General features: G+C 47.4%; 60 protein-coding genes. 41 read left to right on the forward strand and 19 right to left on the reverse strand.

Annotation, left to right across the window (positions count from 1 at the left end):
• Nucleotides 1-351: 351 nt before the first annotated feature.
• From AB8599_RS20990 to AB8599_RS21000, 3 genes are all read left to right on the forward strand, one after another.
• The gene (locus AB8599_RS20990) at nt 352-951 is read left to right on the forward strand and encodes a TetR/AcrR family transcriptional regulator (RefSeq protein ID WP_407333671.1); all 600 of its coding nucleotides are present in this window, start codon (nt 352-354) and stop codon (nt 949-951) included.
• An 83-nt stretch (nt 952-1,034) separates the two neighbouring features.
• Nucleotides 1,035-1,889, forward strand: coding sequence for an alpha/beta fold hydrolase (locus AB8599_RS20995; RefSeq protein ID WP_407333672.1), 855 nt, complete (start codon nt 1,035-1,037; stop codon nt 1,887-1,889).
• Nucleotides 1,890-1,966: 77 nt separating this feature from the next.
• Complete coding sequence (locus AB8599_RS21000) at nt 1,967-2,440, forward strand: NYN domain-containing protein (RefSeq protein ID WP_407333673.1); 474 nt, start codon at nt 1,967-1,969, stop codon at nt 2,438-2,440.
• Here AB8599_RS21000 and AB8599_RS21005 read toward each other — a convergent pair.
• From AB8599_RS21005 to AB8599_RS21015, 3 genes are read right to left on the reverse strand one after another with little or no spacing between them, the layout of a single operon-like run.
• A complete protein-coding gene (locus AB8599_RS21005; RefSeq protein WP_407333674.1) occupies nt 2,409-2,960 on the reverse strand; it encodes a GNAT family N-acetyltransferase in 552 nt (183 codons plus the stop codon). The genes AB8599_RS21000 and AB8599_RS21005 overlap by 32 nt on opposite strands.
• Nucleotides 2,961-3,017: 57 nt before the next feature.
• Nucleotides 3,018-4,361 carry a TldD/PmbA family protein gene (locus tag AB8599_RS21010; protein WP_407333675.1) on the reverse strand — a complete coding sequence of 448 codons (1,344 nt, stop codon included), beginning with the start codon at nt 4,359-4,361 and terminating at the stop codon, nt 3,018-3,020.
• Nucleotides 4,361-5,746 carry a TldD/PmbA family protein gene (locus AB8599_RS21015; protein WP_407333676.1) on the reverse strand — a complete coding sequence of 462 codons (1,386 nt, stop codon included), beginning with the start codon at nt 5,744-5,746 and terminating at the stop codon, nt 4,361-4,363. The genes AB8599_RS21010 and AB8599_RS21015 overlap by 1 nt, the downstream gene beginning before the upstream one ends.
• A 262-nt stretch (nt 5,747-6,008) precedes the next feature.
• On the opposite strand from AB8599_RS21015, the gene AB8599_RS21020 reads away from it, so the two are divergent.
• The 3 genes from AB8599_RS21020 (at nt 6,009) to AB8599_RS21030 (ending at nt 8,149) form a co-directional block, all read left to right on the forward strand.
• Nucleotides 6,009-6,995: a CobW family GTP-binding protein gene (locus tag AB8599_RS21020; RefSeq protein ID WP_407333677.1), complete on the forward strand. Its 987-nt coding sequence runs from the start codon at nt 6,009-6,011 to the stop codon at nt 6,993-6,995.
• A 53-nt stretch (nt 6,996-7,048) separates the two neighbouring features.
• Entirely contained in the window at nt 7,049-7,450 is a 402-nt protein-coding gene (locus tag AB8599_RS21025) for a DUF1801 domain-containing protein (RefSeq protein WP_407333678.1), read from the forward strand.
• Between the two features lie 189 nt (nt 7,451-7,639).
• Entirely contained in the window at nt 7,640-8,149 is a 510-nt protein-coding gene (locus AB8599_RS21030) for a rod shape-determining protein (protein WP_407333679.1), read from the forward strand.
• 22 nt (nt 8,150-8,171) lie between these two features.
• Here the strand turns inward: AB8599_RS21030 and AB8599_RS21035 are convergent, their stop codons facing one another.
• On the reverse strand, nt 8,172-8,453 hold the full coding sequence (locus AB8599_RS21035; RefSeq protein WP_407333680.1) for a hypothetical protein: 282 nt from the start codon (nt 8,451-8,453) through the stop codon (nt 8,172-8,174).
• 156 nt (nt 8,454-8,609) lie between these two features.
• On the opposite strand from AB8599_RS21035, the gene AB8599_RS21040 reads away from it, so the two are divergent.
• The gene (locus AB8599_RS21040) at nt 8,610-9,044 is read left to right on the forward strand and encodes a GFA family protein (RefSeq protein WP_407333681.1); all 435 of its coding nucleotides are present in this window, start codon (nt 8,610-8,612) and stop codon (nt 9,042-9,044) included.
• Nucleotides 9,045-9,088: 44 nt separating this feature from the next.
• Here the strand turns inward: AB8599_RS21040 and AB8599_RS21045 are convergent, their stop codons facing one another.
• From AB8599_RS21045 to dgcN, 4 genes are all read right to left on the reverse strand, one after another.
• Entirely contained in the window at nt 9,089-9,556 is a 468-nt protein-coding gene (locus AB8599_RS21045) for a GNAT family N-acetyltransferase (protein ID WP_407333682.1), read from the reverse strand.
• A 341-nt stretch (nt 9,557-9,897) separates the two neighbouring features.
• The gene (locus AB8599_RS21050; protein ID WP_407333683.1) at nt 9,898-11,031 is read right to left on the reverse strand and encodes an acyl-CoA desaturase; all 1,134 of its coding nucleotides are present in this window, start codon (nt 11,029-11,031) and stop codon (nt 9,898-9,900) included.
• A 198-nt stretch (nt 11,032-11,229) separates the two neighbouring features.
• A complete protein-coding gene (locus AB8599_RS21055) occupies nt 11,230-12,168 on the reverse strand; it encodes an enolase C-terminal domain-like protein (RefSeq protein WP_407333684.1) in 939 nt (312 codons plus the stop codon).
• 5 nt (nt 12,169-12,173) lie between these two features.
• Complete coding sequence (gene dgcN / locus AB8599_RS21060) at nt 12,174-13,187, reverse strand: N-acetyltransferase DgcN (RefSeq protein WP_407333685.1); 1,014 nt, start codon at nt 13,185-13,187, stop codon at nt 12,174-12,176.
• Nucleotides 13,188-13,567: 380 nt separating this feature from the next.
• On the opposite strand from dgcN, the gene AB8599_RS21065 reads away from it, so the two are divergent.
• The 6 genes from AB8599_RS21065 to AB8599_RS21090 all read left to right on the forward strand — a co-directional run bounded on the left by AB8599_RS21065 (nt 13,568) and on the right by AB8599_RS21090 (nt 20,760).
• Nucleotides 13,568-14,458: a LysR substrate-binding domain-containing protein gene (locus tag AB8599_RS21065; protein WP_407333686.1), complete on the forward strand. Its 891-nt coding sequence runs from the start codon at nt 13,568-13,570 to the stop codon at nt 14,456-14,458.
• 153 nt (nt 14,459-14,611) lie between these two features.
• Nucleotides 14,612-16,195 carry a hypothetical protein gene (locus AB8599_RS21070; protein ID WP_407333687.1) on the forward strand — a complete coding sequence of 528 codons (1,584 nt, stop codon included), beginning with the start codon at nt 14,612-14,614 and terminating at the stop codon, nt 16,193-16,195.
• A 170-nt stretch (nt 16,196-16,365) separates the two neighbouring features.
• Nucleotides 16,366-18,195 carry an MOSC N-terminal beta barrel domain-containing protein gene (locus AB8599_RS21075; protein ID WP_407333688.1) on the forward strand — a complete coding sequence of 610 codons (1,830 nt, stop codon included), beginning with the start codon at nt 16,366-16,368 and terminating at the stop codon, nt 18,193-18,195.
• Between the two features lie 107 nt (nt 18,196-18,302).
• The gene (locus AB8599_RS21080; RefSeq protein WP_407333689.1) at nt 18,303-19,034 is read left to right on the forward strand and encodes a hypothetical protein; all 732 of its coding nucleotides are present in this window, start codon (nt 18,303-18,305) and stop codon (nt 19,032-19,034) included.
• A 287-nt stretch (nt 19,035-19,321) separates the two neighbouring features.
• The gene (locus tag AB8599_RS21085; RefSeq protein WP_407333690.1) at nt 19,322-20,329 is read left to right on the forward strand and encodes a response regulator; all 1,008 of its coding nucleotides are present in this window, start codon (nt 19,322-19,324) and stop codon (nt 20,327-20,329) included.
• A 2-nt stretch (nt 20,330-20,331) separates the two neighbouring features.
• On the forward strand, nt 20,332-20,760 hold the full coding sequence (locus AB8599_RS21090) for a PAS domain-containing protein (RefSeq protein ID WP_407333691.1): 429 nt from the start codon (nt 20,332-20,334) through the stop codon (nt 20,758-20,760).
• Between the two features lie 99 nt (nt 20,761-20,859).
• Here AB8599_RS21090 and AB8599_RS21095 read toward each other — a convergent pair whose 3' ends face one another.
• Nucleotides 20,860-21,660 carry a M48 family metallopeptidase gene (locus AB8599_RS21095; protein WP_407333692.1) on the reverse strand — a complete coding sequence of 267 codons (801 nt, stop codon included), beginning with the start codon at nt 21,658-21,660 and terminating at the stop codon, nt 20,860-20,862.
• A 226-nt stretch (nt 21,661-21,886) separates the two neighbouring features.
• On the opposite strand from AB8599_RS21095, the gene AB8599_RS21100 reads away from it, so the two are divergent.
• Complete coding sequence (locus AB8599_RS21100; RefSeq protein WP_407333693.1) at nt 21,887-22,315, forward strand: hotdog fold thioesterase; 429 nt, start codon at nt 21,887-21,889, stop codon at nt 22,313-22,315.
• 3 nt (nt 22,316-22,318) lie between these two features.
• Entirely contained in the window at nt 22,319-22,549 is a 231-nt protein-coding gene (locus AB8599_RS21105) for a DUF3389 family protein (protein WP_407333694.1), read from the forward strand.
• Between the two features lie 195 nt (nt 22,550-22,744).
• On the opposite strand, the gene AB8599_RS21110 is transcribed toward AB8599_RS21105, so the two are convergent.
• The 3 genes from AB8599_RS21110 to AB8599_RS21120 form a co-directional block, all read right to left on the reverse strand.
• A complete protein-coding gene (locus tag AB8599_RS21110) occupies nt 22,745-23,560 on the reverse strand; it encodes a DUF2797 domain-containing protein (RefSeq protein WP_407333695.1) in 816 nt (271 codons plus the stop codon).
• Between the two features lie 64 nt (nt 23,561-23,624).
• A complete protein-coding gene (locus AB8599_RS21115; RefSeq protein ID WP_407333696.1) occupies nt 23,625-23,924 on the reverse strand; it encodes a hypothetical protein in 300 nt (99 codons plus the stop codon).
• Nucleotides 23,925-24,063: 139 nt separating this feature from the next.
• Nucleotides 24,064-24,984 carry an endonuclease/exonuclease/phosphatase family protein gene (locus AB8599_RS21120; protein WP_407333697.1) on the reverse strand — a complete coding sequence of 307 codons (921 nt, stop codon included), beginning with the start codon at nt 24,982-24,984 and terminating at the stop codon, nt 24,064-24,066.
• 570 nt (nt 24,985-25,554) lie between these two features.
• On the opposite strand from AB8599_RS21120, the gene nrdD reads away from it, so the two are divergent.
• The 5 genes from nrdD (at nt 25,555) to AB8599_RS21145 (ending at nt 30,591) form a co-directional block, all read left to right on the forward strand.
• A complete protein-coding gene (gene nrdD, locus AB8599_RS21125) occupies nt 25,555-27,675 on the forward strand; it encodes an anaerobic ribonucleoside-triphosphate reductase (protein WP_407333698.1) in 2,121 nt (706 codons plus the stop codon).
• A gap of 9 nt (nt 27,676-27,684) precedes the next feature.
• Nucleotides 27,685-28,152 carry an anaerobic ribonucleoside-triphosphate reductase-activating protein gene (gene nrdG, locus AB8599_RS21130; protein ID WP_407333699.1) on the forward strand — a complete coding sequence of 156 codons (468 nt, stop codon included), beginning with the start codon at nt 27,685-27,687 and terminating at the stop codon, nt 28,150-28,152.
• 169 nt (nt 28,153-28,321) lie between these two features.
• On the forward strand, nt 28,322-28,858 hold the full coding sequence (locus tag AB8599_RS21135) for an ATP-dependent zinc protease (protein ID WP_407333700.1): 537 nt from the start codon (nt 28,322-28,324) through the stop codon (nt 28,856-28,858).
• Nucleotides 28,859-28,960: 102 nt separating this feature from the next.
• Nucleotides 28,961-30,145, forward strand: a complete 1,185-nt coding sequence (locus tag AB8599_RS21140) for an aromatic amino acid transaminase (protein ID WP_407333701.1) — start codon at nt 28,961-28,963, stop codon at nt 30,143-30,145.
• 80 nt (nt 30,146-30,225) lie between these two features.
• Nucleotides 30,226-30,591, forward strand: a complete 366-nt coding sequence (locus tag AB8599_RS21145) for a RidA family protein (protein ID WP_407333702.1) — start codon at nt 30,226-30,228, stop codon at nt 30,589-30,591.
• Nucleotides 30,592-30,680: 89 nt separating this feature from the next.
• Here the strand turns inward: AB8599_RS21145 and yiaY are convergent, their stop codons facing one another.
• On the reverse strand, nt 30,681-31,829 hold the full coding sequence (gene yiaY / locus AB8599_RS21150) for an L-threonine dehydrogenase (RefSeq protein WP_407333703.1): 1,149 nt from the start codon (nt 31,827-31,829) through the stop codon (nt 30,681-30,683).
• Nucleotides 31,830-32,250: 421 nt separating this feature from the next.
• On the opposite strand from yiaY, the gene AB8599_RS21155 reads away from it, so the two are divergent.
• Together AB8599_RS21155 and AB8599_RS21160 are read left to right on the forward strand one after the other, a co-directional pair.
• A complete protein-coding gene (locus tag AB8599_RS21155; protein WP_407333704.1) occupies nt 32,251-32,697 on the forward strand; it encodes a hypothetical protein in 447 nt (148 codons plus the stop codon).
• Nucleotides 32,698-32,862: 165 nt separating this feature from the next.
• Nucleotides 32,863-33,288: a hypothetical protein gene (locus AB8599_RS21160; protein ID WP_407333705.1), complete on the forward strand. Its 426-nt coding sequence runs from the start codon at nt 32,863-32,865 to the stop codon at nt 33,286-33,288.
• Between the two features lie 124 nt (nt 33,289-33,412).
• Here AB8599_RS21160 and AB8599_RS21165 read toward each other — a convergent pair whose 3' ends face one another.
• The 3 genes from AB8599_RS21165 to AB8599_RS21175 all read right to left on the reverse strand — a co-directional run bounded on the left by AB8599_RS21165 (nt 33,413) and on the right by AB8599_RS21175 (nt 36,507).
• Nucleotides 33,413-34,354 carry a Dyp-type peroxidase gene (locus tag AB8599_RS21165; protein ID WP_407333706.1) on the reverse strand — a complete coding sequence of 314 codons (942 nt, stop codon included), beginning with the start codon at nt 34,352-34,354 and terminating at the stop codon, nt 33,413-33,415.
• Between the two features lie 182 nt (nt 34,355-34,536).
• Nucleotides 34,537-35,481 carry a ribosome biogenesis GTPase YlqF gene (gene ylqF, locus AB8599_RS21170; protein ID WP_407333707.1) on the reverse strand — a complete coding sequence of 315 codons (945 nt, stop codon included), beginning with the start codon at nt 35,479-35,481 and terminating at the stop codon, nt 34,537-34,539.
• Nucleotides 35,482-35,685: 204 nt separating this feature from the next.
• Nucleotides 35,686-36,507, reverse strand: a complete 822-nt coding sequence (locus tag AB8599_RS21175; protein WP_407333708.1) for an EAL domain-containing protein — start codon at nt 36,505-36,507, stop codon at nt 35,686-35,688.
• A gap of 434 nt (nt 36,508-36,941) precedes the next feature.
• Here AB8599_RS21175 and phhA point away from each other — a divergent pair, with 434 nt between their 5' ends.
• Both phhA and AB8599_RS21185 read left to right on the forward strand, forming a co-directional pair.
• Nucleotides 36,942-37,730 carry a phenylalanine 4-monooxygenase gene (phhA, locus tag AB8599_RS21180; RefSeq protein ID WP_407333709.1) on the forward strand — a complete coding sequence of 263 codons (789 nt, stop codon included), beginning with the start codon at nt 36,942-36,944 and terminating at the stop codon, nt 37,728-37,730.
• 27 nt (nt 37,731-37,757) lie between these two features.
• Nucleotides 37,758-38,096, forward strand: coding sequence for a 4a-hydroxytetrahydrobiopterin dehydratase (locus AB8599_RS21185; RefSeq protein ID WP_407333710.1), 339 nt, complete (start codon nt 37,758-37,760; stop codon nt 38,094-38,096).
• Nucleotides 38,097-38,198: 102 nt separating this feature from the next.
• Here the strand turns inward: AB8599_RS21185 and AB8599_RS21190 are convergent, their stop codons facing one another.
• Nucleotides 38,199-38,642: a DUF4174 domain-containing protein gene (locus AB8599_RS21190; RefSeq protein ID WP_407333711.1), complete on the reverse strand. Its 444-nt coding sequence runs from the start codon at nt 38,640-38,642 to the stop codon at nt 38,199-38,201.
• A 304-nt stretch (nt 38,643-38,946) separates the two neighbouring features.
• Between AB8599_RS21190 and urtA the strand changes: the two genes are divergently transcribed.
• The 13 genes from urtA (at nt 38,947) to ureG (ending at nt 50,321) form a co-directional block, all read left to right on the forward strand.
• A complete protein-coding gene (gene urtA / locus AB8599_RS21195; RefSeq protein ID WP_407333712.1) occupies nt 38,947-40,236 on the forward strand; it encodes an urea ABC transporter substrate-binding protein in 1,290 nt (429 codons plus the stop codon).
• Nucleotides 40,237-40,374: 138 nt separating this feature from the next.
• Nucleotides 40,375-42,084 (forward strand): urea ABC transporter permease subunit UrtB, encoded by a 1,710-nt coding sequence (urtB, locus tag AB8599_RS21200; protein WP_407333713.1) that lies wholly within the window; start codon nt 40,375-40,377, stop codon nt 42,082-42,084.
• 6 nt (nt 42,085-42,090) lie between these two features.
• Nucleotides 42,091-43,170, forward strand: a complete 1,080-nt coding sequence (gene urtC, locus AB8599_RS21205; RefSeq protein WP_407333714.1) for an urea ABC transporter permease subunit UrtC — start codon at nt 42,091-42,093, stop codon at nt 43,168-43,170.
• The gene (gene urtD, locus AB8599_RS21210; RefSeq protein ID WP_407333715.1) at nt 43,167-44,060 is read left to right on the forward strand and encodes an urea ABC transporter ATP-binding protein UrtD; all 894 of its coding nucleotides are present in this window, start codon (nt 43,167-43,169) and stop codon (nt 44,058-44,060) included. Before urtC ends, urtD begins: the two co-directional genes overlap by 4 nt.
• Nucleotides 44,061-44,143: 83 nt before the next feature.
• Nucleotides 44,144-44,839 (forward strand): urea ABC transporter ATP-binding subunit UrtE, encoded by a 696-nt coding sequence (urtE, locus tag AB8599_RS21215; RefSeq protein WP_407333716.1) that lies wholly within the window; start codon nt 44,144-44,146, stop codon nt 44,837-44,839.
• 10 nt (nt 44,840-44,849) lie between these two features.
• The gene (locus tag AB8599_RS21220) at nt 44,850-45,755 is read left to right on the forward strand and encodes an urease accessory protein UreD (protein ID WP_407333717.1); all 906 of its coding nucleotides are present in this window, start codon (nt 44,850-44,852) and stop codon (nt 45,753-45,755) included.
• A gap of 107 nt (nt 45,756-45,862) precedes the next feature.
• Complete coding sequence (gene ureA / locus AB8599_RS21225; protein WP_028022487.1) at nt 45,863-46,165, forward strand: urease subunit gamma; 303 nt, start codon at nt 45,863-45,865, stop codon at nt 46,163-46,165.
• A gap of 10 nt (nt 46,166-46,175) precedes the next feature.
• Nucleotides 46,176-46,562: an urease subunit beta gene (locus tag AB8599_RS21230; protein ID WP_407333718.1), complete on the forward strand. Its 387-nt coding sequence runs from the start codon at nt 46,176-46,178 to the stop codon at nt 46,560-46,562.
• 1 nt (nt 46,563) lies between these two features.
• Nucleotides 46,564-48,267, forward strand: a complete 1,704-nt coding sequence (ureC, locus tag AB8599_RS21235; RefSeq protein WP_407333719.1) for an urease subunit alpha — start codon at nt 46,564-46,566, stop codon at nt 48,265-48,267.
• A 45-nt stretch (nt 48,268-48,312) separates the two neighbouring features.
• A complete protein-coding gene (ureE, locus tag AB8599_RS21240) occupies nt 48,313-48,768 on the forward strand; it encodes an urease accessory protein UreE (protein WP_407333720.1) in 456 nt (151 codons plus the stop codon).
• Between the two features lie 56 nt (nt 48,769-48,824).
• Nucleotides 48,825-49,055, forward strand: a complete 231-nt coding sequence (locus tag AB8599_RS21245) for a hypothetical protein (protein ID WP_407333721.1) — start codon at nt 48,825-48,827, stop codon at nt 49,053-49,055.
• Nucleotides 49,021-49,689 (forward strand): urease accessory protein UreF, encoded by a 669-nt coding sequence (locus AB8599_RS21250; RefSeq protein WP_407333722.1) that lies wholly within the window; start codon nt 49,021-49,023, stop codon nt 49,687-49,689. Before AB8599_RS21245 ends, AB8599_RS21250 begins: the two co-directional genes overlap by 35 nt.
• An 11-nt stretch (nt 49,690-49,700) precedes the next feature.
• Nucleotides 49,701-50,321 (forward strand): urease accessory protein UreG, encoded by a 621-nt coding sequence (gene ureG / locus AB8599_RS21255; RefSeq protein WP_407333723.1) that lies wholly within the window; start codon nt 49,701-49,703, stop codon nt 50,319-50,321.
• 111 nt (nt 50,322-50,432) lie between these two features.
• Here ureG and AB8599_RS21260 read toward each other — a convergent pair whose 3' ends face one another.
• Complete coding sequence (locus tag AB8599_RS21260) at nt 50,433-51,383, reverse strand: TDT family transporter (RefSeq protein WP_407333724.1); 951 nt, start codon at nt 51,381-51,383, stop codon at nt 50,433-50,435.
• Nucleotides 51,384-52,041: 658 nt separating this feature from the next.
• Nucleotides 52,042-52,551: an RNA-binding S4 domain-containing protein gene (locus AB8599_RS21265; RefSeq protein ID WP_407333725.1), complete on the reverse strand. Its 510-nt coding sequence runs from the start codon at nt 52,549-52,551 to the stop codon at nt 52,042-52,044.
• A 905-nt stretch (nt 52,552-53,456) separates the two neighbouring features.
• On the opposite strand from AB8599_RS21265, the gene AB8599_RS21270 reads away from it, so the two are divergent.
• The 4 genes from AB8599_RS21270 to modC all read left to right on the forward strand — a co-directional run bounded on the left by AB8599_RS21270 (nt 53,457) and on the right by modC (nt 56,455).
• Nucleotides 53,457-53,756, forward strand: coding sequence for a DUF6916 family protein (locus AB8599_RS21270; protein WP_407333726.1), 300 nt, complete (start codon nt 53,457-53,459; stop codon nt 53,754-53,756).
• A 123-nt stretch (nt 53,757-53,879) separates the two neighbouring features.
• A complete protein-coding gene (gene modA / locus AB8599_RS21275; RefSeq protein ID WP_407333727.1) occupies nt 53,880-54,656 on the forward strand; it encodes a molybdate ABC transporter substrate-binding protein in 777 nt (258 codons plus the stop codon).
• A 3-nt stretch (nt 54,657-54,659) separates the two neighbouring features.
• Nucleotides 54,660-55,352, forward strand: coding sequence for a molybdate ABC transporter permease subunit (gene modB / locus AB8599_RS21280; protein ID WP_407333728.1), 693 nt, complete (start codon nt 54,660-54,662; stop codon nt 55,350-55,352).
• Nucleotides 55,349-56,455 carry a molybdenum ABC transporter ATP-binding protein ModC gene (modC, locus tag AB8599_RS21285; RefSeq protein WP_407333729.1) on the forward strand — a complete coding sequence of 369 codons (1,107 nt, stop codon included), beginning with the start codon at nt 55,349-55,351 and terminating at the stop codon, nt 56,453-56,455. The genes modB and modC overlap by 4 nt, the downstream gene beginning before the upstream one ends.
• Nucleotides 56,456-56,505 lie beyond the last annotated feature (50 nt).

Genomic DNA, 56,505 nt, shown 5'->3' on the forward strand with positions numbered 1-56,505 from the left:
CGACAACGTGAAGTAACCGCCCGTCTGGGCTATCGAACGTTGCGTCCAAAGTGACAGGCATTCTCGGTCGTACGTACCATCGAGCACGCGTATTCGCCCAGAGCTAACGCTATATGGTCAAGGGTGATCAGGCTTTTGGCATCGGTTTGGGTATATCACTTTTGCGTCGATATCTATTTACGTTTCCAAGTATGATTGAATCCAATGAACACATGAATTTTGATGGGTTTACTATGTTTCATCTTGACCGAAAACGGGGTGTGCTGCACTGAAACAACGCAGACCAGAAAAACTAAGATTGAAAAATCGAACGTTCGTGCTATTAATGAATAAAGCAGAACTGAAGTGATTATGAGCAAGAAGAATCAGACCAGAGAACAGATACTTTCCATCGCATTTGAGATGGCGAGTGAGGAAGGGTTAGAAAGCCTAACCATTGGTGAACTCGCAAAACGCGTGGGTATGTCCAAAAGTGGCTTGTTTGCGCATTTCAACTCTCGAAGCAATCTTCAAGCGGCGGTGGTGGAGTATGCCGGAGAGCGATTCGCAGAGCGCGTCATCGCGCCTTGTCGTGAGTCGTCGCACGTATCCATTGAAGCGAAAATTCGGCACATGCTCGATAACTGGCTGACATGGAATGGTTCGTTTCAGGGAAGTTGTATGTTTCTTGATGCGTGGCGAGAAAGCCACGCTGATGATGACCCGATGCAAAAAGTGCTAGAAGCAACCATTAAGAAATGGCTTCACTACCTCCACATTCAGTTCGAAAAAGGCATCGAACTGGGTGAGTTTCATGATGAAATGGACTGTTGGCAGACGGTGTATGAGCTGTATGGATTGTACTTGAGCAGCCATTTGTTCAGAACTTTGGGACTAGAGAGCAACGGTGCGCAGAAATTCTGGACGGGTATTGACGAATTGTTTGCTCGTACACGTAAGCTGCAGCGTTAAACGGTAAAGCAGGCTTTAGGTCAGGTCTGCTTTTTTGTTTTATTGAAAAAGCACGACCGTACTAAAATTGAAGGGAATACAAAATGAGTAGCAAAATTTACTTCGGCAAAACCAAGCGATTCAGTTTCCGTCGCAGTGCCCTGAGCATTGCTACACGACTTCATCATCGCATCGCGCCTAATCATGCGTTGAAAACCGCTCGGCGTATTTTCTTAACGCCAGCCAAAGGTAAAGAGAACAACCTTACGCCTGAAGGGATGGTGGTTGAGGCAATGGATACCGCCGAAGGAAAAATGATGACCTATCAGCTAGGTAGCGGCCCGACTTGGGTGTTAACACATGGTTGGTCAGGCTCAGCAAATCAGTTTTTCCCTTTGATGGAGTACATTGCAGGCGCTGGCTATACAGCGTTGGCTTATGACCATCCAGGGCATGGGAAAAGCGAAGGAACAGAAGGCAGTATTCCCGCATTTCTTAGTGCGCTTGATGGAATTTTGAATCAGCAAGAACACATTGAAGGTGTGATTGCACATTCAATGGGCGGCGCAACCTTGTTAGAAAGCGAGCATCCGGCGCTACATGGCAAACCGATTATTCTCGTCGCACCTGTGCTGAAGTATTGGGAAAACCTGTTTGGTACGGTGGAAGCATCGGGTTACTCAATGAAACTGTTTCGAGATGTGGTCTCGGATGTGGGCAAGCGATATAACACCACCATTGAAAGCATTGACCCGTTTGGGAAGCTTGCTAATCGCCAGTCACCTGTCCTTATCGTGCATGACAGGGGCGACAAATTTGCGCCGTTTTCCGTCTCAGAGTTGGCAACGGAATTTCCGCATGTTTCATTAGTGGCAACGGAAGGTCTGGGCCACGGGCGTGTGTTAAAAAGTGATCCGTTAAAAGAAGCGTTTATGCGTATTGCTGAACCGGAGTCTTAAGGCTGAACGGACATTACGTGTTATGCTTTGGCTCGTTCTACTCTCTCTCACTGTTTCACCGTCGATAAGGTCATCCATTGAAAAAAATTGCTGTTTTCGTTGATGTGCAAAACGTGTACTACACAACCCGACAAGCTTATGGTCGCCAGTTTAACTATCGCTTGTTGTGGAAAAATCTCGCGCACATGGGTGAGGTGGTGTCAGCAACAGCGTATGCGATTCGACGTGATGATGATCAGCAGATCAAATTTCAAGATGCATTGCGACATATCGGATTTGACGTGAAGCTAAAGCCGTTCATACAGCGCAGTGATGGTAGCAGCAAGGGCGACTGGGATGTGGGCATTGCGATTGATGTGATTGAAACCGCACCGAAGGTTGATATGGTTGTTCTGCTGTCTGGCGACGGCGACTTTGCGTTGTTGATGGACCGTGTACGTGAAGGCTATGGCAAAGAAGCTGTTGTTTTTGGTGTGCCGACGCTGACGGCGAATTCACTAGTAAACAGTGTCGATCGCTTTATTCCAATTGAAGACGACATGCTGTTGTGATTGATTCCTTCAAGTCGCGCTTGAGCAATAACAGTTCCGGCGCCTGCTTTACACTCGATTCGATCCTGAACCCTAAACGTTTTAACAGTGCCACACTGCGTGCGTTGTGTGGATGGGTGATCGCGACAATCTGGGTGAGTTTCAATGCGCTTTTTGCGAGGTCCAGCACCGCAATAGCCGCTTCTGAGGCGTAGCCCATTCCTTCATGTGTGGGCAAAAAACCATATCCTAAATCAATATCGTCTAAGGTATCGCGCTTTATCAAACCGCAGGTACCAATAGGTTGTCCGCTTTGTTTTTCCTCTACGGCAAATAACCCCATGTTTGTTTGAGCATACATAGGCATCAATGATGCGCGCAAATAAACGGCTGCGTCGATGTCACTGCGAATATTCTTGTCGCCGACGAATTCAAGAAATCCATCGGTGTTATACAAGCGATGAATAAACGGTGCGTCTTTCTCGTTAAAAAGGCGCAAAGTAAGACGTTCGGTTTCAAGAACGATATCTGAGTTTGTCATGTTTGTTTCTGACCAATAAAAAAAGAGCCCCTAAGAGGGCTCTTAACAAGTGACAGACTACTTACCCGCTATGTTCAATCGCGCAAAGCGAATAAGCGGTGCGAAGAAACAACCGTCGTAGTTCGGGATAACGGTATTACCCACGGCTTCAACTTCTTTGATCATGGTGTAGAAATTACCCGCTACCGTGATGCCACGAACTGGCTTTAAACGCTTGCCGTCTCGGCAGAGGAAGCCGCTTGCGCCAAAGGAAAATTCACCGCTGATGGAATCTGCGCCAGAGTGGACACCTTGCAGTTCCACCAATTCGAGATACTCACCCGCGGTAACATCTGCTTCACTGCTCGTTCCCGCAGAAATGACATCATGGCGAGATGATACGCTCAATGTGCCTTTTGCTGAACGCCCAGCATTCGCGGTGTGTGGAGCACCAAAATGCGCAGCAGTGGCAGAGTTGTGCAGCAAGCCAACCAGCTTGCCTTCTTCAATCAGCGGTGTGTCAGCGGTGGCAAAACCTTCGCCATCAAAGGCTTTGATGGAAAAGCCACCCGGCATATAAGCCACGTCTTTAAAGGTAAGTAGTGGGCTCATGACCTGCTCGCCAACTTTGTCGCGCCATGGGTTCGTGCCGCGTTTGGCGGATTCCCCTGAGAAACAACTGCCAAACGCGCCGAGCACATCATTGAGACAATCTTGTTCGAAGATCACCGAGTACTGGCCTGTCGCGATGGGTTCGCCGTCCAGCAATGCTTCTGCCATTTCGTAAGCATTGTTGATGATTTTTTCAGGTGTTAGCCCGTCAAATGTACGTGCGATGGAAGCCGCGACATGCATGGCTTGCTTGTCGTTGTGATCAATCAGCGCTGCGGTGTAGCAGCTCAGCGTGCGTTCTTGGTGTGAACAACGTGTACCGAGCGTATTGCCTAGCAACACGGAGACACTGTTTTCGCTGTATCCGTTGTAAGGCGCAGATTTAGCGAGTGGCTTTTCGCGAATACGGCTTTCTAATGCCAACGCCAGCTCAATTTTTTGTTCGGGCATGGCGCTGTCTTGCTGAAATATTTCTGGTTGCTCAGTGCGCAAGATTAACCCTTCAGATCGAATTTTCTGGTACGGGTCTTTCTTGGTGAAACTGGCATTGGTGAGGGCTTGATTCACCATCTGAGACAAACTCTTAGGCTCAAGGGATTCGGAATAGCTAATGGCAACGTGTTCATTTTTGATCACGCGAACGCCAATCACTTGACTGGCAGTAACCTTATATTCCGACAATTCACCTTGGTCAGCTTTTAAACTGAAACTCTCGCTGCTGGAAGCGATCACATCGGCTTGTGCACCTTGTTTTTTCGCCAGTTCCAGCACTTGCTCTACGGCGTGATCTAACGTTTTATTGTGACTCATTAGCTACCGCCTCCCACTAGGATATTGTCGACTTTCAACGCAGGTTGACCGACGGTTGTTGGCACGGAACCGCTGACCGAACCACACATGCCCGCAGCGAGTTCAAAGTCTTTACCCACCATGCTGATCTCTTTCAACACTTTTGGACCTGTGCTGATCAAGGTGGCTGATTTAAGTGGGGTAGTGACTTTGCCGTTTTCAATGAGATAGGCTTCTTGAACGGCGAAGTTGAACTCCCCCGTGCCCGGTTGCACGGAACCACCCCCCATCTTCTTGGCGTAGATGCCGCGTTCGATGCCACCAATCATGTCTTCAAGCTCGTCATGACCTGCTTCAATGTAGGTATTACGCATACGTGAAGTTGGTGCGTATTTGTACGATTCACGACGGCCAGAGCCTGTGCGTGCAAAGCCTGTTTTTAGGCTGCCCATGTGATCGACCATAAAGCTGGTTAGCTTTCCATCTTTGATCAATTGGGTATGCTGGGTTTCCATGCCTTCATCATCGATGTTGATCGAGCCCCACTCGTTTTTCATCAAGCCATCATCGACGGCATTCACGACTGGGTTGGCAATCATCTCGCCCATTTTGTCGTGGAAGACCGAGGCTTTTTTGGCGACGGACGTGGTTTCAAGCAGGTGACCACAGGCTTCATGGAAAATGACACCACCAAAACCATTGCCGATCACCACTGGCATTTCACCAGAAGGGCAGGCAGCCGCGCCAAGTTTAATCAACGCTTGTTTGGAGGCCATTTCACCGAGCGACTCTGGGTCAACATGACTGTTGAACTCCCAGCCAGAGAGCATACCGGGTGCTTCATAGCCGGTTGACTGTTCGTTGCCGTGTGTGGCAACAACCGATGATGCAATGCGCGTGTAGTGGCGAGTATCTTGAATGTGCAAACCGGTCGAGTTGAAAATCTCGATCTGCTGTTCGCGTTGCATAATGCGACCGATGACCTGAGAAATTTTATCGCTTTGCGCTCGCGCTGTGGCATCAACGCGTTTGAGAAAAGCAATTTTCTGTTCAACATGGTTGTCGGTGGTAAACGGCATGGTCACAGGGTGGCGATCGCCATTGATTGTCAGATTGATTGCACCGGCATTGGCGATTTGATCGCGCTTGTCTTTCGCACAGAGCAAAGAGGTAACTTGTTTGAGTTTTTCTTCATCTTGACTGTTGGTGTAGCCGTAAAGCACTTTGTGACCAAAGAAAAGGCGGATACCGATTCCGAAATCAATGCCGGAGTTAACTTTATCAACATCACCTGACAGCACTTCTACGCTGCCCGAGTGGTGTCGCTCAATAAACAATTCCGCAAAATCAGCGCCTAGAAATAGGGCATGATCAATCACTGCTTTGGCAGTGTTGGTATTTAGCATTCATTCCTCCTCAAAAAAGCGTCTGCTTCTTACATCTTTCAGAGTATCAGTTAGGCTCAAACGCACCAATCATCTTTCCCTTTTAGTGATATAGGAATAATCAATTAGTTAGCGTTTGTCTAAATATCAACCAGTAATCACAAGCGCGAAAGCGAAAACATGAATTTATTCCTTAATCAGCCAAGAAAAGCGCTTTGCTCTGCTGGCTGCCTTGATACACTTCCTGTTATTGGCGTGATGCTGTGTAAGATTGGATTTTAAAATGGCCGCAAAATTGACGAAAAAAGTTCCGACAAACATCATTACTGGCTTTCTTGGTGTGGGTAAAACAACGGCCATACTCTCTTTGCTCAAACAAAAACCAGAGAATGAAAACTGGGCTGTGTTGGTGAATGAGTTTGGTGAAGTGGGGGTTGATGGCGCATTTTTGAGTGAGCAAGGTGCCTTGGTTAAAGAAGTGCCAGGCGGCTGCATGTGCTGTGTGGCAGGGCTTCCTATGGCGATTGGCATCAACGCATTGCTGGCGCAAAACCCTGATCGTTTGTTAATTGAGCCAACGGGTCTTGGTCATCCTAAAGACATTATTGGCAAGCTGTTGTCAGAGCACTACGCCAATTATATCGATTTGAATGCCACCATTACCTTGGTTGATCCGCGAAACTTTGCCGATGCCCGCTACACTGAAAACCAAAACTTTCGCGACCAATTGGCGCTTGCTGATGTTGTGGTGGCGAATAAGATTGATTTGTCCATTGCCGATGACATTGCAGCGTTTGATGCTTACGTGGAGAACGCTGAAATCCCTAAGCAGGCGGCGGGTTATGTCGAGCAAGGTCAACTGAACCCAGAATGGCTAATGCTTCCGCGTGTTGATCGTGATGCGCAATTTGCTCACCATCACTCGCATGATGGAGATGATATGCCTCCCTTTGAACTTGAACCTGGCGAAGTGTTCCGTCGCAAAGAAAACAAAGGTCAGGGCTATGTTAGCTGTGGTTGGGTATTTGAACCTAACTCGGTATTTCCGTTTGATTCCTTGTATGGTTTGTTTGCCAACCTAAACGCAGAGCGAGTGAAGGCCGTGATGAACACGGACGATGGTATGTTTGCATTTAATGTGGTTAACCAAGTCGTTTCAGTCAACCCGATCAGTTTATCTGGCGTAGAATCTCGGGTTGAACTCATTGATCGAACGCCATTGCCATGGGATGAGTTAGAAGAGATTCTCCTCTCATTTGTGTTGAAGTGATCTGATCTGCCCGACGCGCTGTCGGGTTTTTTTAAGACGTTGGAGTGCATACCATGTCACCAGATATCCAAGCGAAGTTCGAAAGTTACCCGCCCCATGTCAAACAAAAAATGCTGGCGTTACGTTCGTTGATCTTGGCGGTGGCCAAAACGCTTGGTAAACGTGTGGATGAAAGCCTTAAATGGGGACAGCTAAGCTATGCCGTGAAGGGAGGCACGCCTATCCGTATCGATTGGAGTCCGCAATCACCTTCATCTTTGAGTGTGTACGTTAACTGTAAAACAACGCTGGTTGATACGTTTCGAGAAGTACAGCCTGATGCCTTTGAGTATCGTGGAAACCGACAATTACAGTTTGGGTTAGACAAGCACCCGCCGGAAGAAGCATTGCGACTTTGCATCAGTGTGGCATTCACTTACCACTCCCGAAAAACCGCACCTTTGCTGGGTTTATAGACATTCTTTCTGCAATATATCTATTTGTGCCTTATTTTTTGTGCATCATCACTTAAAAAACCGTCATCGCTTTGCTGTTCCCGCCGAAAAATGAACAATAGCCAGACTAAAAATTAAAACGAAATACCACCTGGGAGTAGCCATGTTGCTTCCATCTCTATTTTCGTCTGTTGTCTGCTAGGAACACGCATGCTTACGCGCTTTATTTATGCTTACGGAAGTACTCTTTATATTCAAATATGGGAAAATCGTCTTCGCGTTTTAAACGGAACAACTGGGCGGGTTTTTGATGAGCAGCCGTTAATTGCCTGGACACAAACGGGCCCTATTAGAAAGCGTGTGGAAGCTATAGGTGATGCTGCGCACGCGCTAAAACATGATATCGGGACGACGGTTAGTAACCCATTTTCGCACCCTAGAAGCCTAATAGGTGATTATGCTGCTGCTGAAACCGTCATTCATCATGCCATTTCACAGGTGACACCTCGCTCCTTTTTTCAGCCGAAAATCCAAGTGATCTTGCATCCTATGGAAAAGATCGAAGGAGGATTAACGGATATTGAAAAGAAGGCGCTCCGGGACATGGCTTACCAAGCTGGCGCAAAGAATGCGTATGTCTACTGGGGAGATACTTTACCTTCTCAACACCTAATTAATGCAGGGATGAAAGAAAGCCAGATCGCCAACATCGATAAGTAACACGGCTGTGGGGCTTATTCATTTAAGCGGGAAGTATATTATTTCTGACTAACCCACGTCTTACGTTGGTGCAAAGCTTACCGAAACGTCGGATGTCATCAAACTGCGGCGTGATGCCGCGAGACATTTCAGATTCCCAATACGACAGTTCGATATCAACCAGCTCCAATAGCTTTTTCGGACAACCAATACAGCTGTTGTCCGGGCCACAAACAAACGTCTCAGGCTCGTAAAGTGGCAACTCTATCTTCACTTGTTCGATAATATTTTTCATTGCGTCCATGCGAGTCGGCTTCTTGTTCATCTTAAAGACTCGCTCATTGCGGGAGCGGGATTTTATGCCTCTGCAATAGCCTTGTCGAGCCTTAGATTTGAGACATGCCAATCTATCGGATAGAAGGCTTTAAGACGAAAGAAGGCTGGGTTACATTGGAAGAAATATCTCGCAAAGGAATGATGCATGACGAAGATAACTGCTCCTTTCTCTGGCCAATGTCTTTGTGGCCAAATTCGCTACGAAGTCGATTCTATCGAGCCGAATATGGGCCACTGTCATTGCACCATGTGTCGTAAATTTCACGGTGCGGCTTTTGCAACATTTGGTGAAGCTACAGTCGAGAATTTTCGATTTACAGCAGGTCGCGATTTTCTGAAAGACTATGTTGCAGCTAACGGCACAAAACGCACATTCTGCTCAAACTGCGGGTCGAGCTTGTTGTTCGAGCCTGCTGACAGTGACGGGAGCGTGGTTGAATTCACGCTAGGTACGTTAGACAGTGATATTCCCACAAAGCCAGATGCACATATTTTCACCAAGTTTGGCGCGCAGTGGTATGACATTACTGATGATTTACCACAATTTCCTGAAGGCAGGGAAACGGTGGCAAATAAATAGATCTGGTTTTATTCACAAACACAGCTTCAATGAAGCACTGTAATTCACACCGATTTCGCCATCACGTAATTGGTGAGGAACTGACCTTTCTTCTCGACTTGTTGCGTCTTTAGAACGCGAAAGCCCATGTGTTCAAAAAAAGGCTTGGCTGTGATGCTGACGCAGGAAAAGTAGCGAGGGAGCACTGTATTTTTCTTGCTCTCTCTAAATAGGGTTTTCATTAAGGACTTTCCGACGCCTCTGCCTTGAAAATCCGCACTGACAAAGAAATGGTCAATGTGGCCGTCGGGTTGCACATCCGCATAGCCTGCGATCTGCTCATTGATAATGGCAACAAAAGGTTGAATGCGTTGCATGCACTCACGCCAAGCGACTTGATTGCACTCATCAGGTGCCCAAACAGCGATTTGTTCAGGCGTGTAATCGCGGCTATTGATTTGTCTGACTGTATGATGGAAAAGATGCCACAGCGCCATTTCTTCGCCCGCCCGCATTTTTCGGATAGTGATCATGACTTTGTTGATCTTAGTTTTTTGACTTTGAAGTAAGTGAAGCTGAGTAAAATGAAAATGGCTATAAATACAGCGGAGTCGATAGCGACTTTGGCGACACTAAAGGGTTGAGTGAATACGTCATATTCAAACCCAAACTGTTTTAATAGCAACTCAGACAAAGTGCTTGCGGCGACGGCGAAAATGACAAGCCAAACGGTAGGTAATCTCATAGTGCTCATAGTGCTCAAAGTGCTCATAGTGCTCATAGTGTTTTTTATCTGTTCTTCATGAAAAAAGAATACACGAGGAGAGATCAAAAAGGGCAGCCTAAGCTGCCCAGTGTAAAAGGAATTGTGAGCTTACGCGTAATTCGCGGTTAGCATTTGCCATTGGCGTTTTTGTTCAATGAAATCCCCTTTAAGGATTTGCAACTGTTGGACCAAAATGGCCTTTTCGTATTTCTTGAGAAGGTTCTGCTTCTTCAGTTCTATTAAGCGTTTCTTGGCTTCATAGTATTCGCCCATACGAACAACCAGCGCATCATATTCTTGCTCAATCGCTTGAAGGCGCTGAGAAGCATTCGGTGTCACGCTTAATCGTGCTTGTATGTTTTTTAGCAACATGGTGGCGCGTGCTTTTTCAATGCGATCTTGTGGCGTAACACGAAGCTTTTTGGTTAGGCCAACCCAGCTACCTGATTTGATCAGCCATTTCGTTGGGTCGAACTGCCACCAATAAATACCGTTGCGATAGTCGTTCTCAAAGATATGGTGGAAATTGTGGTAACCCTCACCGAAGGTGAAAAAAGCCAAAATGCCATTATCACGTGCAGTGTTCTTTGCTGTGTAAGGCTGTTTGCCCCAGATATGTGCCAGAGAATTAATAAAGAAGGTGGTGTGGTGACTGGCAACAACGCGCACAAAACCGATGAGAATGATGGCTCCCCAAATATCCCCATGAAGTAATCCAAAAGCGATAGGAATACCGAAATTTGTCGCTAGCACTAAAGGCAGGTAGTACTTGTGCTGCCACATGACGATGTTGTCTTTTTGCAGATCGCGGCAGTTGCTGTAATCAGAGTAGCGGTGCTTTTGATATTCGCGCAGCATCCAGCCAATGTGTGAGTACCAAAATCCGCGTTTTGCTGAATAGGGGTCAGTGTCGTTATCGTCAACATGCCGATGATGTACTCGGTGATCCGATGACCAGTGGAGAATACTGTTCTGAAGTGCCAGTGCGCCGCCTATGGCATAAATACCTTTTAGAACGGGATGTGCTTCATACGTTTTGTGCGACCAAAGTCTGTGATAACCCGCTGTGATGGACATACCAGCGAAGGTAAACATGGCAACAAACATAGCGATTTGCGCCAGATCGAAGCCGTGAAAATAAGCCCAAAGTGGGGTGCCAATGACCGCGACGGAGAAAGTGACCGTGAAGACAATGACATTGAGCCATATAACGGGAGGTTTTTGTGCTTGATTCGATTCCATTTTAAATACCGCAAAATTCCAGCGTACACATGTAAGCTAGAATAGGGCGAGGTTGTTAAAGGGTCAAGATGGTCATTAACAGTTTGTCGCAATTTTGTCGATTTAACCGCCTTTATCCTTTTGAGAATAAAAAAAGAGTGAAACGTATTGAATACATTTCACTCTTGAATTGACGAATTGACGAATTGAGGGAATGACTTAACGCAATACAATATTGCCGTGCCGATACTGCAAGCCGTTATCTATGTCGTCGCTGATCAGAAATGCGCCATCAAGGTCAACCATCATCGCGGTGGCGGCGATAGGAAGCGCAGCTCGCATGGCAATGGAACTTCCTAACATGCAACCCACCATAATTTGAAGCCCCGCTTTACGCGCGGCTTGTTCAAGTTCAAATGCTGCCGTTAGCCCACCGGTTTTATCCAGTTTGATGTTTACCATTTGGTATTTACCAACCAAAGACGTCACATCGTCTGCGGTGTGGCAGCTTTCGTCTGCACAAAGTGGGATGGGGCTGGCTATGCCTCTTAACCTGTCATCTTGGTCAGCAGGAAGAGGTTGCTCCACCATGGCGATATTTAAGGGCATGATTTGCCGAAGTGTGGCGGCAATATCAAGTGTTCCCCACGCCTCGTTTGCATCAACAATCAATGGGGTATCTGGCGCAACGGCGCGAACGGCAGTTAAGCGTTCAAACACCAAATCAGCATTCAATTTTACTTTGATCAAGGTTGCACCTTGTTCGACATATCGTTTTGCTTCTTCCGCCATTTCTTGAGGCGAAGCGATAGACACCGTCATGGCTGTTTGGATAGTGTTCGGCAGCGAAAAGTTGTCGGGGAAATTATCTACTTCCAAATCCCATAACGCGCAGTCCAAGGCATTTCGTGCTGCACCGGGCGGCAATAGTGTTTTCAATGAATCACGGTCAAATTGAGTGTTGTCTACTGACTCAATTTCAGCGATCACACTGTCAAAGCTTTCTCCGTAACGACGTGTTGGTGAGCATTCTCCAATCCCTAATTTCCCTTCCTGTTCGATACTCACTTGGATCACTTCGGCTGTGGTTCGACTGCCGCGAGAAATGGTAAATGGACGCTTTAAGGTGTAGGTGACAATTTTTGCCGAGACCTTCATCGTTGTTACTCCTCGAAGACGTGGATCAGGTTATCTACGATATCGTCTACACCAAAACGTACTGGATCGGTCGCGGGCAACCCGTATTGGCGCGACAGGTCTTCCAGATACCGTTTGGCTTCGTCTTCGCTGAGGGCTGAGGTGTTAATTGCCATGCCAACAAAGCGCGGATTTGGATTTGTCAGTTTTGCCAATCGAACAGCGAGATCCATGATGTCGGCGATGTCTGGAATCGGCATGTGTGGCATGTGACGAATAGTGTTTCGATTCGCTTCATGGCAAAGAACAAGCGCATCAGGTTGTGCGCCATGAAGAAGGCCCATGGTGACGCCGGAGAAAGCTGGATTCAGCAGTGAACCTTGGCCTTCGATTAGCTGCCATTGGTTGGCTTCACACTCAGGCGAAAGCGCTTCTGTAGCACCGGCGATGAAGTCAGACACAACGGCATCAACGGCAATGCCGTTACCTTCAATCAAAATGCCTGTTTGGCCTGTCGCGCAGAATGTCGCGGATAGACCGCGCGCTTTCATGACCTTTTCTAAAGCGAGTGTGGTGAACATTTTGCCGACAGAGCAGTCTGTACCTACTGTCAGTAGTCGTTTTCCTGAACGCTTGATGCCCGTGCCAACAGGGAGGCTCTGCTGCGAATGACGAAGGTCAAACAGGGCTGCTCCTGATTTTGCCGCGGCGTCAGCAATAGCAGGTACATCTGCCAATCTTTGGTGTAAACCGGACGCTACGTTCATGCCCGCGTTCAGTGCTTCAACGATAAATGGGATGAATTGTGGTGCAAGAACACCGCCAGCGTTTGCCATCCCCAAGACCAAGGTTTTTGCACCTTCCTTCGCGGCGGTTTGAATGTCGATATCCGGCAGATTGAGTGAGGGAACATCGTCGTTCAAGCGCAACTGCCCCATGCATTTTTCTGGACGCCAGTAGTGAATGCCTCGTGCGGTTTTGATGGCAAGGGGATCTTTGCTTTCGCCCAACATGAGCAAGTAGGGAGCGGGAATGTTCATAATTCTCCTTGTCTATTCGACGTATCAGAATGCTTGGTCACGCGCGGTCTCTGCACGTGTATTGTTATTAGTTGGGGTTGACTGTCATCACCCACTGCTTTCGCTTGAATACTGTATTCACTATAGAAGCTTGCAAGAGCGGTGATAAATGCCGTTTGTGATTCACTGATGCCGATTCGTAATCAATATTAGACATAAAAGTGATCTGTGTTTGATTAATGACCGGTGCCAACCGATTATTGAAGATGTGCTCGTCTTTTTCGGGGCAGTATCTAATTGGTAGTGCAATGGAGGTGTGGTATTGGTGCGCTGTGATAGAGGGTGTGGCAGATAGACAGTTTGGCAGACAAAGGAAAGAACACGGATGGACAAGCCAACAGATGAATATTGAAAGCAAATGGTTGGAGGATTTTCTCGCCCTGGCAGAAACTCGCAATTTTTCTGCTGCTGCGAATCTTAGAAACATCACGCAGCCTGCATTTAGTCGGCGGATTCGTATGTTAGAGCAATCAGTGGGTGCTGAGCTGATTGATCGAAGCCAAACTCCCGTCGCGTTAACCGCCAGTGGGCGTATTTTCCGCGTGACCGCTCGCACCTTGGTCAATCAAATGGTGGAAGGGATCAGCCACATCTCTGCCTTGAATTACTCCGATGGGAGTGTCGTTCGTATTGCCTCAGCGCATTCATTAGCCCTTAATCTGACGCAATCCATTCAAGCGCAATTCTGTGATGAATTTCGTCCAATGTTGAGTGTGGATGCCATGAATGTCGACGAAGCAGTCGATGCATTGCGAGAGGGTGAATGTGATGTGCTGTTAGCCTTCGACAATGAGCATCTAAAGTTAGCACCCTATGAACACATCAAGGTAGGTACAGCGGATTTATTGCCCGTTTGCGCTGCCGATAATATGGGGCAACCTCTCTATCGCTTCGACCAAGATAAGGTGCCTTGGTTGGCGTTTACACCCACCTCATACATGGGGCGTCAAACAGAAACCGTGCGGCACGAAGTGAGCCTTAAGCCAGTCTTTCTGTCTTCAATGGTGGATATGCTCAAGCTTCAAGCCCTAAATGGGCTGGGTGTGGCATGGTTACCTGATTTTGCCATTCATTCGGAACTGGCAAAAGGCACTTTGGTGGTGATGGAAAACAAAGCGCTGATCCGGCGCGTTTCTTATTATGCCTATCGCTATCAATCTCGGCTGCATCCGTCAGGTGAAAAAATTTGGACGGCACTAAAAAAAATTGCTGCTGATAACTCGTTAAACTAGAAAAGGAAATGGGCCCAAAGCCTAGGAAAGCGCTTGATGTGATCGATGACCTGCTATATTTCTTGGACGCGCTGCCGATATAAGAATAAATGGCTTCCACCTACTGCGTCGGTGAGGAGCGCTAGGCAATTGTTTGTTGACGCTGGGGGTGTCATGCCGTTTAAAGAACCTATCCCGAATTTCGTCAAAGCCATGGGGCATCGCGTTGTCAGCTATATTTTGAATATTTCAGAAGCTGAAGCTAGATTCGTTTTACAACAGCAAGGAAAACTCACACCAAAGCAGAAAGACACGCTCACTTCTTATGTGCAACTTTGCCGTCAAATGCGTGCAGTTGCGGTATCACAAGGTGATATTGAGCAGTCATTTTTCCATCGACTTCCGCATGTGTTGCAAAATGGGCAGCACATTTTTTCTGTTTGGCGTCGTCAAAACCGTGGTGTCACGCCCTCGTTCAACAACAGTGATCCCCTTGCGCGAAGCTTAGCGACGGTGGCAGCAGAGCTCTACCCTTTGTTTTTGGTCAAGGCCGGCGCACGTCCTCATTTGTTTTATCGCGCTTCGGGCCATTTAAGTGCGGCGATTTCAAACTTGCCTGGCCACAAAACCCTATATCGTCATTTTATTGAAGATAGGTCGTTCGAGCGTGTGTTTGAAGTGATCGGCAATGAGCCAAGTGAAACCTACGGCCACTATGTGGATTCGAAAGGCAAGCGCGGGGTGATTGCTTTGTCATCACTGCCAGCCGCACTGTTGATCAACAGTTACGATTTGATGCGAGTGCGTGGCCCAGTTTCTGCAGAGATCTTCGTCAATACTGTATTGGAAATGCTAGAAATCGCGAGAAGCGTTGCAGATGGGGAAGTGGCACAAATTCCATTGTTTGTTGGGTTTCGGAACGCCGTATTGGTCGATTTTGATGAGCTCGAAACTAAGTGGGGTACTTTGCGTCGCTATACCCCTTCGATTGCGGAGTATGTGCTGCAACTGCCGAGTCAAATGGCGAAGCGAAAAGACAGTGGTTTCATGCTCGAATCGGGCTATGCCTACGCCATCAACAGTGGCGATTTGCTGGATGACGACGATTGGCCGAGCGAGGTATTGGAGGCGGAAAGCGACAAAGTGTCTACTGAGCTCAATATCACGCTTTGTATGGCAATGTGCTTTTTGAATGACTCGCCGCCGTTTGTTGCGCCTGAGTGGGCATGGCATATCGATCCCTTTTCACTGGAAGGCGCGAAAAGTGCTGTGGATACTGTTAAAGAAGCGGATGAGCCTGTTTGTATCACCAATGGTGTCTTGGACGAGCTAGAAAATTGGAGCTTGTTGTTGGAAGACACCGATTCAACTGGCATACGTTTAGCGTTTACGCGTTTGTTTAGTGCCGCTCGCCAACCCGATCGTCTTGATGGGTTGCTTGACGCCATCTTGGCGCTTCGAAATATCTTTGGGGCAGGGAAAGATGCTGATGACGTCCCAAATGCGGTGGGACAGCTGGTCAGTGGCCATGCAAAAGAAGCCATTGCCTTGGCTGAAAGCTTATCTGATGATTGGAACCATATCTTAAGCGGCGAGGCATGGTGGGATGCCGATGAAATTCGCGAAAAGACCATGTTGTGTATTTCACTCTGTTTGACTTGCTTGCATCACCTCTATTTGAAACTGCCAACCATGGTCAGCGACCCTGATCGTCTTCAGCGCATTATTGCGTCGAATGGCAATCCGATTGCTTGTTAGCTCCGGTTTTATCTAAGCAAAAGCTAGTCATAATGAATCAAACTGAATGAACACCTAAGCAAAGCCCATGTAACACATCACACATTTTGATCACTTAAGGGGCCGCGTTTTCAAGGGCCTATGTTCTAATGTCTTGTCATCTGTTTTGGGAACTAATAGCAGGAGCTAGCGTGGGCGCAAAAATCAATCAAATTAATGTTTATCCCGTCAAATCAGCGGGCGGGATTTCGTTATCAAACGCATGGGTCGAAACCATTGGATTGAGTTTCGACCGTCGGTTTATGGTGGCAGACAGCACGGGAAAATTCGTGACTGGCCGCACTGATCCAAAAATGACAGAAGTATCTGTGTCACTTCAGGCGAACGGGATCACGCTAAACCATCCGAATATGTCGCCTTTGGTGTTGAAATACGCCCAGTTCTCGCTGCAAGAAGTTCATACCAATGTGTGGAAGGATGAATTCAGTGCCTATTCAACGACGTCGACGGCCAATGCCTGGTTTAGTCATTTGTTGGGAGGCCATAAACAACTTTTGTTTACGGGTGAAGAATCTTCACCGCGTTTTGCATCGAAAGCACAAACCAAGGTTAGCTTTGCCGACGGTTTCCCGTTATTGGTGATTTCACAAGCGTCACTTGATGCCCTTAATGCTCGAACACCAGACATGCACACCATGGATCAGTTTCGCACCAATTTGGTGGCAACGGGGTGCGAAGCTTTTGCAGAAGACACATGGGCCAAGGTACGCATTGGCTCGGTGGTATTCCGGGTTGATTGCCCATGTAGCCGCTGTATTTTCACCACCTTGGATTTAGAAACAGGACGATTTCGCGTTAACGGCGAACCGATCACAACGTTAAGTCAATTCCGTACAGATAAAAGCGGCAATGTGAATTTCGGGATGAATCTGATTGCGCTAAATGAAGGTGAAATCAAAGCGGGTGATCAGATAGAAGTGTTGGAGTATCGCGACGCTGAAGTTTACGAAGACAAGACAACGCCGAAACTCTCTTTGCAATGTAAAGACATCGAGCATGTCGCCCAGGATTTCAAAACCTTTTGGTTTGAAAGTGAGCAAGGTTCATTGCCGACTTACAAAGCAGGGCAGCATCTTCCTATTGAACTCGATATTGACGGTAAACGCGTGCAGCGTCGTTATACTTTGTCGTCATCACCGACACGACCAGAGCGCTTGGCGATTTCTGTTAAGCGTGTCGAGGGTGGTGAAGTTTCAAACTGGCTGCACGATAACTTAAAGGCAGGCGCAGTGATCAAGGCGCAAACGCCTGACGGTCAGTTCCATCTTAGCGATGATGCAGCAAAGCGTCGCTCTTTGTTATTGCTATCGGGTGGCAGTGGCGTGACGCCTATGATGTCCATGCTGCGAACGCTGTTCGATCAGAACGATATTGATGATGTGATCTTCTTCCACCAATGTCGTTCCGAAGCCGATATACCATTTTCGGATGAACTTGATGCCATGGCAGCCAAGCACAAAGGCTTGAAAGTCATGACACTGCTTAGTCGCCCTTCTGACAGTTGGAAGGGACTCTCTGGACGATTGAGCCAAGAACATTTAGCACTGATCCCTGCGCTGATAGGACGCGAAGTATTTGTGTGTGGCCCACAAGGTTTTATGGACTCGGCATTGGGGCTGACCAGCCTGTTGGGTGTGCCAGAGTCACAATGTCATCAGGAGTTCTTTTCGCTGCCGATAACGGGCGACGACGCCCCAGCGATGGAAGTGTCGATTACTATCGAAGGTGAATACATTCGTGGTGATAATCAACGGCCTATCTTGGTTCAAGCAGAGGAAGTCGGTGTTCAAGTCGATTACAGTTGTCGTGCCGGTGTATGTGGGTGCTGCAAGATGCGTTTAGTGGAAGGCAACGTTTCTCAGCCAGATATGCCAGCGCTGTTCCCAGGTGAAAAAGAAGAAGGTTTGGTATTGGCCTGTTGCTGCGTGCCAAAAGGTGATGTGGTATTGAGTAAACTCTAGCCAACCAGCCGTAATTTAACGCTTTATTTCTTTGCGCTAACATTAAAAGCTGTCTCATGAGGTATTATGAGGCAGCTTTTTTTGGGGTTTATTTTAGGGACAGAGTTATGACAAACGCGAATAAAAAAGGCGCGTTGCTTTTTGCTGCTGGTTTATTACTAGGTGGATTTGTGGCAGCGAACCACTTTTCTTCAGTTGGGAATGTGACACAAGAACGACTTGAAGGAGCCAATGCGCAATTGATGCAATCGCAAAGTGAACTGCTCCAAGCTCAGCAAACCATCGCCCAGTTAGATGGCTTGATGGCAACACAAACCGCTGACCAAGAAAGTAAAGCGGGTTTAGTGGAACAAAAAGATGTCGAGATAGAACAACTAAAGGCGCAGCTTGTACAACTCACACAGCAATACACACAGATAAATGAAGAGAAAAAAGGGCTTGGGCGCAAAGCAATGGAACAAGCTGATGCGATCAGTAAGCTGAGAACAAGGCTAGAAAATACCGATGCCCTCTATGCGGAGCGTTACCGCTTGACGCAAGCGGTGAGTGATCTTAACGAAAAGATTTTTAAAGCAAGCCATAAAGCGGAATCCAGTCAGCAAGCGTGCGCAGAATTCAAAAAAGGCAATTCTTGGAATTGGGTGTCAGAAAAAGACTGCGACAACTTTAGCGTATACAAGCAGCAAGCCAACGAATTAATGGTCGACTTTGATGATATGAGCGCGAACCTTGACGAGGTAAAACGCGAATTGTCCGCGTTCGGAAATCTGGCCTCACCTCAAGAGCCGTTGGCAACGCCTCAAGAGCCGCTAACGAATCCTTCAGTAAGGGAAGAGTAAGAAGCTCACTAAGTTCACTAAGCGAGAAACAGATTAAGCCGCGTAGGCACGAAGAAATAAGTGCCACAAGCTAGCGCAATAATACGCTGACTTTTCGCTAGTTTGTTCGTATCGATAGGTGATTTCCCTCCCCGGGGCGAAAAAATAACCAAGTGGCACTATGCTTATGAAAGTAATGTTGTAGACCTAAGACAAGTTCACCTAAATTGCGTTATATTTCGGGGCTTTGCTCTCTTCGATGTGCTCAACATCAACAATAAAATAAACGGACGGTAGGGGTAGACACGTTGACAACCCGAGTATTGATCACCGACGACTCCGCATTGGCACGAAAGCAACTCGCTCGCTCAATGCCTGCATTTATCAATGCTGACGTGACGTTTGCTGAAAACGGACAGGTCGCCATTGATCAACTGACTGAGAACACCTTCGATGTGATGTTTCTCGATCTGACCATGCCCGTGTTGGATGGTTATGAAACGTTAGAGGTTATGCGTGAAAAAAACATCACTGTGCCTGTTTTCGTCGTGTCGGGTGATATTCAGCCCAAAGCACAAGAGAAAGTGCTCTCGCTAGGCGCAAAAGCTTTTGTTCAAAAACCTGTCAGCCCAGCTCAATTGAATGCGCTTCTCGCTCCATTTAAATCCGAAACTGCACCTGACGCCGCTGCGAAAGCCAAGCCCGTTCAAGACATGAAAATTGGGCGCCGTGAAATGTACATGGAGGTGGTTAATGTCGCGATGGGGCGTGCCGCTGATTCATTGGCGCGTTACTTTGATGTGTTTGTTCACATGCCGTTGCCGCACGTTAACGTGTTTGAAGTGAGCGAGTTGGTGATGACGATCAGACACCTCGCGGCGAATGATAATATGTCAGGAATTTGCCAAGGCTTTAGCGGTGAAGGCATCGCAGGTGAAGCCTTGATGCTGATTTCCGATTCTTCGATGAAAGACCTGCTGACTATTCTTGATTATCCAGATGATGGTAGCGTGGACAATGAATTAGAAGTTTTGGTTGATGTTAGCAATGTGCTTATCAGCGCATTCTTATCCGGCATTGGCGAACAAGCAGGGCTTGTATTTGCCCAAAGTTATCCGGCGATCATTGGCCAGCATCTTGCGGTAGACAAGTTAGTGCAAGGCATGCACGGCACCTGGAAGCGGACAGTGACGATTGAAGTCAGTTATGCCATTGACGGCACAAACATCAAATGTGATTTGCTTCTGCTATTGGTTGATGAATCCTTGCCGTTGCTCGACGCTAAACTCGCCTATTTAATGGACGATGAGGAATAGCCATGATTGACTCACCAGAATTTGAACAATTCAATTGGATGGTCGATATGGTGCAAAATATCGACATGGGATTAATTGTGGTAGACCGTGATTTTACTATTCATATGTGGAATGGTTTTATGGTTCACCACACAGGCAAACACCCCAACAAGGTGCAGGGTAAATCGCTGTTTGATGTGTTCCCTGAAATTTCAGAAAGTTGGTTTCGCGCCAAGTGCCGCCCCGTTTTTGAATTAAAATGTCGAAGTTTCGTTGTGTGGAAACAGCGACCGTACCTTTTTCATTGCCGCAACGTTCGACCGATTACTGGGCAAGCGAACTTTATGTATCAGAACGTCACGCTTAACCCGATGGTGAACCTACGTGGCGAAGTGCAGCATATGTTTATTTCAGTGGCTGATGTGACGGGCGAAGCGTTAGCGTACTCGTGACGATATGGCGTCTAATCTTAGAAAAAAGCCAGCGTGTGAAAGCGCTGGCTTTTTTATTATCGGTATTTAGCCCATAAATTAGATGCTAGATGCTAGATGCTAGATGTTCGGTTTGCCGCAGTTTGGCGCGCGCAGCGACGACGCTGGCAATCGGCTTATGGCGGCATTCAAATCATCAATACGCGTGTCGTGCGAGGGGTGAGTCGACATAATCTCCGGAGGCGCACCCTCAGAAGCCGCAGCCATGTTCTTCCAAAGTTGAACACTTTCTTTTGGATCGAACCCTGCGTCGTTCATCAACTGGACACCAATAAGATCTGACTCAGATTCATGTGCACGGCTAAAAGGGAGCAAAACCCCAACATTCACACCAAGTCCAAGACCTGCCATGATCATGTCAGAATTGGCTGTGCCTGATGCACCCAGTGCAATGCTAGTGATCTGCAAGGCGCTGTTAGCGGCAACGGAACTGGAAACACGCTCGCTACCGTGATTCGCCATGACATGACCGATTTCATGCCCGATGACTGAAGCCAGCTGATCTTGTGTTTTAGCGACTTTCAGTAAGCCAGTGTAAACACCGATTTTCCCACCGGGTAGGGCGAAAGCGTTCACCTGATCACTGTCAAATACGACCACTTCCCAATTTTCGAAATCGGGCTGTGGCGGCGTCACTTTTAGCAGCGCGTCAGTGACACATTGCACATATTGATTGGTTTGCTTGTCGGTGCTGATTTTTTCCTGTTCTTTCAGTTCAGAAAAAGATTGGTTACCCAATGTCGCCATTTCCGACCCAGACACCAAAATAAACTGACTTCGGCCAGTTGGGGAGGTTGTGCAACCAACCAACACACCGAGAAGTGCGACAGCGAGGGTTGATTTTACTGTTTTCAATTTCATGGCTATATCCTTATCGCGGTGCGAGATCCCTGAATGACACCGATGTGCGATATTGTAGCTGTACTGGACGATGAGGCAAGTGTCGTTATATGCAGATCCGACTAGGAGATTGCGCAGAAAAGTCACGAATAATGCGCCTCGTTCAGTGAAATCGTGGCTCTTAATCGTATTCCCAAGGATAATGGCGAAAAACGGTCATCCGCACATCAGACATCTAGGAGCGCTCATGTCTATTTGGAAGAAACCTATTTCTCTCGAAGGGCTCAATGCCACGTCGATCAATACACTTGTCGAACACCTTGGTATTCAATATACAGCGTTTGATGACAGTAGTTTGACTGGCACAATGCCAGTTGATGCTCGAACCCATCAACCTTTGGGCATGCTTCACGGTGGCGCTTCCGTGGTACTGGCAGAGACCTTGGGCTCGCTAGCTGCAAATATGTGTGTGGAAGCAAACAAGTACTGCGTCGGTCTAGACATTAACGCCAACCATATTCGTGCCATGCGATCAGGCAGCGTAACAGGCACGGCAATGCCTATTCACTTGGGGGCAACCACGCAAGTGTGGCAAATCGAAATCACGGATGAGCGCGGTCGATTGGTGTGTACCAGTCGTTTGACCATGGCGGTTTTACAGCACAAAGGGAAATAAACGATGGTGATTACCATTCCAGGTGGACGTGTTGTGGCGACCATGCACGAAGTGATGGTGAAGTTGGAAGAAAACCGACTTACGCTTCAAACGCAAACGGATGACATCACGCTACTGGGCGCACCCTGTATGTTGATCGCCAATGGCGGCACGGTGAACTGGAGCATTTCGCTAGGCACGGAAGAAAACTTGAATGCAGTAAGTGAAGCGACTGGAGTTGCGATTAAGCGATAAAAGCGTCGGATCTTTCTTCAAATTAAACGAGCCGCTACCGATGTAGCCGCTCGTTTATCGTCAGAGGTGATGCTTATTGCATTATCCGCCGTACATTGGATCAGCTGCCGTACATTGGATCAGCTGCCGTACATTAGATCAGCTACCAAACATTAGATCAGCTAGTGAGTTTAAACGTTATTAAGTTCAAATCGACTAATATGCGGCAATGATCTCGTAACCTGTGAACTTGCGAATGTTAATCACACCCGTGTCAAAAATCAGGTATTGACCTTTAATACCTTTCAACACGCCCGAAATCACAGGCTCTTTATCAAAATTGAGCGAGGTGATTTTGCTTGGGTGCTCCGCGACTGGGTAGCTTATTTCAACGATGTCATGCTGAACGGGTTCAACCGCATCAAAGCCATATTGCAGACGCAGGCTGAAAATTTTGGCATCAATTTTTGGCAGTAAGCGTCGCGCTTCTTCTTTCAAATCGATATCAGCATTGTCGCCTTTCAACATGGTTCGCCAATTGGTTTTGTCGGCAAGAAATTCCGCGATGGCAATTTCCACTAAACCGGAAAGATGACGACTTTTCACACGAAGGATAGGCAGCGCTTGTGTCGCACCTTGATCGATCCAGCGGGTTGGAATTTGGCTGGCGCGCGTAATACCGACTTTTAGCCCTGATGTGTTCGATAGGTAAACCACATGATCGGTCATGCAGAACTTCTCGCCCCACTCAGGCTCTCGGCAAGTGCCTTCGGCAAAGTGACAGGTTTCCGGTTTTAGAATACACATGTCACAGCGGGCAAGCTTACGCGTGCAAGGGAAGCAGTGTCCTTGGCTGAAACTTTTGTTGGTTTTGTTGCCGCAGGCGTCACAGTAGATGTTGCCAGTGTAAGTCAGTGTTAGAGGTTTGCCGATCAGTGCGTTCAACGCAACGTCATTGTCGCCCACAGGCAGTGAGTAATGTACGCCGTTATCCAGCGTACTTTTCATTTTGCTTAAAGTACCAGTCGTCATTGCTTATTATACGTTGTCCTTTTGGTACCTGAAGTGTACCAGAACTTTGTTCGTAAACGGCGGGTTATCGCATCACCAATCCGTCGTTCAGATCGTTGTAAAGCGATACGGTGACGACCACTAAATTGAGCTCAATGTCTTCATTGATGTCATCGATGACAAACAAATCAGCTTCTGACTCAGACGTGTTATTTTGAGCCAATATGATGATATCTTGCTGAATGTCGCCATAAATGGTCATTTCTTCGACTTTTTCATAGCTTCCAAAATCGAGCAGAGCAGCTGGTGCGAGCTCTGGCTTGGCATATGCATGAAAAGGCAACAAGAGTGCAGAAACAAGAAAAGGGGTTGTTAGAAAGCGCATACGAAAAGTCCGTCTTTGTTATATGTGGCGCAGGATGTCACAGTGAAGCGTCCATTTTGTCAGTACAGGGTCAGAGGATGATGATTCTGCAGTAAAAAGCGAGACTTTTAAGCTTTTGAATGCGTTTTCTTGCCATAAGTCACAATTTTACAATTACAGGGCAATGATCTGAGAGTCTATACGTAGCAACAGCATGGTAAGAGAACTGATATTGCTTTGCCTCCACGCGCATTGTCATGTCGATTGCGCCGGGGCTAGCAACAATGTGATCGATGAGTTTATTGTAAACAACATGCTCCCATCGCTTGGTGCGATAGTTAAACTTTCTTGCTTTGCATTTCGCGGCTGTGTTTTCGGTTAACTTAATCAGTGCATTGGCGTTCGTTTCCTTTAGTAACGACTTCCAAGCCCATTCATAGGTGCTATTCATGTAATGGTTAAAGTCACCCGCTATGACAAATTCTTGTCCGAGCTTGGCTCGGGTATTAATCCATACTGACAACGCCTCAATCTGGCGTTCGAGTTTTTTGCAGCTGTTGTTTCGGCGTACCGGCGTATCAAAGCACCCTGATTTGAGATGTATGGAAAGTAAATGAAGCGAGGGTTTGTTTTCTCTTAGCACTTCAATGTAAGCGCCATAGCGAAGGTCACCATCGGAAAGGAATGTCGGCAATCCAAGTGGTTGGTAATCCTTGTGATCAACAACAGTGATGCCTTTCTTAACGGCCCACCCAGTGAACTGATGGCTGGCTCTGCTTTTCTTGTAGCGCAGAGAACGGTCTGAAAAATAGAAATCGTATTGTTGCGGGTCCACCACTTTTGCTAGCGGCTCGGGGCCGTCGACTTCCTGAAAGGCAATGAGGTCTGCGTTAATAACAGAAGAGATGGTTTGCATCATTAAGTAGTCGCCTGCGTTGCGCTTACTTTGAACTATGTCGCCTTTATCCGACAGCCACTCCATGTTCCATGTTGCCAGTGTGAGACTGGCATAAGCCTGAGTTGGAATGATCGCCATAACCAAGAGCAAAAGTCGGCGAAAGTAGGTGGTTGTTTGATTCATGCAGTTTGATCGCACGGAAAGCGGTCGAAGTGAGGACATATCCAGAAGTGAATTCTCTTTTTATTACGATGAACTTACGCGCCAAATACCAGTGTCCATATGTGTGATTATGCTGGGGTACGTGTCCAAAAAAATACTCTTAGCTGGATGATAGAACATACAGTATGCAATGTTTTTGGTAGGTGGCATTTTTGCGTTATCTGTTGCACTTTTTTACAGCCTTTTTTAATTTATTGACGATTATTCCCATTAATCGAATAGATAAAAATCGCATCGCCTCGTGCCATGATCTAAATCAAGGTATCGATCTCCCCTCGAAGGTCTAATGCACCACATATTGTAGTCAATGCTAACTTTCTACCCATATTTGGTATTTCTTGACGTCGTTCACAATTATGTGTAGGTCGGTTTCTTTACGAATAGAGCGATTGACGGTGATGTCAGTTTTCTCTCATGGCAAGGATTGATAGGTGTTCGGCTGGCTGCATTTCCACTTCAAAAATCACGCTGGTAACAGCGTGATTTCACTATTTGCCCTTGTAGTGAAGGGTGATTCATGAGGAGCTATTTGTGAAACCTGTTGTCATCAAACGCGATGGAGCCCGCGTACCTTTTCAGCGCCAACGTATCGAAGATGCGGTGATTCGCGCGGCGCAAGCAGTAGAAGACATGGATCGAGCCTATGCAGCAGCAGTAGCAGATGGCGTTCTCGCTCATGTGATGCGTCACGATGAAGTGGATATCCATCAAATCCAAGACGCTGTCGAAAATCACCTTATGGCAGGGCCTTATAAGGCGGTTGCCCGCGCATATATTGAATATCGTCATGATCGTGACAGTGCGCGTGAAAAGAAAAGCAGACTGAGTCATGAAATTCGTGGTTTGGTTGAGCAGACGAACTCGGACATTCTTAACGAGAATGCCAATAAAGACAGTAAAGTGATACCAACTCAGCGCGACTTACTGGCAGGCATCGTTGCTAAGCACTATGCCAAGCAATACATGCTGCCGAAAGACGTGGTGCGCGCACATGATCAAGGTGATATTCATTATCATGATTTAGACTATGCGCCCTTCTTCCCTATGTTCAACTGCATGTTGGTTGACCTCGAAAATATGCTGACCCATGGTTTTAAAATGGGTAATGCGGAAATCGACACGCCGAAATCGATTCAGACGGCAACGGCTGTGACGGCACAGATCATTGCACAAGTGGCTTCCCATATTTATGGCGGCACCACGATCAATCGCATTGATGAAGTGCTCGCACCGTATGTTGAAATCAGCTACGAAAAACACTTGATGGTTGCCCGTGAGTGGGATATTGCCGACGCAGAGGGCTATGCCAAAGCGCGCACAGAAAAAGAGTGTTATGACGCTTTCCAGTCACTGGAATATGAAGTCAACACCCTGCATACCGCCAACGGGCAAACGCCGTTTGTGACCTTTGGTTTTGGTTTGGGTGAATCTTGGTCAGCGCGTTTGATCCAACAATCAATTTTGCGTAACCGCATTGAAGGCTTGGGCAAAAACCGCAAGACCGCGGTGTTCCCAAAATTGGTGTTTAGTATTAAAGCTGGGTTGAATCAGAAAAACGGTGAGCCAAATTACGACATCAAACAACTGGCTTTAGAGTGTGCGTCTAAGCGCATGTATCCTGACATTCTAAACTATGATCGCGTGGTGGAAGTCACCGGGTCATTCAAAACGCCAATGGGCTGTCGTAGCTTCCTCTCTGATTATGAAGAGAATGGGGAACTGATTCACGAAGGACGCAACAACATCGGTGTTGTTAGCATTAACTTGCCACGTATTGCGATTCGCGCAAATGGCAACGAAGAAACCTTCTATTCACTGCTTGATGATGTGTTGCGTGTTGCGCGTGACGGATTGGATTCTCGCATCGACCGTTTACGCGGTGTGAAAGCCCGTGTTGCACCCATCCTGTATATGGAAGGGGCATGTGGGGTGCGTTTGAATCCAGACGACGATGTCAGTGAAATTTTCAAAAATGGTCGCGCGTCAATTTCATTGGGTTATATCGGTATTCACGAAACGATCAACGCGTTATATGGCAACGAAGAGCACGTGTATGACTCTGAAATGCTGCGTGAAAAAGCGTTGGATGTTGTTAAGTATCTGAAAGCTGCGACTGACCGCTGGAAAGATGAAACCGGATATGGTTTCAGCCTGTATAGCACACCGAGTGAGAACTTGTGCAGCCGATTCTGCAAAATTGATGCGAAAGAGTTTGGCGTTTTGAAAGGGGTGACGGACAAGGGTTATTACACCAACAGCTTCCACCTTGATGTTGAAAAAGCGGTTAACCCTTACGACAAAATTGATTTTGAAATGCCATACCCAGACGTCGCTAGCGGCGGTTTCATTTGTTATGGCGAATATCCAAATATTCAGCACAATATTGAAGCGCTGGAAAATGTTTGGGATTACAGCTACGAACGCGTCCCTTATTACGGCACGAATACGCCGATTGATGAATGTTACGAGTGCGGATTTACAGGCGAATTTGATTGTTCTAGCAAAGGGTTTGTATGCCCAAGTTGTGGCAACCATGATTCCACTAAGGTGTCAGTAACACGCCGAGTTTGCGGTTATCTAGGCAGCCCGGATGCGCGCCCATTCAACGACGGCAAACAGGAAGAAGTGCAACGTCGCGTTAAACACATGTAAGGCATAGTGATGAACTTCCATCAGTATTATCCGGTTGACGTAGTGAATGGTGAAGGCACGCGCTGCACCTTGTTTGTTGCAGGGTGCGAGCATCAATGTCGTGGCTGTTATAACCAAAGCACCTGGTCGTTAGATTCTGGAAAGCCGTTTGATAAACAGATGGAAGACCGCGTGATTGCGGATCTCAATGACACACGCATTAAACGCAGAGGCTTGTCTCTTAGTGGTGGAGATCCACTTCATCCTGCCAATGTTTCTGCTGTGTTGGCGCTAGTAAAACGCGTTCACGCTGAATGTGATGGTAAAGATATCTGGCTATGGACGGGGTATGAGTTAGCACACTTAACTGACGCTCAACAATCCGTTGTTTCGCTTGTTGATGTGCTGGTGGACGGTAAGTTTGAGAAAGATCTTGCCGACCCATCGTTGCCTTGGCGAGGAAGCCATAACCAAGTAGTTCATCGCTTGAAACCTTAGTGAACGCGCAATATTCTCATTAAACGTACAGTAAAATAACGCCGCTCATGTGGCGTTATATCATTCACATGAACCTTCAGATAAATAATGGGAACAAGAACTTATCGTCGTTATTGTTGTCTAGGTATTCCCCCTATATTTAATAGTGCTCCCAAATAAGGACCTCGCAATGAAACTGACGATTGCTGCCTTCGTATTTTTTACTGCTCTGTTTTCTCACGGCATCGCTGTTGCCGACATCACTCCACCTACCTACGAGCATGCCGCAAATGGCAAAATGATCATGGGTGAAAAAGAGTGGGTGAGGGTTGATGACTTCGATGTTGTCGCGATTGCGCGTGTTGATACGGGTGCCACCACCTCATCCATCAGCGCGATTGATATTCAGTCTTTTGAACGTGATGGTAAGAAATGGGTGAAATTTCGCCTTGCTCACGATGACAGACAAAGTGATCTCATTGAACGGCCAGTCGTTCGCACTGTGAAAATCATTCAATCAAGTTCGGAAGGGTATGAGCGTCGGTATGTGGTGGATCTGCCAATTACTATCGGCGATATGACAGTCAGCACAGAGTTCACCTTACGTGACCGTAAACATCTCAACTTTCCCGTTTTACTTGGACGTACGTATCTTAAAGATACCGCCTTGGTAGACGTCAGTAGAAAATACATCCAGCCAAAGCCGGTAACTGGCGTAAAGCAATAGTTCCATTACCCAATTCGGCATCGCGCTTTTTTACTTGCACCGCGCGAGTCTTTCAGTAAGGTACTAGGTGTAATTATTGCCGTTAAATAAGGATGTTATTCCATGTTAGATCTGCTTTCTCCGGCGCAACAAGATCCGATTTTGTCACTTTCCATTGCATTCCGCGCCGACACCCGCGCCGACAAAATGGATTTAGGTATTGGTGTTTATAAAGACAGTGAGGGCAATACGCCAATCATGCAGGCAGTGAAAACTGCCCAGCAGCAACTGGCAGACTCTCAAACCACCAAAAGCTATGTCGGATTGGCGGGTAACGAAGCGTTCAACCAGGCCATGACAGATCTTCTGCTTAAAGGCACCGATGGTTACGGTCGTTGCGCTACCGTGCAAACTCCCGGCGCGAGTGGCGCACTTCGTATGTTGGGTGATCTGATGTACCTCGCCAAACCTGTCACCACGGTATGGATTACTGACCCAAGTTATGTGAATCACAAGCCAGTGATGGAAGCTGCAGGCCTGCACGTTAAGTTTTATCCTTACTTTGATGCAATCACCAAGCAGGTGAACCCGGAAGCAATGCTCGATGCTTTGTCAAAAGCTGGGCCTGATGACGTCGTACTGCTGCATGGCTGCTGTCATAACCCAACCGGTGCCGATATTCGCCGTGAGCATTGGCAAGCCATCAATGAATTGGCACAGAAAAATGGATTTACGCCGTTTGTCGACATTGCTTACCAAGGTTTCGGCGAAGGCTTAGAAGAAGATGCTTACGGCCTGCGTTTGCTGGCTGATTCGGTCGAAGAAATGTTGATTGCAACGTCTTGTTCGAAGAACTTTGGTTTGTACCGTGAACGCACGGGTGCGGCTATCGTTATTGGTAAAAACGCACAAGAAGCGACTAACGCAAAAGGCCGTATTCTTCAATTGGCTCGTGCAACCTACACCATGCCACCTGATCACGGCGCTGCGATTGTGGAAACCATTCTGTCTGATAACGTACTGACTAAACAGTGGCGAGAAGAATTGGATAGTATGCGTAACCGCATTATCTCGCTCCGTGAGGGGTTAAGTTCTGCGCTTTCTGCTCGTACTGGTGATAACCGTTTTGATTTTATCAAGCAACATAAAGGCATGTTCTCTATGTTGGCGTATTCACCTGAACAAATGGTTAAGCTGCGTGAAGAGTTCGGTATCTATGCGGTGGGTGACAGCCGTATCAACGTGGCGGGGCTGACCGAGTCGCGCATTGACTACTTAGCGGATGCATTAATCGCGGTATCAAAATAGCCTTAACGAGACACTATTTGCTGACGAGCCCGCTTTGTGCTGGCTCTGTTTTTCTTAACGGATAAATTAGACAAATCATCATGAAAATTCATCGTATTAACCCGACCAATCGTTGGTCTGACGTCACTGTTTTCAATGGTATCGCTCACTTTGTTGAAGTTCCAGAAAGCGATCTAAGCGCAGATATCAAAGGTCAGACAGCACAAGTTCTTGCACAAGCGGAAGAGATGCTAGCATCTGTGGGTAGCGATAAAACCCGCGTTCTGTCAGTAACTATCTACTTGACTGACTTTGAAAACCTAGCTGCTTTGAACGAAGTTTGGGATGCATGGTTTGAAGCAGGTACAGCGCCGAGCCGCGCGTGTGTGAAAGCAGAGCTTGCTGACCCAGACTATTTGGTTGAAATGGCATTTGTTGCCGCGGCTGGCGAAGCGTTTCAATCTTGAGGTTACTTGGCAATATATAGAAAAAGGGCAGCGTGAATCGCTGCCCTTTTTGTTATGCATGACACCGAGGATCATCTTTGATTCGCGAATTACATCGCTTGGCGGAAAATATCGCAAATTTCTTCGTGTGTCGCTTGTTTCGGGTTAGTAAACCCACACGCATCTTTTAACGCGTTTTCTGCCAGCACAGGGAAATCGTCCGCTTTCACGCCAAGTGTTTCTAATCCTGCTGGAATACCAACATCTTTAGAAAGTACTTGTATCGCATCAAGAGCAGCTTGTGCCCCTTGTTCCGGTGTCAATGAATTAACGTCCACGCCCATGGCTTTGGCAACATCACGCAGACGACTTGCCGACACTTGCGCGTTGTAGCGCTGAACATGTGGCAACAAAATGGCATTGCAGACGCCGTGCGGTAAGTCATAAAAACCGCCTAATTGGTGTGCCATGGCATGAACATAGCCTAGAGATGCGTTATTGAATGCCATACCTGCCATGAACTGCGCATACGCCATTTGCTCTCGTGCTTCGAGGTTTTGTCCGTCTTTGACAGCGGTTCTCAAGTTCGCTTGGATAAGCTCAATGGCTTTGATTGCGACTGCATCAGTGATTGGGGATGCCGCAACAGACACATAAGCCTCCACCGCGTGGGTCAGTGCGTCCATTCCCGTCGCTGCGGTGAGTGATGCTGGTTTCGCCAGCATTAATTCGGGGTCGTTAACCGAAATCAACGGTGTGGTGTTTTTATCTACAATCGCCATTTTGATGTGTCGGGTTTCATCAGTAATGATGCAGAAGCGAGTCATTTCTGACGCTGTGCCAGCGGTGGTGTTGATGGCGATGAGTGGCATTTGTGCTTTTGCAGATTGGTCGACACCTTCGTAGTCGCCAATTTTTCCGCCATTTGCGGCCACTAATGCAATGCCTTTCGCACAATCATGTGGTGAGCCACCACCCAGTGAAATGACGAAATCACAGTTATTTTCTGTGAGGATGGCGAGACCTGCCTCCACGTTGCTTGTGGTTGGATTGGGTTGAGTACCATCGAAAACGACAGTGCTGACATTGCGCTCTGACAGCAAGGCAGCGACTTTTTCAACCACACCAATCTCATTTAACACTTTGTCGGTAACAATCAGGCCATTTTTGAAACCATGAGAGTGTATGGCATCAACTGCGTCGGTTAGGCAGCCTGCGCCCATTAGGTTCACTGTAGGGATGTAAAATGCGCTAGTCATGACGATTCTCCGTGGTGCTAACGTTAATAATTGTTGGTCTACTACGGCAGATAAAAACGCGGTTTCATCGGTTTGCCGTGCCTATCTTTTGTAACATTTGCGACACATTCAACACTTTGATCTACCTCAATCTGTAGCACAAAATATTGGGCATTAATGTCAAGACTTTGAACCAGATCATTATTGTGGTCTTTCATTAACATTCTGAAATATTTATGGTTTTTTTGATATCAAAAAGGTGAGGTTTAATGAGGGGGCGATAGAATAGTGGCGCGTTTACTGGGACGGAATCACCCTAGCATGCGTTTCAATGTCAATGTCTCGCTTTAAATACATAAAAGATTCATATCAATAGACATGAGCATGAAGCACATCTAGGATATCGTTTATCGAAATTCAATTAGTTGCATATAGGGAAAGCATGCTCTGGCATAAAGTCCGCGATCAACTCAAACTGCATAACATCAGTCTTATCGTCGGTCCCAACCGAACACATAAAACAAAATTTCTTTGTGAGCAATATGAGGGACAACCATTCCTTATTGATGTATCCAAAGCGATGGTTGCCTACTGCGGAGGTGATACTCGAATTACGGAACAAGAATGGCAGCAAATTATTGATCGAGATTGCGACTTCATCACCGTTGACGATGCGCATCTATTGCAATCTACAGATCTCATCAAGCTTATAGACATTGCTGTTGAAACCAAAAAGCGTCTCTACATGTCTTGCAATGAAACGATAGCGTCTTACCTTCCCGCGTTTCTCACTCATGCAAAGGACTATCAGCTGTCTGTTGTTAAGTTGGAAAGGCTAACGGAAAACGATGTGTGCGCATGGAGCTTGGCGGCGTATAAAGGGAGATAAACAACACCTAGATCGTGACTCGCTGGATGTCGAACCTGTCGGTAGGGTTTAGCAAGATTACTCGGCCAGACGCAACGGATAACACCTAGTTACGCTATTCCTGTTTCCGGCAGGCGTGCATTGCATTACTATCCAGCCACAATAATCGGCTTTTTGAGGGCTACGATGAAAAAATCCATAACTGCAATCATGCTTCTTATCGCACTGACTGGTTGCGAAGATGCAGCGAAAGTGATTGATCAGGCGCAAGAGAGCGCGAATAAAGCTGTGGACGGCCTACAAGCACAAATCGAGGCCGTTGATTTGAGTGAGTTGAAACTAGACCAATTCGGCGACGCTGCGGATTCTGCAAAAGCATTGGCTGCATCCGTTCAGGAAGCTGTTAATGCAGACTTTGCTGATCCAACAGCGCTGGTTGAGGTGAGAGAGCAAATTGCGAATGCGTATAGCTGCTTGGTTGATGCCACGTCTGAAAGCACCGCAGAAAAATTACTGGATAGTGTGTTATCAACTATCGGCAGCGAAGATGCATTGTCAGTGATTGACAAAGGTGTCGAAAAAGCCAAAGCAGCACAAGAGTGTGTGATGTAAATACCTTTCACTGAGCGTGATTGTGCGACAGACTGATTAAAAAAGGCTGACATCATGTGTCAGCCTTTTTGTTTGGGGTTATTCGATATGGCAGACTGTTCTGGTTGCCAGAAAAAGCACTCGCTTAATCGTCAAAACGGTCATCAATAAACGTCTGTGACGGAATAAAATAATTCGTCCCGGTTTTTGCCTCAACAAAGTCCAGTAAGCGATCATAGTCGCCATTGTCATCGGCATAGATCATCTGAGTAAGAGATGTCTCGATGATAGACGGTGTTTTGGCAAATCCAATGAACATAGTTCCATGCTCCATGGCGTTACCAAAAGGGCGGTTTTGGCGGTACATTTTTACTTCTTCGCCGTTTATTTCCACTTTGCTTTTTGCATTGTGCGCCCATGCTGGCTTGTCATCATCACTCAGTTCAATGTCATCCATTTTTGTTCGACCAACAACTTTTTCTTGATGCTCTGTGGGTTGCTGGTCCCACAATGCTTGCCGATCAAGATAGCGCTGAACCACCAGATAACTCCCGCCGCGATAGCTATCGGTTTCATCGCTAATCAAAACAGATTCTACTCTTTCATCATTGATTGGGTTTTCTGTGCCATCTACAAAATCGATCATGTCGCGATTATCGAGGTATTTATAACCTTGAATGTCTTCAACCAAAGTAGCAATGCCGGACAGCGCTTTGGTTGTATATTTGGCAATTTGAAAATTGAGATCTTTACGTTCTGATTTAACCATCAGAAAAATATCACCGGCAGTACTAGGAAAGTGTCTTGGGCCATTTTTCATTTCGGGGAAGACGTGCAACTCCTCGGGCATTGCAAGGTCGGGAAAGAGGATTGGCCACGCATTGGCAGAAAACCCCATGGTCATCGATATTCCTGCATCAGGGTCTTTTTGACGAATGGATTTCTCTATACCGGGTAACTGTGCCAACGCATCGCTAATTTCTTCTACATTCAGCCATTGGTCTTTTAGTACAAAGGTTAGGAATTCTGCATGGGTGGTTGGGTTCGTCAAAACCCCTATTTGCGCCATTGAAGCAAGCTCGTTCATACATCGTCCTGTTGTCTGAGGATAGGTATTAAGCATTTAACGTCATAATAGATCAGCTTGATGTATGGAAGTGGGGTAGGAATGAGACGAGCATGATGAAAAATAGGCGGTTAGTGAAGGTAGAAACAATTCGCCCCCGAAATATCGAGGGCGATAACTGAAAGCTTGTTTGCTTGCGAGAATTAGCGCTTGTTTTTAAGGTAACGCTTACGACGGTCTTCTTTTGTTTTCGCTTTCTGTTCCGCTTTCAGTGCGGCCGCTTCTTCCACTTCGATCAGTTCTTTGTCGATCATATCCGGATGCTCAAGAGTGATGAGCCCCAGCACGCCATTACGCAGATCATTGATGAGAATTTCAGAGGCTTTATGGAGATCGATTCGACCGCCTGTACGCAAACAACCGCGTTTTTCACCGATGGCTTCCATCAATTCAATTTCAGTCTCGGGCAGATCTTCAATGTTGTAGCGCTTTTTCAATAACTCAGGATAGGTCTTTGCAAGGTATTCCACGGTGTAGAAAGCGACTTCATCATATTCCATCGCCGTGTCTTTTACCGCGCCCGTTGCCGCTAGGCGAAAACCACTGTGTGGGTTCTCCACTTTCGGCCACAAAATCCCTGGGGTATCAGAAAGGACAACACCGTTTTGTAGGTTAATGCGCTGCTGTTGACGGGTGACGGCTGGCTGGTTGCCAGTTTTCGCAACAACTCGGCCCGCTAACGTATTGATGATGGTAGATTTACCAACGTTAGGGATCCCCATAATCATGGTGCGAATATTTTTGCCCATGTCTTCACGGTGAGGGGCTAATTTGCGGCACAATTCCATGATCTTGTTAACTTCGCTAATGCTCTCAGTGGTGATAGCAATGGCTTTTACGCCTTGTTCTTTTTCGAGATGCTCAAGCCACAGCGCTGTCATCTCGGGATCAGCCAAATCGCGCTTGTTCAATACTTTGATAACAGGCTTATCTTTTCGGATGTGTCTTATCAGTGGGTTTTCACTGCTGAACGGAATACGTGCGTCGAGAACTTCGATGATAACGTCGATTTTAGGAACGACTTCTTCAATCTCTTTACGGGCTTTGTGCATGTGGCCAGGAAACCACTGAATTGAGTTGTTAATCATGGGACTGATTGCCTTAATAAATTCGTGTATATCGCCCAAATCGGTGTCATAAGTCACCAAACAATGCAGTTGGGGGGCGCTAATAATGGCGGGATTTTAGCACTTTAATGGGAACAACGGAAAAGTAAGTGCGGATAACAAAGATAACGGGTCAGAGATTGCTCACCTTGACCAGGTGGGCAGTGAACTGGAATCAGTCTTTTGTCAGTTCACTTGAAAAATAGGCGCTAACTCTTCCGGGTGTTCTGCGAAGAAATTGGCTAATCTTTGCGGCATCCCCAAATAGAAACCTTGGAAAAAGTTGACGTCGAGTGCGCGCATGGCGTTATACTCGTCAGCGTTTTCTATGCCTTCTACCAATACTTCGGAACCGACTTCTTTGGCGAGAGCTATCGCTCGAAACATTGGCGCGGTATCACCCTGCATATAATCTTGTAAAAGAGATCGGTCGATTTTCAGAATGTTGGGGCTAAGCATACGAACGCGCTCTTCTTTTGACCCTTTCACACCATAATCGTCGATGGCGATTCGAAACCCATTGATGGTCGATTGAACTGTTGCAGCAGTTAGAGCATCCATTTCGTCATGAAGGTGCTCAACCACTTCCAACACGATATGATGTTGAGGTATCCCTAGCTCGGCGACACGTTTTACCATTAGGTTTTGATTTGAAAATTTTGAGATAGATTCAACCGCAGAAGACGGCAGCATATTGAGGAAAAGGGTGTGTTGACCTGCATAAGGCGCGAAGTTTCTAAGATGAATAACACGCGCCAGTCTATCTGTACTGACCTGATCATGAAATTCTGGGTGACCACGCTCAATGTGCCTGAATAAGTGGGCAGGGCACGCAGGTTCACCCGTTAGCGATTTGGCACGAATCAATGCTTCAAAACCTAACACGGAAGCATCTGCACGAAAGATGGGCTGATAGACACTTCTGAGCACCAAATCATTGAACTGGGCAATGATTTCGCCGTTTACATCGCTGCTGAGGCATTGCTCAAATGCAGCTCTGGTTCTCAAGCTGTTACCCACAATTCAACTTCTCCACTTACTACTTAGTCGGAGCTCAATAAGTCCAAGAAAATGCATGTTACGTCAAAGATAGGGGCGAGAGAATACATGGTTGGTTAACCCAACAAATTTATGTGATCTCTGCCAATGAGTTGTATCCCCAAACAACCCCAAGATGCTTGTTCAGCGAGAGTTTGTTGGCTGTCTGTCGCGGCGCTGGTTTGAAAACATAGTCCCTCTAGGTTGAAAATTTATATCAGTAACGATTCACAATGTTAATTTTAATGACCGTGCAATGCGCTCCCCTTTGTTGAAATGCCAGATGTAAAAGGGCGTCGTAAATAAATTTTTACGCTCTTACATACCGTAACGCTTGGTGGCAGATGTCCGTTTCTACACTCAGAGACTATCGTTTTATGAAGAGAGCGAAAGGAGGAGCGGCGATGAAATCCAGTCGTTACGAGTCGAAGCCTTTACATGCCAATGGGAAAATTGCTTGGAGTGAAGAAGAAAATGAGGTTTGGCATCAATTAGTGACGCGACAATTGGCATGCATTGACGGTAAGGGCTGTCAGGAGTATTTCGATGGGCTCTCCATGCTAAACCTGCCGATTGAGCACGTTCCTCAGATCACCGATATTAATCAGGTATTAAAAAAAACAACTGGCTGGCAGTTAGAGCCCGTCCCGGCCTTGATTGATTTTGACCATTTTTTTACGTTGCTGGCATCGAAACGGTTTCCGGTAGCGACGTTTTTACGCTCAGCGGCAGATTTTGATTATCTGCAGGAGCCCGATTATTTCCATGAGATCTTTGGTCACTGCGCCATGTTAACGCACAAGGCATTTGCGGCCTTTACTCACCTTTATGGCAAGCTTGGTCTGAACGCATCGAAAGCAGAGCGCGTCTATTTGGCAAGGTTGTATTGGTTCACGGTGGAGTTTGGTTTGATCGAGTCGTCTGGCCAACGTGCGCTGTATGGCGGTGGCATATTGTCATCGCCCGCAGAAACGGAATATGCCTATAGCAGTGATGTGCCTATCCGTAAGAAGTTGGACATTGTTGATGTGATGCGTACACCGTATCGAATAGATATTTTGCAACCCGTCTATTTCCACTTAGACGCGTTAGATGAATTGTATGAGATTGAGAATGTGGATTTGATAGCTTGTGTGCATCGCGCCATGTCATTGGGGTTACATCCACCTTGTTACCCAGAAAAAATTGCTTAAAACATGAAGAAAGGGAGAGCAAACACAATGCCGGACTTATACGAATTGAAATGCGAAGCTTGCCATGCGGATGCAGTAAAAGTGACGGCCAGCGAATCGGCAGATTTGATGGCGAGCATCCCAGAGTGGAAGGTGATTAACGTTGACGGTATTGATCAGCTGCAGCGAACTTTTACGTTCCGGACGTTTAAACAAGCATGGGCATTTTCAAACCGTGTTGCAGAGTTGGCCGAAAGTGAAGGACATCACCCAGCCATTCTTCTCGAGTGGGGTTTGTGCTCAGTGACTTGGTGGACGCACAAAATTAAAGGTCTGCATAAGAATGATTTTATCTGTGCCGCGAAGACTGATCAGTTGTTGGATTAGTGGAAACGAGAAAGTAATGGGCTTATCGCTTCATGAAAGAAGGGGGAGTCATCCTCCTTTTCTGTGCTTGGTATTCATTCCCGGCTCAAACACGCATTCCCGCTAAATACTGCATCGACTGACTCGACGCTGCATCTCTGCCTTTCTCATCGGCATTTCATCGATTACATTCACCAATTCATTGATGTTCACACTCTGCTGCCAGCGAAATTTCTCAGTGCCGTCTTTTCCAATTAGCACGGCAATGTGCTGGTCCGCATTCACCGCATATTTTTGTCGTAACTGGCGAATCTCTTGAGAGGAAAACAGACCACGAGAGTCAGACATTTCCTGCATGTTAAGAATTAATGGGTGGAGGTCTCGGTCGTTTAACTGGCAGCTGTGCATGAGCATTAAACGTTCAAAGTCTTCCACTTTCTCATCAAGGCTAGGCGCAAAGAAAATCAGCGTGCGATGAGGCTCAACCAATCTATAGAAAGGGTAGGAGAGTGCCTGTGAAGAGAGAAAAAGGCATGTAGCCACTCCCATAAGAGCAATTTCGCGCATCACGTCCTCCCAATGAGGCTAATTAGGTATACCACTAATACGAAAGTTTAGTCTGAACGGATTCATTCCGCCCCGTTAGCCCTAGTTGCACTGTATAGGTGCATGTCCTAAGTGGTGCGGCGTTTTGGTTCATCTGCACCAAAATAAGGCGAGCGACGATTTTGGTAACGGGTTAAAGCGTTCAATGTTCGGTTAAATATCACGCTGTTTTTCATGTGCTTACATTTTAATTGCGAGTGAAATCTTCTTGTTGGCAAGCCTTTTGCTCCTGAGTCCCACAGGTACTCATTAAGGAGCGGTTGCAATGAAAGGAAACAAGGTTGCATTAAATTGGGTAAGTGCGATTGCACTGGGGGGCCTGTCATTTCAGGCAGTGTCAGCGGAAGACACGATTAAAGTGGGTGTGCTTCACTCGCTATCGGGGACGATGGCAATAAGCGAGACAACGCTGAAAGACACCGTCCTCATGATGGTCGAAGAGCAAAATAAAAAAGGCGGATTGCTAGGCAAGAAGCTCGAAGCAGTTGTCGTTGACCCTGCGTCTAACTGGCCGCTGTTTGCTGAAAAAGCACGCGAGCTGATTGAGAAAGAAGATGTGGATGTGGTTTTCGGATGCTGGACGTCTGTGTCTCGTAAATCTGTGCTGCCTGTGTTTGAAGAGCTAAACAGCCTGCTGTTTTATCCTGTTCAGTATGAGGGTGAAGAATCCTCAAAAAATGTGTTCTACACGGGCGCTGCGCCAAACCAACAAGCGATTCCCGCTGTGGATTATCTTAAAGAAGATCTGGGTGTTAAGCGCTGGGTATTGGCCGGTACCGATTACGTTTACCCTCGAACCACCAACAAAATCCTCGAAGCCTATCTTCTCGATAATGGCGTCGCACAAGAAGACATAATGATCAATTACACGCCATTTGGTCATTCTGATTGGCAGTCTATCGTTTCTGACATCAAGAAATTCGGTGCTCAAGGCAAGAAAACGGCCGTCGTTTCCACGATCAACGGCGATGCGAATGTGCCTTTCTACAAAGAACTGTCTGCACAAGGCGTGCAAGCAGAAGACATCCCGGTGGTGGCGTTCTCTGTTGGTGAAGAAGAGCTTTCCGGTATGGACACCTCTGCCTTGGTGGGTCACCTCGCCGCATGGAACTACTTCATGAGTGTTGAGACCGATGCCAATGATGCGTTCGTCGAGAAATGGCATGCCTACATCAAAGATGACAAGCGCGTGACCAATGACCCTATGGAGGCGACCTACCTAGGCTTCAATATGTGGGCAAAGGCGGTTGAGAAAGCGGGCACGACCGACTCTGATGCAGTGCAAGAAGCCATCATTGGTGTCACGGTTCCTAACCTAACGGGCGGTTATGCCACCATGATGCCTAACCATCACATCACCAAACCGGTGCTGATTGGCGAGATCCAAGACGATGGTCAGTTTGTAACGGTATGGGAAACACCAGACGTTGTGGCTGGCGATGCATGGTCTGATTTTCTGACAGGATCGAAAGATCTGTTCGCCAGCTGGCTAAAGCCGATGTCTTGCGGAAGCTTCAATGTGACAACAGGGCAGTGTTCAGGTGTGACTGAATAGCACCGCTCACAAACCAATAATTGCGGGTGGATACGGACATTGCCCGCTTAATCGTTACTCCTTGTATTTGCCTGCCTTGCGGAGCCGTCTCCAACAAAACGTCCGCACTGGCAGGACTTTTTTCAAAGGAATGCCTTTATGTTAAAACAGACTGCACGATGGAATGACGTCTGTAAATTTTTGAGTTGGCTGATACTGGCTTTCGCACTTCCGTTTGGCGCTCTCGCACAAACTTCTTCATTGCCAGAATCAGAGCAACCGGCTTCGACAGCATCTTCAGAACAAGCCTCTGAAGAAACATTCTGGCTAACCCAAATCGCGCCATTAATCACCAGTAAATCGTTTTCTGATAAAGAATTGGCGGTGCAGCGTCTTGCCGCTTCCGATCATCCGGACAAAACGAAGATTTTAACGGGCTTGCTTGATAAGCAAGTGGTCTACGACAAAAAAGACACGTCCGTTTGGTTTATTGAAAATCTTCCTTTGGAAAAAGGCAGTGAAGTGATCAACATGAGCTCCGGTGTAACAGCTGTGGTTGAAAAGAAACGCCAATACCGCACAGTGACACTCAATAACAACATGCGCACCCAAATCAAAACATCACTCGCGACGGCGGCTTTAACCAGCAATGATCTTGAGGAAAAAAGAGCCGGTGCGAAACGGATGATAGGCCAAGTGGACGATGAGCTTGTGCCTGTTATTTCTCATTTGATTAAAACAGAAAGTGACGCTGTCACAAATGGGTATTTAAACACAGCACTGTCAATCACTCAGCTAGATGGACAAGCATCGACGGCAGAAGTGCTCATAGCCATAAAGCAGTTACAAGCCTCTGGGTTGTCGGAAGCCTTTGAAGCGTTGAAATTAAAGAATGCACAAACCACAGGGGAAACACCCGATGAGATCCAACAAGCCTTAGATCGCGCCATCTCTAGCTTTGAAGAAACGCAGCGTGTGGTCAATATTGCGCAAACGCTATATTTTGGTTTGAGCCTTGGGTCGGTGTTAGTGCTTGCGGGGATTGGTCTCGCCATTACTTTTGGCGTGATGGGCGTGATCAACATGGCGCATGGCGAATTGATCATGATAGGTGCTTATACCACCTATGTGATGCAGTTGCTGCTGCCCGATTTCAGTGGAGTGGCCTTGATCCTGTCAATTCCTGCGGCGTTTATCGTTTCTGGCCTTGTGGGGATCGCCATTGAACGTTCTGTTATTCGCCACCTCTATGGTCGCCCGCTTGAAACGCTACTTGCCACGTTCGGTATCAGCCTGATTTTGCAGCAAGCTGTTCGTTCTATTTTCTCTCCGTTAAACCGCTCAGTCAGTACGCCGGATTTTATGAGCGGCATGATTGAAATTACCCCCATGCTGCAACTGACTGCCAGTCGTTTGTACATCATTATTTTCTGTTTGATGGTCTTTTTTGCGCTGTTGTTCATTCTCAAACGCACCTCGCTTGGCTTACAAGTTCGTGCTGTTTCCCAAAACCGACCGATGGCGCGTGCCATGGGGGTGCGCTCTGAGTGGGTAGACATGGCCACATTTGTGCTTGGTTCTGGTGTTGCCGGTGTCGCTGGTGTCGCGTTGTCTCAGCTCACGAACGTTGGGCCCAATATGGGGCAAGCCTACATTATTGATTCTTTCATGGTGGTGGTTTTCGGTGGCGTTGGAAACCTGTGGGGTACGTTGGCAGCCGGGCTCAGCCTTGGCGTATTTAACAAAATTCTGGAGCCATGGGCGGGCGCGGTACTCGCTAAGATCTTGGTACTGGTGTTCATCATTCTCTTTATTCAAAAGCGCCCGAAAGGATTATTTCCTCAGCGCGGCCGCATGGCTGAGGATTAATTCATTATGGAAAAGCAATTATTCGATCGTTCGACTGTCATCCTCATGGTGTTGCTAACCTTAACCGTCATTCTTGTGCCTGTGATGAACCTTTGGGTGCCCGAAAGTAGCCCGTTTCATTTGGAAACTTACACGGTGTCGTTGCTGGGTAAGTACCTAAGCTTCGCCATTCTCGCTCTTGCTGTGGATTTGGTGTGGGGCTACCTCGGTATTCTTAGCTTGGGGCACGCTGCATTTTTTGCGCTGGGCGGTTATGCCATGGGCATGTATCTGATGCGCCAAATTGGCGACCGCGGTGTTTACGGTAACCCAGAATTACCTGACTTCATGGTGTTTCTTAACTGGCAGGAGCTGCCGTGGTTCTGGCAGGGATTTGACCAATTTTGGTTCGCCTGTTTGATGGCCGTTGTCGTTCCCGGTGTTTTGGCTTTCGTGTTCGGTTGGCTGGCGTTTCGTTCCCGCGTTTCTGGGGTTTATCTTTCGATCATGACGCAAGCCATGACTTTTGCGCTGATGCTGGCCTTCTTTCGAAATGAAATGGGGTTCGGCGGAAACAATGGTCTGACCGATTTCAAAGATATTCTTGGCTTTAGTCTGCAAAGCGATACCACCCGAATCAGTTTGTTCGTGGTGACGGTCATTGCGCTGATGCTCTGCTTCATGTTGTGTCGCGCTATTGTAGTGAGTCGATTAGGTGCACTGACTATTGCTATTCGTGACGCAGAATCTCGTACCCGCTTCGTGGGCTATGCGGTAGAGAAAAGCAAACTTTGGTTGTTTGTTCTATCAGCCGCCATCGCGGGTATTGCCGGGGCACTTTATGTACCGCAAGTCGGCATTATTAATCCTGGTGAATTTGCACCGCTTAACTCAATTGAAGTCGTTGTTTGGGTCGCATTGGGCGGCAGGGCTACGTTATATGGCGCCATTATCGGCGCGATTCTCGTCAACTATGCGAAAAGCTGGTTCACGGTGGAATTCCCCGAGGTTTGGTTGTTTGCGCTAGGCGCACTGTTTGTTCTTGCCACGCTTTATCTGCCCAAGGGCGTCAGTGGCATATTGCGTAGACAAGAGGTGAATTCATGATGTCTAGAACGCTTTGGAGTGAAGCCATTAACCACCAAAAAGAGCAATTACCAGACGTGCGTGGTAGCCATGAATTTCTCAATGAGCTGACGCGCCGTGATCAGGTGTTTAGCTTTTTGAAACCGCCGTTCAATCCCAAGGTGGATGTGAAAAACAACATGCTGCTGTACGTCGAAGGTGTGTCGGTTTCATTTGACGGATTCAAGGCAATCAACGATTTGAATCTTTATATCAAAGAGGGCGAACTGCGTTGTGTGATTGGGCCTAATGGTGCGGGTAAAACCACCATGATGGACATTATCACAGGGAAAACCAAACCCGACAAAGGCGAGGTGTGGCTGGGGCAGCAACTTAATCTACTTAAGATGGATGAAGCCCAAATTGCCAATGCGGGCATTGGGCGCAAGTTTCAAAAACCAACCGTGTTTGAAGCACTTTCCGTTTGGGAAAACCTAGAGCTGGCAATGGCTGGGGATAAAGGCACTTGGCACTTGTTTCGCGCAGTGCTTTCGAGTGATCAGAAATGCGACATCATGCAGGTGCTGGAGCTTATAGGCTTAGACACACACTACAAAATGCAAGCAGGCAAGCTGTCTCATGGGCAAAAGCAATGGCTAGAAATCGGCATGTTATTGATGCAGAAACCGCGATTGCTGCTGGTGGATGAACCCGTGGCGGGTATGACGCACCAAGAAATGGACAGAACCGCTGAGTTGCTGCTGTCGCTGGCGGGTAGTCATTCGATCATGGTCGTGGAACACGACATGGATTTTGTGCGGAGCATTGCTTCCACCGTGACGGTGCTACACCAAGGCCATGTGCTTGCTGAAGGCAATATGAAAGACATTCAAGATGACCCTCGCGTCCGCGAAGTGTATCTGGGGCAATAGCGCATCTTCTCGGTTCAATACGATGTGTATGCGTGCGGTGATTGCAGACTGCGTGCACTGAAAAGAAAACAAAAGGTAACGTCATGCTGAGTGTGAATGGATTGAATCAGCGATACGGTGAAAGCCAAACGCTTTGGGATTTGTCTCTAAATGCGCCAAAGGGAAAATGCACCGTGGTGATGGGGCGCAATGGTGTGGGGAAAACCACCTTGCTAGAAAGCATCATGGGTTTGTTAGCCGTTGATAACGGAGATATTTTGCTCGACGGTGAAAATTTAGTGAAACATCGCGCTGAAATGCGTCCACGTTTGGGCGTGGGTTATGTCCCCCAGGGGCGGCAGATATTTCCGCGACTCACTGTTGAGGAAAACTTAGAAATTGGTTTACCGATACGCCCTAAAAACGACAGAAAAATCCCTGCGTTTATCTATGAGCTTTTTCCCGTTCTGGCGGAAATGAAAAAACGCTTTGGTGGTGATTTGTCGGGCGGGCAACAACAGCAACTCGCGATTGCACGCGCGCTGGTGATTGATCCCAAGCTCTTGCTATTGGATGAACCCACAGAGGGGATTCAACCCAATATTGTTCAGGAAATTGGCGACATTATTTGCAAGCTTAATCAAGAAATGGGGCTCACGGTGATTCTGGTTGAGCAAAAGCTCCCGTTTGCTCGCAGAGTCGGCGACAGGTTTTGTTTGCTCGATCGCGGTCGAGATGTCGCCAGCGGTGAAATGGCCGATTTGTCCGATGAGCTGATCCGTCAGTACTTGACGGTGTAAAGGAGAGCAAATGGCGCAGACCGTGATTGATTGGCCTGTTGAACTTGTGAATCGTGATATGGCCTCCCGTTGCTGGGAGGCTGAGCTTCGTCTAGGTTTTGTTACTCGAGGTGATAAAACGGTTCTCAAAGATCGCACCCATAAAGGCCCTTTGGCTGTGCAGAGATCTTTGTATCCTGAAGGCGGGGTATGTCATACGCATCTGTTACACCCACCGGGTGGGGTGGTGGGTGGAGATTCATTAGATGTCACCGTCGGCCTTGCAGAGGGAGCACACGCGTTAATCACCACGCCGGGTGCGACGCGATTTTATCGCTCGGACGGTCGAGTGGGTTCGTTAAAGCAAACCCTGACGGTCGAACAACATGCCCGTCTTGAATGGCTTCCGCTTGAGAATATCGCATTTCCCAATGCGCGTGTTTTTACCCGCACTCATATTTCCCTTCACTCGCAATCTCAATTTATAGGCTGGGATGTGTGGACGCTCGGTCAGCCTACTACTCAGACACCGTTTGAAAATGGCGTTATTAATGGCATGACCACAGTCACGGTGGATGACCGTCTGATCCTCTGCGAGCGTTTGCGTGTTAACCCCGAGCAAACGCGATATTCCGCATCAGGTCTTCGCCATTATCCGGTCTGCGGCACGCTGATCGCCTATGGAGATGCTGAATCTTTGGCGGTGCTTTTAAAGCAGTGGTGGAGTGAACAAAAACAACAAGGCATTACTCGGGCAGAACTTTCGCAAGTGACAGACATTGAGTTGGGTATTACCCACGTTGATGGCCTGTTAATTGTCCGAGGGTTGGCACATAAAACCGACGTGCTCTTTCACATTATGGCGTTGTGCTGGCAACAGATCCGCCAGCATTGGACAGGCGAAACGCCCGACATTCCGCGTATTTGGCGGACATAAGAGCCTTTGCTGGCATAAGAACGTTGGCGTCAATAAGAACGCGGGCTTTCAAAGCAGCAACAAGGTCGTGACCTGAAACACATTCGACATATTTAGGAGTAAGCACCATGGAGTTGACACCCAGAGAGAAGGACAAGCTGCTGCTGTTCACGGCTGCCCTCGTGGCAGAGCGACGTAAAGACCGTGGCTTGAAACTGAATTACCCCGAATCAGTTGCGCTGATCAGCGCGGCGATCATGGAAGGTGCGCGTGACGGGAAAACGGTAGCGGAGCTAATGGATTTTGGCCGCACGATTTTGACCGTTGATGATGTGATGGAAGGCGTTCCCAGCATGATCCATGACGTGCAAGTGGAAGCGACCTTTCCGGACGGTACCAAGTTGGTCACCGTTCATGATCCGATTGTGTGAGGGCAGCGACATGTCTCAAGCAAGTAACTCTTCAAACGCAACCAACACATCAAAATCGGCGTTCACCCCGGGTGAAATTCGAGCGAAAAGCGGTGACATTGAGATCAATGTTGGCAGGCCGCGAGTTTCAATCGATGTCGCCAATATTGGAGACCGTCCTATTCAGGTGGGCTCTCACTATCACTTTTTCGAAGTGAATGACGCGTTAACGTTCGACCGAGCGGCGGCACGTGGGTTTCGACTCAACATCCCTTCTGGTACAGCTGTTCGTTTTGAGCCTGGGCAAAGCCGCACAGTGGAACTGGTAGCTTATGCTGGAAGCCGCACTGTTTATGGGTTTCAGGGCAAAGTTATGGGGCCGTTAGATGGCGCTGTAAACACGAATAAGGACGACTGACATGGCACGAATTTCACGTAGGGCGTATGCCGAAATGTTTGGGCCAACCACCGGCGATTGCGTGCGGTTGGCGGATACCGATCTTTGGCTCGAAGTGGAAAAAGACTTCACTGTGTACGGCGATGAAGTGAAGTTTGGCGGCGGTAAAACGATTCGCGATGGCATGGGGCAGAGTCAGTGCCCGAGCTATGAAACGCCGGATCTAGTGATCACCAATGTCGTCGTGCTTGATTACTGGGGTATTGTCAAAGCTGATGTCGCTGTAAAAGGCGGTCGCATTGCGGGTATCGGCAAAGCCGGTAATCCTGACATTCAGGACAATGTCGATATTATCATTGGTCCCGGAACAGAAGTGATCGCAGGTGAAGGCCAGATCTTAACCGCTGGTGGTGTTGATTCGCACATCCACTACATCTGCCCACAGCAGATAGACGAAGCGCTGACCTCAGGCGTGACAACCATGATTGGCGGCGGCACAGGCCCAGCAACGGGCACGAATGCGACAACGTGCACGCCCGGGCCATGGAATATTCATCGCATGCTTGAATCGCTGGATGCCTTTCCGATGAACTTTGGCATATTGGGCAAGGGTAATGCGAGTTTACCTGAATCATTAGAAGAGCAAATCGCGGCTGGCGCATGTGGGTTGAAACTCCATGAAGACTGGGGCTCAACACCTGCCGCCATCGATAACTGTTTAAATGTTGCCGATTTAACGGACGTTCAAGTCGCTATTCACACAGATACGCTCAACGAGTGTGGTTTTGTGGAAGCAACCTTGGGTGCGATTGGCGATAGGGTGATACACACTTATCACACTGAAGGGGCGGGGGGCGGTCATGCGCCGGATATCATGAAAGCGGCAGGGCTGCCAAATGTCCTTCCTTCATCGACTAACCCGACACGCCCATATACCGTCAATACGGTAGACGAACATTTAGACATGCTGATGGTGTGTCACCACTTGTCGCCGTCCATCGCTGAAGACATTGCCTTTGCGGAATCTCGCATACGCCGTGAAACCATTGCCGCCGAAGACATGCTCCATGACATGGGCGCGTTTTCGATGATCTCGTCAGATTCTCAAGCTATGGGGCGAGTCGGTGAAGTGATTATTCGTACTTGGCAGACCGCGCACAAAATGAAAGTGCAGTTTGGCGCACTAGGACCAGACCCTAGCCACAGCGACAATTTTCGTATTAAACGCTACGTGGCGAAATACACGATCAATCCCGCAGTTACCCATGGTATGGCACACGAAATTGGCTCAATCGAGGTGGGTAAATTAGCCGATTTGGTACTGTGGAAACCCGCGTTCTTTGGCGTGAAACCCGCACTCGTGATCAAAGGTGGCTTGATTGTTACCGCGCCGATGGGTGACCCCAATGGATCAATTCCTACGCCACAACCTGTGCACTATCGCCCGATGTTTGGCGCTTACGGTGCGGGGCCAGCTCAAAGCTCCTTACTGTTTATGTCCCAGATGGCCGTTAATAATGGTGTCGCGGATATGTTGCAGCTAAAAAGTGGAGTCAGTGCGGTGAAAAATTGCCGAAAAATTAGCAAGATCGACATGAAGTTGAATGACTGGCAGCCGAATATCGAGGTGGATCCTCAAACCTATGAAGTGCGTGCCGATGGGCAATTATTGGTGTGTCAGCCTGCCGATGTACTGCCAATGGCACAACGCTATTTTCTGTTCTGAGCCGTTTTTCGGCTTTTGACAAACTGTTTATTTAAGGGAAAAGGGATGATCGAATTCACACAAGTTATCAATGTTCCTGTGGATGCTGAAAGCCTGCCAACGGTGCATCTCGGCATCGATGCTCGCATCAAGAGTCGAATCAAAATCACGCTAGATGATGGTACCGACGCGGGATTGTTTTTGCCGAGAGGCATCACGCTTCGTGACGGTGATGTATTGGTTTCTACTGACGGTACGAAAGTACGAATCGTGGCAGCCGACGAAAAAGTATCCACGGCGCATGCAGACAACGAACATTTGCTGGCACGTTTGAGTTATCACCTTGGTAATCGCCATGTGCCTTTGCAAGTGGGCGATGGCTGGGTGCGTTATCAGCATGATCATGTATTAGACGAAATGGTGGGATTGCTCGGCGGCAAAGTTATCGTTGAAATGGCGCCGTTTGAACCCGAAGCCGGCGCTTATGGCGGTCAATCTTCAGGCCATCACCATCATCACTAAGTGAAAATACACGACGTTTAGCCATACGAATAACAATGAAACAGAGGAGTAAGAACATGGAAAAGCAAACCTCATCTGCCGCCTTATTCGCGGTCTTGATCGCATCAATGGCGATGCCAGTCAATGCGCATCCACATAAAGAATCCGCCAGTGGCGATACCATTGTCAACACGGTCACGCATGATCATGCGGGAGGTGTGGACACATTGAAGACATGTGTTGGAAAAGAGGATGAAAAAGAGACATCAGCTGATGACTGCAACGTATCGCCTGTTTCAACTCATTAGTCCGTCCCTGCCTGTGGGTGCATTCAGCTACTCACAAGGGCTGGAATGGGCTATTGAATGTGGCTGGGTCGCCGATGAGAAGGCATTGTCTGATTGGCTACAAAGTCTGGCTTATGACAGCTTGCCGCAGTTGGAACTGCCTATCTTGCGTCGTTTGTATAAGGCGTTTGAGTCTTCTGACAAAGAGGCGATCGAGTACTGGTGCAATTGGCTTTATGCCAGTCGCGAAACGTTGGAATTGCGTCAAGAAGAGATCCAACGGGGACGAACCATGGAAAAATTGCTGATCAGGCTCGAACTGATCAGTGAAAAGCATGAGTTAGTGCCGTTGATCACCAAAAGCCAATTGGCGGGCTTTGCCTATGCAGGTGTGAAATGGGGCATTGATGAAGACAGCCTTTGTCATGGCTATGCATGGAGTTGGCTCGAAAACACCGTTGTGGCAGGGGTGAAGATGATCCCGCTGGGGCAAACATCCGGCCAAAAAGTGTTGATGGCATCAACACCGAGTTTAGAACGTGCGGTAGATGAATCAAAAAAAATCAGTGATGACAACGTGGGCAGTTTTGCGATTGCGCAGGCGATAGCTTCAAGTTGTCACGAAACGCAGTATTCACGACTTTTCCGCTCATAAGGAGATGAACAATGAACGATAAACAGCCTTTGCGTGTTGGTGTAGGTGGTCCGGTAGGCTCAGGAAAAACCGCGTTGCTTGAGGTACTTTGTAAAGCCATGCGTGATGATTATTCGTTAGCAGTGGTGACCAATGACATCTATACCCGTGAAGATCAGCGTATTTTGACAGAGGCGAAAGCGCTCGAAGCTGACAGGATAGTGGGCGTGGAAACAGGAGGCTGCCCGCATACCGCCATTCGTGAAGATGCGTCGATGAATCTTGAAGCGGTGGAATCATTGGCGAAGTTACACAAAAACTTGGATTTGGTGTTTATTGAGAGCGGCGGAGACAACCTGAGTGCTACATTTAGCCCTGAGCTTGCAGACCTCACCATCTATGTGATTGATGTGGCTGAAGGCGAAAAAATCCCACGTAAAGGTGGCCCGGGAATTACGCGATCTGACCTGCTGGTGATCAATAAGATTGACCTAGCACCTTATGTTGGCGCGGATCTGGATGTGATGGATTCAGACACCAGGCGGATGCGACCGAATAAGCCTTATGTGTTTACGAACCTGAAGAAAGGGATAGGTCTTCCTGAAATCATTCATTTTTTAGAAACGGAAGGGATGTTAAAAAAAGCGGGTTAATCCCGCTTTTCTCTTGTTGTGATATTGTTGCCAAGCCAAGCCAAGCCAAGCCAAGCCAAGCCAAGCCAAGCCAAGCCAAGCCAAGCCAAGCCAAGCCAAGCCAAGCCAAGCCTATCGGCCAAATCCATAATGGCGAATGTAGCCAAAGCTGACCCAGCTCACTAGCAGTGTAGCGACGGTAAGCTCTATCAAGCCTAAACGTTCAAGCCAAGACCAATGGGGAAAATCGGTTCCCAACCACATGGTTAGACGCTCCATCGCCACCGCACTGATCACGGAAGGGAATGTTAAGGCGGCGAGAGTGGGCTGAAATGGTTCTCTGAGCAGGTCGAAATAACACAAATAGACGAACAGCGTCATCATGATGCCCACGCCGGCTAGCGCACCAGCCAGAACAGGGTCAGGGTTCGATAGATTCACCAAATAGGCCGTCAGCGCGAGATTGACGGGGGCGGCCATGATTGCCAATACAGGGCGAGAGTTTCTTGGCAGGCTATCCAAAAAGACAAGCCGATACAGCACAAATGGCAACATAAAGAAGTAAGCCCCAATGCAGACATGTGCAAGCAGCGCAGATTCGTCGCCAAAGCCCAATTTCGGGCCGGCCAAGGTACTGCTTATCAAACCAACGGGGTATAAAAACCAGCTTGGGTAGATGTTGGACTTATCAAACGACTTAAATTGATAAAAAAAGAAATAACACATCATAAAAACGTGCATCGCCATGGCGGGATACCAGACAAACACGGCGGCTTTCACACTCATCTCACTCAGGAAGTCTGCCATGAGCAGCAACGACATGGTCATTGGCGCCATTAGGCTGCCATAAAGTGGGTCGCGAAGGTCTTGAAAGAAACGCTTTGGTTCAAACATATATTTGAGCCAAACAGGGGCGATCAATAAAATGCCGATGATAGAAAGAAGCGGTCGAGAGATATCGCCTGTAATGGGATGGTATAGCGACCAAGCTACACCCAATCCAAAGAATGCCATTGCCAATGATGCTTGAGCAGTAGGAATAAATCGAAATGGGGAATGAAAAACTGTCAATCTGGCATCCATGGAGTTTTGCTAGCGCGGGTGAATAGAAAAACATTATACCTAGTCATGTCTCGCATGCGATGGGGGCATCAAGATTTCTTCGTGATTTTAAATAGCTATGTGAAGAATGGCCGTTTTTGGGAACACGAACTTTAGCGAAACCCGCAGCCCGTCTGGACTGCAAAGCATAATCCTTGCCGAGAATTGACGAAAAAATCATCAAAAACTGATTTCTGAAACCTGATCACATTCATGAAAGTGTGACATGGCGCGTTTGGGAAGTTTTCTTATAATCAAATTGCACCCAAACATGACTGACGAATGAGGATGAGCTCCAAGCTCGGCGATGCCAGAAAGCAACAAACTGGCGCTGATACTGGGTTGCACAACAATTTGGAATGTTACACTGGCGTATAAATACGCATCGTAAGTGAACGAAGACCTTACTGTCCGATAGAACCCATGCAATGAAAAGCACGAGGTAAGGAAGCTCAACGTAGTGAGCATGTAAGGCAAGTTATGTTTCGTACAAGTTAAGTAAAGTAAAACCACACAGTATTTGATTTTTAACTTTTAGAGCTAATCAAAAAGCCACCTTTTCAGGTGGCTTTTTCTATTGTGAATTCTCTGATTCAGTGCAGCGGCTCTTTTAGTGCGTAAACCTCACGCAGTATGGACTTTAAAAAGAAATAGACGATCGCCCAGTCGTAGCATCATTTTGCGGTTTATCTTCCGCAGGCTTGTCCGATTTCACTTTTTTGGCACTAGCACTTAGTGACAGGTTGGCGCTTTTGTTCAATTTGCTCGCCGCTTTCTTATCTGTTTTCTTAGGGCTGGCTTTTTTAGCTGGCGCACTTTTGGCCTGTTTCTGAGTCTGCTTCTGCTTTGGCGACTGAGGCTTTGATTGCACCTGCGGCTTTTTCTCTCTTGGCTCCACTAGTGTTGGTGGCGCATCGCACAGCAAGACGTAGAACTCTTCATTGAACTCGATAACATCGCCATCATGAATCTTGCGGCGCTTACGGGTCTCCACTTCACCATTAACGGCGACATATCCTTCAACGATGGCCATCTTCGCTTCACCACCACCGCTAACGGCATTGGCGATCTTTAATACTTTGTAGAGCTCAACCGGATGTGCTGACACTTCAATGCCAATCGCTTCTACTTCAATTTCTTCTTGCGACATGTTTGTCACTCTCTTACAGGCAGATGTGCGGAGTGTAGCTGAACTCGCGTCAAGATAGCAGCAGGAAATGAAGGTTTGGGGCATTTGTGCCTATGCGTGTTCAATGCGGTTTGATAGGTCATTTGCCTAATGCTGTTCAATTTGGTCAAAGGCGAATAAAGATTGCACCGAATTGTGACAAGTACAGCTTCGCTTGCGTCAGATTCACTTGAAACTTGCAATTTTATGTAATAGATATAGATGTATCGTGATGGTGTTTGGAATTTTATCTATTTTTCACTGTCATACAATAAGCTGCATTATGCATATCTGAGTATACACACCACTCTAAGAGTAGCGCTCCTTCAGAATAAATGAGGGGAATACGTCATACATTGACACTATGCATACGTGAAGTGTTTTTACTATCCATCAGTCAGTTAACGGTATGCGCTGCGCAAGCAGCATTGGTGTTGTGTCATCCGTTATAGCCTGAGCTAATAATAAGAGGTGTTTATTATGACTAATAAAGCCCGACGCCTGTGGTTCTACCATCAGAGTAAATCACAAAATACGCGTCCTTTGAAAATGCGCTAAGCGCAGAGATACCAGAAACGTCAGCTAGGCGTTTCTGGTTCAATACCTACCTCTACTTATTTTCAATACCTCTACGTACTTTTCATTACCCGTCTTCCTTCATCGCTTCCATTCTTTCTGATCGATGTTCTCTTAACGATTTGGAAATTTTTTTGGGGCAACTGTCAGAAAATCATACTTAAATTCAGTTTGTCACTTAGCTTGTGGCTACACTTGAACCATCGTTTATTGCGATTGGTATGACTCGTCGAAATTTTGTGGACCATGAAACAGTTCAATGTGAGCGTCAGTATGATGAATGTGCCAACATGGATGTCGGGAGAAAAAGAATGAATGTGTTGTCTTGGGAGAATATCTCCAAGTTAACTGGAGAAACGGTTCAGTTAATTGACGGTGCAGAAAACGAATATGACGTATTGGTTGAATCGGTACGTGAAGAAAATGGAAATGGCACTGAGAAAAATGGACGCTTGGTTGAACATTTCACCATGGTGCTTGTTGGCCCTGACGATGCAGAGTTTCCGCAAGGTAACTACTTAGTCTCTCACCCTTCAATGGGGCAGCAAATCCTTTATATGCTAGTCGCGGGTGATAACCGATATACGATTGTCATCAATACAGAAGCGTAACCTGAAACATCTTGCCTGGTTGCTTTACCAGCAGACAGGTCCGTGCATCATGTATTGAATACCTGTCTCGCTTAAATAGTTGTTATCATATCGCCTTTCTGTCGTGTACACGTTAGGGATCGTATGCAACATTTTTTGCTGTTAATACTCACCGTATTCTCTCTGTTTACAAACTCAGTGGCTGCAAGCGACAACAGGGTGTTGGTATTTGCGGCTTCCTCCACGACCACGGCGTTGAACCTCATCGCACACGAGTATAAGCGGGAAACCCATCATGAAATCACCATTTCTTATGCTTCCTCATCAGCACTAGCGCGTCAATTAGCGTTTGGCGCACCTGCTGATATCTATATTTCGGCGAATGAGAAGTGGATGAACTATGCGCTCTCTGAGGGAGCAATCAAAACAGATTCTGTATCACCTTGGGTAGAAAATGCATTGGTGCTAATTGCTCATCAGGACGATATGGCTTCGATCAGCCTGACACCTGAAGCACTTCTTCACACCATTGGAAGCAGCCGCATTGCTATTTCTGATCCAAGTCATGTGCCTGCGGGTATCTATGCCAAAGAAGCGCTGCAATCCCTTGGTCTTTGGAATGCACTACAAAACAAAATGGCTTTTTCCAATAGTGTCCGTGCCACCTTGGCATTGGTCGAGCGTGGCGAAGCGCCTCTTGGCATCGTCTATCGCTCTGATGCCATGGCTTCACCTTCAGTCAGGGTAGTCGCAGACATTCCCAATGACACGCATACTCCTATCGTCTTCCCTAAAGCGCTGACTCGTGAAGCGACCGCTTCGGCACAACCTTTTTTTGCGTATTTAGATTCGACGCAAGCAAGAGCCATTCTGCGTGACAATGGGTTCATCGTGATTAACTCCCCACAAGAGCAAAAATAAGACATGGTTCTGACCCCAGTTGAATGGGAAGCACTCTTCCTTAGTTTGAAAATCTCCTCGGTTGCCGTGGTGGCAAGTTTGCCGCTAGGCATTGCGATGGCGTGGATTCTTGCCAGAAAGCAGTTTGCAGGGAAGTCGCTATTGGATGGTTTCATTCATCTTCCACTCGTTCTACCTCCTGTTGTTATAGGCTACTTGTTGTTGGTTGTGATGGGGCGACGTGGCGTGGTTGGCCAATGGCTTTATGAAACGTTTGGCGTTTCGTTTTCGTTTAGTTGGAAGGGGGCGGCGTTAGCATCAGCCGTTGTGGCTTTTCCCTTGTTGGTCAGGGCGATTAGGTTGTCGATAGAATTGGTCGATCAACGGCTTGAAGAAGCCGCCCGTACATTAGGCGCATCGCGATGGCGCGTGTTTTATTCAGTCACGTTACCGCTCATTGCGCCCGGTATTCTATCGGGCTTTGTCCTCGCATTTGCACGCAGTTTGGGTGAGTTTGGCGCTACCATTACGTTCGTTTCGAACATTCCTGGAGAAACACAAACCATTCCATTGGCCATGTTTGCTTTCTTGGAAACGCCGGGAGCAGAGCAAAGCGTGGCACGATTGTGTGTTATTTCTATTGTGATTGCGCTGGTGTCTTTGTTTGGGTCGGAATGGTTGAGCCGTAGAATGAAGCGAAGGATGGGTGTTAAATGATCACCTTAGATGTGTCACTGGTGCGCGAGAACTTTTCTCTTTCTTTAACCGCTTCAATTCCATCTGCCGGAATAACGGCAGTTTTTGGGCGTTCCGGCGCGGGAAAAACGTCGTTGATTAACGCGATCAGCGGTTTGGTCACGCCAGATTCAGGCAGTATACGTATTGGAAGCAAAGTGCTGTTCGATGGTGACACAGGTGTGAATTTGCGACCAGAGCAGCGCCGGATCGGTTATGTGTTTCAAGATGCCAGATTGTTCCCTCATATGTCCGTGGCTAAGAACTTGAAATATGGGTGTAAGTGGTCTGATATCGACAAATTTAACGAGGTGGTTTCTTTGCTTGATATCGGCGCGTTGCTTTCGCGCTATCCCAATGACCTTTCTGGTGGCGAGAAGCAGCGAGTCGCTATTGGTCGGGCACTTTTGTCAGATCCCGAACTTTTGATCATGGATGAGCCGACAGCCTCATTGGATGCACCGCGTCGACAAGAACTCATTTCTTACCTGTTACGCTTGGCGCAGTCACTCAAGATCCCAGTGATTTATGTCAGTCATAGTTTGGATGAAATCTTGCAGCTTGCTGATCATATGTTGCTGCTTGATAAAGGCGAGGTGATTGCCAACGGAGCATTGCATGATGTTTGGGGATCGCCGCCCATGCGTCCTTGGTTGTCGGCAAAAGAGCAGAGTGCGCTGGTGACAGCAACGGTTGTTGGTGCACACCCCGTTTATGCGATGACACAACTAGACCTCGAAGGGCAACCGCTGTGGGTGACAAAAGTCGATGAAAATGCAGGTGCTTCGGTCAGGCTAAGGATTTATGCCAATGATATTTCCATTGCAAAAACGCGTCCAAATGACACCAGTATTCGAAATGTCATCCCGTCGGTTATTCAATCAATTGTTCGTGCCGCCTCCTTATCGTCAGACGGCGGCTATTGTCAGATTGTGTTGCAAGTAGGTAATGAATCATTGCTGGCAAATATTACTCAGTGGGCGTTAGATGAGCTCGGCTTGATGGAAGGTCAAGAAGTGTTCGCTCAGTTAAAAGGGGTGAGCATAGCCCGTGGCGATTTAGCTTACGATCATCGTACAAACTAACAATTTACTGGCGCACTTTGATTCAATTGTCAGTAGAATAAGTGTTTCCG

It is taken from the genome of Enterovibrio litoreus (assembly GCF_045679545.1).
Classification (GTDB): domain Bacteria; phylum Pseudomonadota; class Gammaproteobacteria; order Enterobacterales; family Vibrionaceae; genus Enterovibrio.

Bases quoted from the DNA above. Each gene is read 5' to 3' on its own strand.
- AB8599_RS20990 (WP_407333671.1), top strand. From the start codon at position 352: ATGAGCAAGAAGAATCAGACCAGAGAACAGATACTTTCCATCGCATTT.
- AB8599_RS20995 (WP_407333672.1), top strand. From the start codon at position 1,035: ATGAGTAGCAAAATTTACTTCGGCAAAACCAAGCGATTCAGTTTCCGT.
- AB8599_RS21005 (WP_407333674.1), bottom strand. From the start codon at position 2,960: ATGACAAACTCAGATATCGTTCTTGAAACCGAACGTCTTACTTTGCGC.
- AB8599_RS21010 (WP_407333675.1), bottom strand. From the start codon at position 4,361: ATGAGTCACAATAAAACGTTAGATCACGCCGTAGAGCAAGTGCTGGAA.
- AB8599_RS21015 (WP_407333676.1), bottom strand. From the start codon at position 5,746: ATGCTAAATACCAACACTGCCAAAGCAGTGATTGATCATGCCCTATTT.
- AB8599_RS21020 (WP_407333677.1), top strand. From the start codon at position 6,009: ATGGCCGCAAAATTGACGAAAAAAGTTCCGACAAACATCATTACTGGC.
- AB8599_RS21025 (WP_407333678.1), top strand. From the start codon at position 7,049: ATGTCACCAGATATCCAAGCGAAGTTCGAAAGTTACCCGCCCCATGTC.
- AB8599_RS21030 (WP_407333679.1), top strand. From the start codon at position 7,640: ATGCTTACGCGCTTTATTTATGCTTACGGAAGTACTCTTTATATTCAA.
- AB8599_RS21035 (WP_407333680.1), bottom strand. From the start codon at position 8,453: ATGAACAAGAAGCCGACTCGCATGGACGCAATGAAAAATATTATCGAA.
- AB8599_RS21040 (WP_407333681.1), top strand. From the start codon at position 8,610: ATGACGAAGATAACTGCTCCTTTCTCTGGCCAATGTCTTTGTGGCCAA.
- AB8599_RS21045 (WP_407333682.1), bottom strand. From the start codon at position 9,556: ATGATCACTATCCGAAAAATGCGGGCGGGCGAAGAAATGGCGCTGTGG.
- AB8599_RS21050 (WP_407333683.1), bottom strand. From the start codon at position 11,031: ATGGAATCGAATCAAGCACAAAAACCTCCCGTTATATGGCTCAATGTC.
- AB8599_RS21055 (WP_407333684.1), bottom strand. From the start codon at position 12,168: ATGAAGGTCTCGGCAAAAATTGTCACCTACACCTTAAAGCGTCCATTT.
- dgcN (WP_407333685.1), bottom strand. From the start codon at position 13,187: ATGAACATTCCCGCTCCCTACTTGCTCATGTTGGGCGAAAGCAAAGAT.
- AB8599_RS21065 (WP_407333686.1), top strand. From the start codon at position 13,568: ATGAATATTGAAAGCAAATGGTTGGAGGATTTTCTCGCCCTGGCAGAA.
- AB8599_RS21070 (WP_407333687.1), top strand. From the start codon at position 14,612: ATGCCGTTTAAAGAACCTATCCCGAATTTCGTCAAAGCCATGGGGCAT.
- AB8599_RS21080 (WP_407333689.1), top strand. From the start codon at position 18,303: ATGACAAACGCGAATAAAAAAGGCGCGTTGCTTTTTGCTGCTGGTTTA.
- AB8599_RS21090 (WP_407333691.1), top strand. From the start codon at position 20,332: ATGATTGACTCACCAGAATTTGAACAATTCAATTGGATGGTCGATATG.
- AB8599_RS21095 (WP_407333692.1), bottom strand. From the start codon at position 21,660: ATGAAATTGAAAACAGTAAAATCAACCCTCGCTGTCGCACTTCTCGGT.
- AB8599_RS21100 (WP_407333693.1), top strand. From the start codon at position 21,887: ATGTCTATTTGGAAGAAACCTATTTCTCTCGAAGGGCTCAATGCCACG.
- AB8599_RS21105 (WP_407333694.1), top strand. From the start codon at position 22,319: ATGGTGATTACCATTCCAGGTGGACGTGTTGTGGCGACCATGCACGAA.
- AB8599_RS21110 (WP_407333695.1), bottom strand. From the start codon at position 23,560: ATGACGACTGGTACTTTAAGCAAAATGAAAAGTACGCTGGATAACGGC.
- AB8599_RS21115 (WP_407333696.1), bottom strand. From the start codon at position 23,924: ATGCGCTTTCTAACAACCCCTTTTCTTGTTTCTGCACTCTTGTTGCCT.
- AB8599_RS21120 (WP_407333697.1), bottom strand. From the start codon at position 24,984: ATGAATCAAACAACCACCTACTTTCGCCGACTTTTGCTCTTGGTTATG.
- nrdG (WP_407333699.1), top strand. From the start codon at position 27,685: ATGAACTTCCATCAGTATTATCCGGTTGACGTAGTGAATGGTGAAGGC.
- AB8599_RS21135 (WP_407333700.1), top strand. From the start codon at position 28,322: ATGAAACTGACGATTGCTGCCTTCGTATTTTTTACTGCTCTGTTTTCT.
- AB8599_RS21140 (WP_407333701.1), top strand. From the start codon at position 28,961: ATGTTAGATCTGCTTTCTCCGGCGCAACAAGATCCGATTTTGTCACTT.
- AB8599_RS21145 (WP_407333702.1), top strand. From the start codon at position 30,226: ATGAAAATTCATCGTATTAACCCGACCAATCGTTGGTCTGACGTCACT.
- yiaY (WP_407333703.1), bottom strand. From the start codon at position 31,829: ATGACTAGCGCATTTTACATCCCTACAGTGAACCTAATGGGCGCAGGC.
- AB8599_RS21155 (WP_407333704.1), top strand. From the start codon at position 32,251: ATGCTCTGGCATAAAGTCCGCGATCAACTCAAACTGCATAACATCAGT.
- AB8599_RS21160 (WP_407333705.1), top strand. From the start codon at position 32,863: ATGAAAAAATCCATAACTGCAATCATGCTTCTTATCGCACTGACTGGT.
- AB8599_RS21165 (WP_407333706.1), bottom strand. From the start codon at position 34,354: ATGAACGAGCTTGCTTCAATGGCGCAAATAGGGGTTTTGACGAACCCA.
- ylqF (WP_407333707.1), bottom strand. From the start codon at position 35,481: ATGATTAACAACTCAATTCAGTGGTTTCCTGGCCACATGCACAAAGCC.
- phhA (WP_407333709.1), top strand. From the start codon at position 36,942: ATGAAATCCAGTCGTTACGAGTCGAAGCCTTTACATGCCAATGGGAAA.
- AB8599_RS21185 (WP_407333710.1), top strand. From the start codon at position 37,758: ATGCCGGACTTATACGAATTGAAATGCGAAGCTTGCCATGCGGATGCA.
- AB8599_RS21190 (WP_407333711.1), bottom strand. From the start codon at position 38,642: ATGCGCGAAATTGCTCTTATGGGAGTGGCTACATGCCTTTTTCTCTCT.
- urtA (WP_407333712.1), top strand. From the start codon at position 38,947: ATGAAAGGAAACAAGGTTGCATTAAATTGGGTAAGTGCGATTGCACTG.
- urtB (WP_407333713.1), top strand. From the start codon at position 40,375: ATGTTAAAACAGACTGCACGATGGAATGACGTCTGTAAATTTTTGAGT.
- urtC (WP_407333714.1), top strand. From the start codon at position 42,091: ATGGAAAAGCAATTATTCGATCGTTCGACTGTCATCCTCATGGTGTTG.
- urtD (WP_407333715.1), top strand. From the start codon at position 43,167: ATGATGTCTAGAACGCTTTGGAGTGAAGCCATTAACCACCAAAAAGAG.
- urtE (WP_407333716.1), top strand. From the start codon at position 44,144: ATGCTGAGTGTGAATGGATTGAATCAGCGATACGGTGAAAGCCAAACG.
- AB8599_RS21220 (WP_407333717.1), top strand. From the start codon at position 44,850: ATGGCGCAGACCGTGATTGATTGGCCTGTTGAACTTGTGAATCGTGAT.
- ureA (WP_028022487.1), top strand. From the start codon at position 45,863: ATGGAGTTGACACCCAGAGAGAAGGACAAGCTGCTGCTGTTCACGGCT.
- AB8599_RS21230 (WP_407333718.1), top strand. From the start codon at position 46,176: ATGTCTCAAGCAAGTAACTCTTCAAACGCAACCAACACATCAAAATCG.
- ureC (WP_407333719.1), top strand. From the start codon at position 46,564: ATGGCACGAATTTCACGTAGGGCGTATGCCGAAATGTTTGGGCCAACC.
- ureE (WP_407333720.1), top strand. From the start codon at position 48,313: ATGATCGAATTCACACAAGTTATCAATGTTCCTGTGGATGCTGAAAGC.
- AB8599_RS21245 (WP_407333721.1), top strand. From the start codon at position 48,825: ATGGAAAAGCAAACCTCATCTGCCGCCTTATTCGCGGTCTTGATCGCA.
- AB8599_RS21250 (WP_407333722.1), top strand. From the start codon at position 49,021: ATGACTGCAACGTATCGCCTGTTTCAACTCATTAGTCCGTCCCTGCCT.
- ureG (WP_407333723.1), top strand. From the start codon at position 49,701: ATGAACGATAAACAGCCTTTGCGTGTTGGTGTAGGTGGTCCGGTAGGC.
- AB8599_RS21260 (WP_407333724.1), bottom strand. From the start codon at position 51,383: ATGGATGCCAGATTGACAGTTTTTCATTCCCCATTTCGATTTATTCCT.
- AB8599_RS21265 (WP_407333725.1), bottom strand. From the start codon at position 52,551: ATGTCGCAAGAAGAAATTGAAGTAGAAGCGATTGGCATTGAAGTGTCA.
- AB8599_RS21270 (WP_407333726.1), top strand. From the start codon at position 53,457: ATGAATGTGTTGTCTTGGGAGAATATCTCCAAGTTAACTGGAGAAACG.
- modA (WP_407333727.1), top strand. From the start codon at position 53,880: ATGCAACATTTTTTGCTGTTAATACTCACCGTATTCTCTCTGTTTACA.
- modB (WP_407333728.1), top strand. From the start codon at position 54,660: ATGGTTCTGACCCCAGTTGAATGGGAAGCACTCTTCCTTAGTTTGAAA.
- modC (WP_407333729.1), top strand. From the start codon at position 55,349: ATGATCACCTTAGATGTGTCACTGGTGCGCGAGAACTTTTCTCTTTCT.